Source organism: Micrococcus sp. GbtcB5 (genome assembly GCF_019091605.1).
Classification (GTDB): domain Bacteria; phylum Actinomycetota; class Actinomycetes; order Actinomycetales; family Micrococcaceae; genus Micrococcus; species Micrococcus luteus.
Map to the genome: position 1 here is coordinate 113,180 of NZ_JAGXJK010000001.1, position 57,234 is coordinate 170,413.

52 protein-coding genes and 2 tRNA genes (2 of these 54 only partly in view) are annotated in these 57,234 nt (G+C 73.8%); 41 read left to right on the top strand and 13 right to left on the bottom strand.

Annotation, left to right across the window (positions count from 1 at the left end):
* From KVS67_RS00515 to KVS67_RS00570, 12 genes are all read left to right on the top strand, one after another.
* Positions 1 to 129 carry the final stretch of an L-threonylcarbamoyladenylate synthase gene (locus tag KVS67_RS00515; protein ID WP_036313064.1) on the top strand. 606 nt of this gene lie to the left of the window's left edge, so 129 of the gene's 735 nt are visible here — the last part of the coding sequence; its start codon lies beyond the left edge, outside the window; the stop codon is at positions 127 to 129.
* A 9-nt stretch (positions 130 to 138) separates the two neighbouring features.
* Complete coding sequence (locus KVS67_RS00520) at positions 139 to 1,278, top strand: MraY family glycosyltransferase (protein WP_041103236.1); 1,140 nt, start codon at positions 139 to 141, stop codon at positions 1,276 to 1,278.
* On the top strand, positions 1,275 to 1,709 hold the full coding sequence (locus KVS67_RS00525; protein WP_036382185.1) for a hypothetical protein: 435 nt from the start codon (positions 1,275 to 1,277) through the stop codon (positions 1,707 to 1,709). The genes KVS67_RS00520 and KVS67_RS00525 overlap by 4 nt, the downstream gene beginning before the upstream one ends.
* A 231-nt stretch (positions 1,710 to 1,940) precedes the next feature.
* A complete protein-coding gene (gene atpB, locus KVS67_RS00530) occupies positions 1,941 to 2,741 on the top strand; it encodes a F0F1 ATP synthase subunit A (RefSeq protein WP_036382182.1) in 801 nt (266 codons plus the stop codon).
* Between the two features lie 150 nt (positions 2,742 to 2,891).
* A complete protein-coding gene (locus KVS67_RS00535; protein ID WP_002857264.1) occupies positions 2,892 to 3,107 on the top strand; it encodes an ATP synthase subunit C in 216 nt (71 codons plus the stop codon).
* Between the two features lie 84 nt (positions 3,108 to 3,191).
* A complete protein-coding gene (locus KVS67_RS00540) occupies positions 3,192 to 3,746 on the top strand; it encodes a F0F1 ATP synthase subunit B (protein ID WP_002857262.1) in 555 nt (184 codons plus the stop codon).
* The gene (locus KVS67_RS00545; protein WP_049145267.1) at positions 3,743 to 4,558 is read left to right on the top strand and encodes a F0F1 ATP synthase subunit delta; all 816 of its coding nucleotides are present in this window, start codon (positions 3,743 to 3,745) and stop codon (positions 4,556 to 4,558) included. The genes KVS67_RS00540 and KVS67_RS00545 overlap by 4 nt, the downstream gene beginning before the upstream one ends.
* A gap of 90 nt (positions 4,559 to 4,648) precedes the next feature.
* Positions 4,649 to 6,283, top strand: coding sequence for a F0F1 ATP synthase subunit alpha (gene atpA, locus KVS67_RS00550; protein WP_036334989.1), 1,635 nt, complete (start codon positions 4,649 to 4,651; stop codon positions 6,281 to 6,283).
* An 83-nt stretch (positions 6,284 to 6,366) separates the two neighbouring features.
* Positions 6,367 to 7,260, top strand: a complete 894-nt coding sequence (locus KVS67_RS00555; protein ID WP_041103232.1) for a F0F1 ATP synthase subunit gamma — start codon at positions 6,367 to 6,369, stop codon at positions 7,258 to 7,260.
* Between the two features lie 53 nt (positions 7,261 to 7,313).
* Positions 7,314 to 8,771: a F0F1 ATP synthase subunit beta gene (gene atpD / locus KVS67_RS00560; RefSeq protein ID WP_041103230.1), complete on the top strand. Its 1,458-nt coding sequence runs from the start codon at positions 7,314 to 7,316 to the stop codon at positions 8,769 to 8,771.
* A 6-nt stretch (positions 8,772 to 8,777) separates the two neighbouring features.
* Complete coding sequence (locus tag KVS67_RS00565) at positions 8,778 to 9,053, top strand: F0F1 ATP synthase subunit epsilon (protein WP_036313044.1); 276 nt, start codon at positions 8,778 to 8,780, stop codon at positions 9,051 to 9,053.
* Between the two features lie 34 nt (positions 9,054 to 9,087).
* Complete coding sequence (locus KVS67_RS00570; protein WP_230259842.1) at positions 9,088 to 9,477, top strand: DUF2550 family protein; 390 nt, start codon at positions 9,088 to 9,090, stop codon at positions 9,475 to 9,477.
* 14 nt (positions 9,478 to 9,491) lie between these two features.
* On the opposite strand, the gene nucS is transcribed toward KVS67_RS00570, so the two are convergent.
* Positions 9,492 to 10,187, bottom strand: coding sequence for an endonuclease NucS (gene nucS, locus KVS67_RS00575; protein WP_041103228.1), 696 nt, complete (start codon positions 10,185 to 10,187; stop codon positions 9,492 to 9,494).
* A 52-nt stretch (positions 10,188 to 10,239) separates the two neighbouring features.
* Here nucS and KVS67_RS00580 point away from each other — a divergent pair, with 52 nt between their 5' ends.
* Complete coding sequence (locus KVS67_RS00580; RefSeq protein ID WP_041103226.1) at positions 10,240 to 10,599, top strand: hypothetical protein; 360 nt, start codon at positions 10,240 to 10,242, stop codon at positions 10,597 to 10,599.
* A gap of 33 nt (positions 10,600 to 10,632) precedes the next feature.
* Here KVS67_RS00580 and KVS67_RS00585 read toward each other — a convergent pair whose 3' ends face one another.
* Positions 10,633 to 11,955, bottom strand: a complete 1,323-nt coding sequence (locus KVS67_RS00585; RefSeq protein WP_041103224.1) for an AI-2E family transporter — start codon at positions 11,953 to 11,955, stop codon at positions 10,633 to 10,635.
* 125 nt (positions 11,956 to 12,080) lie between these two features.
* On the opposite strand from KVS67_RS00585, the gene KVS67_RS00590 reads away from it, so the two are divergent.
* The 5 genes from KVS67_RS00590 to KVS67_RS00610 all read left to right on the top strand — a co-directional run bounded on the left by KVS67_RS00590 (position 12,081) and on the right by KVS67_RS00610 (position 17,699).
* Positions 12,081 to 13,037 (top strand): co-chaperone YbbN, encoded by a 957-nt coding sequence (locus KVS67_RS00590; RefSeq protein ID WP_230956233.1) that lies wholly within the window; start codon positions 12,081 to 12,083, stop codon positions 13,035 to 13,037.
* Positions 13,038 to 13,101: 64 nt separating this feature from the next.
* Positions 13,102 to 13,926 (top strand): ABC transporter ATP-binding protein, encoded by an 825-nt coding sequence (locus tag KVS67_RS00595; protein WP_060973992.1) that lies wholly within the window; start codon positions 13,102 to 13,104, stop codon positions 13,924 to 13,926.
* On the top strand, positions 13,917 to 15,518 hold the full coding sequence (locus KVS67_RS00600) for a hypothetical protein (protein WP_060973991.1): 1,602 nt from the start codon (positions 13,917 to 13,919) through the stop codon (positions 15,516 to 15,518). Before KVS67_RS00595 ends, KVS67_RS00600 begins: the two co-directional genes overlap by 10 nt.
* Before the next feature lie 23 nt (positions 15,519 to 15,541).
* The gene (locus KVS67_RS00605; protein ID WP_010079007.1) at positions 15,542 to 15,886 is read left to right on the top strand and encodes a DUF3039 domain-containing protein; all 345 of its coding nucleotides are present in this window, start codon (positions 15,542 to 15,544) and stop codon (positions 15,884 to 15,886) included.
* Positions 15,879 to 17,699 carry a DEAD/DEAH box helicase gene (locus KVS67_RS00610; RefSeq protein ID WP_081097748.1) on the top strand — a complete coding sequence of 607 codons (1,821 nt, stop codon included), beginning with the start codon at positions 15,879 to 15,881 and terminating at the stop codon, positions 17,697 to 17,699. Before KVS67_RS00605 ends, KVS67_RS00610 begins: the two co-directional genes overlap by 8 nt.
* A 55-nt stretch (positions 17,700 to 17,754) precedes the next feature.
* On the opposite strand, the gene KVS67_RS00615 is transcribed toward KVS67_RS00610, so the two are convergent.
* From KVS67_RS00615 to KVS67_RS00625, 3 genes are all read right to left on the bottom strand, one after another.
* Positions 17,755 to 18,108, bottom strand: a complete 354-nt coding sequence (locus tag KVS67_RS00615) for a GNAT family N-acetyltransferase (RefSeq protein ID WP_060973990.1) — start codon at positions 18,106 to 18,108, stop codon at positions 17,755 to 17,757.
* Positions 18,109 to 18,257: 149 nt separating this feature from the next.
* Entirely contained in the window at positions 18,258 to 18,941 is a 684-nt protein-coding gene (locus KVS67_RS00620; protein ID WP_036313018.1) for an isochorismatase family protein, read from the bottom strand.
* Positions 18,942 to 18,944: 3 nt separating this feature from the next.
* Positions 18,945 to 20,297 carry a nicotinate phosphoribosyltransferase gene (locus tag KVS67_RS00625; RefSeq protein ID WP_036313014.1) on the bottom strand — a complete coding sequence of 451 codons (1,353 nt, stop codon included), beginning with the start codon at positions 20,295 to 20,297 and terminating at the stop codon, positions 18,945 to 18,947.
* A 64-nt stretch (positions 20,298 to 20,361) separates the two neighbouring features.
* Between KVS67_RS00625 and clpS the strand changes: the two genes are divergently transcribed.
* Genes clpS through KVS67_RS00660 form a run of 7 tightly spaced genes read left to right on the top strand, consistent with a single transcriptional unit; the run spans position 20,362 to position 25,856 of the window.
* Positions 20,362 to 20,724, top strand: coding sequence for an ATP-dependent Clp protease adapter ClpS (gene clpS, locus KVS67_RS00630; protein WP_002857236.1), 363 nt, complete (start codon positions 20,362 to 20,364; stop codon positions 20,722 to 20,724).
* Positions 20,725 to 20,732: 8 nt separating this feature from the next.
* Positions 20,733 to 21,500 (top strand): DUF2017 family protein, encoded by a 768-nt coding sequence (locus tag KVS67_RS00635; protein ID WP_036313009.1) that lies wholly within the window; start codon positions 20,733 to 20,735, stop codon positions 21,498 to 21,500.
* Positions 21,497 to 22,429: a glutamate racemase gene (murI, locus tag KVS67_RS00640; protein WP_041103213.1), complete on the top strand. Its 933-nt coding sequence runs from the start codon at positions 21,497 to 21,499 to the stop codon at positions 22,427 to 22,429. The genes KVS67_RS00635 and murI overlap by 4 nt, the downstream gene beginning before the upstream one ends.
* The gene (locus KVS67_RS00645) at positions 22,426 to 23,241 is read left to right on the top strand and encodes an MBL fold metallo-hydrolase (protein WP_041103211.1); all 816 of its coding nucleotides are present in this window, start codon (positions 22,426 to 22,428) and stop codon (positions 23,239 to 23,241) included. Before murI ends, KVS67_RS00645 begins: the two co-directional genes overlap by 4 nt.
* A gap of 22 nt (positions 23,242 to 23,263) precedes the next feature.
* Positions 23,264 to 24,028: a ribonuclease PH gene (gene rph, locus KVS67_RS00650; protein WP_036313000.1), complete on the top strand. Its 765-nt coding sequence runs from the start codon at positions 23,264 to 23,266 to the stop codon at positions 24,026 to 24,028.
* Entirely contained in the window at positions 24,025 to 24,714 is a 690-nt protein-coding gene (locus KVS67_RS00655) for a non-canonical purine NTP pyrophosphatase (protein WP_036312997.1), read from the top strand. Before rph ends, KVS67_RS00655 begins: the two co-directional genes overlap by 4 nt.
* The gene (locus tag KVS67_RS00660; RefSeq protein ID WP_036312995.1) at positions 24,711 to 25,856 is read left to right on the top strand and encodes an exonuclease domain-containing protein; all 1,146 of its coding nucleotides are present in this window, start codon (positions 24,711 to 24,713) and stop codon (positions 25,854 to 25,856) included. Before KVS67_RS00655 ends, KVS67_RS00660 begins: the two co-directional genes overlap by 4 nt.
* 5 nt (positions 25,857 to 25,861) lie before the next feature.
* Here KVS67_RS00660 and KVS67_RS00665 read toward each other — a convergent pair whose 3' ends face one another.
* On the bottom strand, positions 25,862 to 27,016 hold the full coding sequence (locus tag KVS67_RS00665; RefSeq protein ID WP_041103209.1) for an ADP-ribosylglycohydrolase family protein: 1,155 nt from the start codon (positions 27,014 to 27,016) through the stop codon (positions 25,862 to 25,864).
* Between the two features lie 66 nt (positions 27,017 to 27,082).
* Here KVS67_RS00665 and KVS67_RS00670 point away from each other — a divergent pair, with 66 nt between their 5' ends.
* Together KVS67_RS00670 and KVS67_RS00675 are read left to right on the top strand one after the other, a co-directional pair.
* Complete coding sequence (locus KVS67_RS00670) at positions 27,083 to 28,306, top strand: exonuclease SbcCD subunit D (protein ID WP_036312989.1); 1,224 nt, start codon at positions 27,083 to 27,085, stop codon at positions 28,304 to 28,306.
* The gene (locus KVS67_RS00675; RefSeq protein ID WP_217564677.1) at positions 28,303 to 31,347 is read left to right on the top strand and encodes an AAA family ATPase; all 3,045 of its coding nucleotides are present in this window, start codon (positions 28,303 to 28,305) and stop codon (positions 31,345 to 31,347) included. The genes KVS67_RS00670 and KVS67_RS00675 overlap by 4 nt, the downstream gene beginning before the upstream one ends.
* A 46-nt stretch (positions 31,348 to 31,393) precedes the next feature.
* Here KVS67_RS00675 and KVS67_RS00680 read toward each other — a convergent pair whose 3' ends face one another.
* The 7 genes from KVS67_RS00680 to KVS67_RS00710 form a co-directional block, all read right to left on the bottom strand.
* The gene (locus KVS67_RS00680; protein ID WP_041103205.1) at positions 31,394 to 34,627 is read right to left on the bottom strand and encodes an efflux RND transporter permease subunit; all 3,234 of its coding nucleotides are present in this window, start codon (positions 34,625 to 34,627) and stop codon (positions 31,394 to 31,396) included.
* 7 nt (positions 34,628 to 34,634) lie between these two features.
* On the bottom strand, positions 34,635 to 36,119 hold the full coding sequence (locus KVS67_RS00685; RefSeq protein WP_036312979.1) for a malate:quinone oxidoreductase: 1,485 nt from the start codon (positions 36,117 to 36,119) through the stop codon (positions 34,635 to 34,637).
* A gap of 105 nt (positions 36,120 to 36,224) precedes the next feature.
* Positions 36,225 to 37,889, bottom strand: a complete 1,665-nt coding sequence (locus KVS67_RS00690; protein ID WP_041103203.1) for an ABC transporter substrate-binding protein — start codon at positions 37,887 to 37,889, stop codon at positions 36,225 to 36,227.
* 48 nt (positions 37,890 to 37,937) lie between these two features.
* A tRNA-Leu gene (locus tag KVS67_RS00695) sits at positions 37,938 to 38,018 on the bottom strand.
* A gap of 65 nt (positions 38,019 to 38,083) precedes the next feature.
* Positions 38,084 to 38,572 carry a thioredoxin-dependent thiol peroxidase gene (bcp, locus tag KVS67_RS00700; protein WP_010078986.1) on the bottom strand — a complete coding sequence of 163 codons (489 nt, stop codon included), beginning with the start codon at positions 38,570 to 38,572 and terminating at the stop codon, positions 38,084 to 38,086.
* Positions 38,573 to 38,655: 83 nt separating this feature from the next.
* Positions 38,656 to 38,731, bottom strand: a tRNA-Lys gene (locus tag KVS67_RS00705).
* 67 nt (positions 38,732 to 38,798) lie between these two features.
* Positions 38,799 to 39,347 (bottom strand): hypothetical protein, encoded by a 549-nt coding sequence (locus KVS67_RS00710; RefSeq protein ID WP_041103201.1) that lies wholly within the window; start codon positions 39,345 to 39,347, stop codon positions 38,799 to 38,801.
* A gap of 104 nt (positions 39,348 to 39,451) precedes the next feature.
* Here KVS67_RS00710 and ilvD point away from each other — a divergent pair, with 104 nt between their 5' ends.
* The 14 genes from ilvD to KVS67_RS00780 form a co-directional block, all read left to right on the top strand.
* A complete protein-coding gene (gene ilvD, locus KVS67_RS00715) occupies positions 39,452 to 41,179 on the top strand; it encodes a dihydroxy-acid dehydratase (RefSeq protein WP_041103199.1) in 1,728 nt (575 codons plus the stop codon).
* 103 nt (positions 41,180 to 41,282) lie between these two features.
* Positions 41,283 to 42,068: a glucosamine-6-phosphate deaminase gene (gene nagB, locus KVS67_RS00720; protein ID WP_036312968.1), complete on the top strand. Its 786-nt coding sequence runs from the start codon at positions 41,283 to 41,285 to the stop codon at positions 42,066 to 42,068.
* Between the two features lie 110 nt (positions 42,069 to 42,178).
* Positions 42,179 to 43,333, top strand: a complete 1,155-nt coding sequence (locus tag KVS67_RS00725; RefSeq protein WP_041103258.1) for an N-acetylglucosamine-6-phosphate deacetylase — start codon at positions 42,179 to 42,181, stop codon at positions 43,331 to 43,333.
* 290 nt (positions 43,334 to 43,623) lie between these two features.
* On the top strand, positions 43,624 to 45,525 hold the full coding sequence (locus KVS67_RS00730) for an acetolactate synthase large subunit (protein WP_041103197.1): 1,902 nt from the start codon (positions 43,624 to 43,626) through the stop codon (positions 45,523 to 45,525).
* 12 nt (positions 45,526 to 45,537) lie between these two features.
* Positions 45,538 to 46,047 (top strand): acetolactate synthase small subunit, encoded by a 510-nt coding sequence (gene ilvN / locus KVS67_RS00735; protein ID WP_002854209.1) that lies wholly within the window; start codon positions 45,538 to 45,540, stop codon positions 46,045 to 46,047.
* Between the two features lie 36 nt (positions 46,048 to 46,083).
* Complete coding sequence (gene ilvC, locus KVS67_RS00740; protein WP_078026034.1) at positions 46,084 to 47,115, top strand: ketol-acid reductoisomerase; 1,032 nt, start codon at positions 46,084 to 46,086, stop codon at positions 47,113 to 47,115.
* Between the two features lie 149 nt (positions 47,116 to 47,264).
* Positions 47,265 to 48,860 carry a phosphoglycerate dehydrogenase gene (gene serA / locus KVS67_RS00745; protein ID WP_078026035.1) on the top strand — a complete coding sequence of 532 codons (1,596 nt, stop codon included), beginning with the start codon at positions 47,265 to 47,267 and terminating at the stop codon, positions 48,858 to 48,860.
* 64 nt (positions 48,861 to 48,924) lie between these two features.
* Positions 48,925 to 49,782: a hypothetical protein gene (locus KVS67_RS00750; protein ID WP_235186482.1), complete on the top strand. Its 858-nt coding sequence runs from the start codon at positions 48,925 to 48,927 to the stop codon at positions 49,780 to 49,782.
* Complete coding sequence (gene metG / locus KVS67_RS00755; protein WP_041103192.1) at positions 49,775 to 51,400, top strand: methionine--tRNA ligase; 1,626 nt, start codon at positions 49,775 to 49,777, stop codon at positions 51,398 to 51,400. Before KVS67_RS00750 ends, metG begins: the two co-directional genes overlap by 8 nt.
* Positions 51,401 to 51,471: 71 nt before the next feature.
* Positions 51,472 to 52,548 carry a 3-isopropylmalate dehydrogenase gene (locus tag KVS67_RS00760; RefSeq protein WP_166437384.1) on the top strand — a complete coding sequence of 359 codons (1,077 nt, stop codon included), beginning with the start codon at positions 51,472 to 51,474 and terminating at the stop codon, positions 52,546 to 52,548.
* Between the two features lie 199 nt (positions 52,549 to 52,747).
* Positions 52,748 to 53,839 carry a branched-chain amino acid aminotransferase gene (locus tag KVS67_RS00765; RefSeq protein WP_166437385.1) on the top strand — a complete coding sequence of 364 codons (1,092 nt, stop codon included), beginning with the start codon at positions 52,748 to 52,750 and terminating at the stop codon, positions 53,837 to 53,839.
* A 236-nt stretch (positions 53,840 to 54,075) separates the two neighbouring features.
* The gene (locus KVS67_RS00770) at positions 54,076 to 56,349 is read left to right on the top strand and encodes a carbon starvation CstA family protein (protein ID WP_170079893.1); all 2,274 of its coding nucleotides are present in this window, start codon (positions 54,076 to 54,078) and stop codon (positions 56,347 to 56,349) included.
* Between the two features lies 1 nt (position 56,350).
* Positions 56,351 to 56,596 (top strand): YbdD/YjiX family protein, encoded by a 246-nt coding sequence (locus KVS67_RS00775; protein WP_095695566.1) that lies wholly within the window; start codon positions 56,351 to 56,353, stop codon positions 56,594 to 56,596.
* 196 nt (positions 56,597 to 56,792) lie between these two features.
* Positions 56,793 to 57,234: the 5' portion of a fumarylacetoacetate hydrolase family protein gene (locus KVS67_RS00780; RefSeq protein ID WP_217564679.1), read on the top strand. It continues 353 nt past the right edge of the window; 442 of the gene's 795 nt are visible here — the first part of the coding sequence; it begins with the start codon at positions 56,793 to 56,795; its stop codon lies off the right edge, out of view.

Below are 57,234 nucleotides of genomic sequence, written 5' to 3' on the forward strand. Positions count from 1 at the left end.
CCCCTGGAGGAGCTGCGCGCGGTGGTGCCGGACCTGCTCGCCGAGGGCGAGGAGCCGCCGGTCGCCGCCGAGCGGATCGCGGCCGCCGACGACGCCGCCGCGGCGCGCCCCGCCGACCGGGAGGCCTGACCGGCCCCCATGCGCGCGTATCTCGTCCTGGTCATGGTCACGGCCGTCGCCTGCGGGGCCCTGACGCCCCTCATGCGCCGGCTGGGGCTGGGCGCGCGCGTGTTCACCCCGCTGCGCCAGCGGGATGTGCACCGGCACCCCGTGCCGAAGCTGGGCGGCGTGGCCATGGCCGCGGCCGTGCTGGTGGGATTCGCCGTCGGGGGAGTCGTGCCGTTCCTCCAGGGGATCTACGCGGACGACGCCGCGATGCGCGGGCTCCTGGTCGCCGTCGCCGTCGTGCTCGTCGTGGGCATCGCCGACGACATGTGGGACCTGCGCTGGTGGGTGAAGATGGCCGGCCAGGTGCTGGCCGGACTCGCGGTGGCCCTGGGCGGGATCCGCATCGAGGCGATGCCGGTGGGCTGGATCCCGGTGGGGAACGAGACCACGCAGGTCATCCTCACGGTGTTCGCCGTGGTGCTGACGATGAACGCGATCAACTTCGTGGACGGTCTGGACGGCCTGGCGGCGGGCGTCGCGCTGATCGGCGGCTCGGCCTTCTTCGTCTACTCGTATCTGCTGACGCGGACCATCAACCAGTTCGACTACGCCAACCTCGCCACCCTGCTCATGGCCCTGCTCGTCGGCGCGTGCGTGGGCTTCCTGCCGTGGAACCTGTCCCCGGCCCGCATCTTCATGGGCGAGGTGGGGGCCATGCTCATCGGCCTGCTGATGGCCGCGGCCGCGGTCGCCGTGACCGCCGACGTCAACGCCCTGGACGGGATGCGCTTCCGCAACGTCCCCGCCTACACGCCGATCCTGCTGCCCGTCGCCGTCCTCGCCCTGCCGCTCGCGGACCTCGCCCTGGCCGTGCTGCGGCGCACGGCCAAGGGCACCAGCCCCTTCTCGGCGGACCGCGGGCACCTGCACCACAAGCTCGTGGACGGCGGCTACACCCAGGCGCAGGCCGTCGCGCTGCTCTGGCTCTGGGCGTTCCTCGTGGCATGGGGCGCGGTGTCCCTGAACTTCGTGGACCACATGATCGTCCTACCCGTGCTCGCCGTGGCCCTGGCCGGAGCCGGCTACCTCACCCTGCATCCGATCGTGGAGCGCCGTCGCGCGGACCGGCACGACGCCGCGGCCCACCCGGACGAGCGGGGGGACGCGTGACCGGGGCGGGCGGCCGCCGACGCCGGCGCCGCTGGGAGAACCGCCGCGGCTGGTGGGGGATCCTCGGGTGGTCCCTGACCGCGGCGGGGGCTGCCCTGGCGATCACGTGCGCCGCGTGGCTGCTCTCCGTCGGCGGGGAGGCGGCCGGGAGCGCCCTGCTGGGCGGCGGCGCGGTGCTCGCGCTCTCGGCGCTCACCGGGGCGACGACGGCACTCGTGTGGGACCGGGCGCGCGAGGCGGCGCTGCCGGTCAGCGTGGGGCTGTTCGTGCTCAAGATCGCGGTGTTCGCGGTGCTGCTGGGGGTCCTGCCCCGCCCCGGCTGGGTCCGGGCGGACGCGGCGGCGATCGCCGCCCTCGTGACGATCCTCGTCTGGCAGGCCGCGGAGGTCCTCGTCTTCGCGCGGACCCGCCGCGGGATCTACACCGACTGACCCGCCCGAGGGGCGAAGACACCGAGCCGGGGGCCATGTCGTGGGCCCCTTCTGCGGTACGGAGCACGGGTCACCGTTTGGTATCGTTGGCGGCGAACACTTCGACGGCGCCCACCTGCCGCCATCCGTGTCTCGCATCGCACCGGTACCCCCGCAATGTCGCGGCGCCCGCCTGTGGTCCGGGGACGAGGCTGCGGTCCCGTCGACTGCATCACTTCGGAGAGGAACCGCGTGCTGACCCTCGTGCTGGCCAACGCATCATTCGTGCCCCCCACCATCTCTGATGGTCACCTCCCGGAGATCTTCCCCTGGGGTGCGGAGTACGGCACCGGCTTCGGCAAGCAGATGCTGCTCGTCCTGCTCTCCGTAGTGCTCATCACCGCCTTCTTCGCGTGGGCCATGCGCCGTCCCCGGCTCGTGCCCGGCAAGGCCCAGTGGCTCGCCGAGTCCGGCTACTCCTTCGTCCGGAACGACATCGCGAAGGACATCCTGGGCGAGAAGAACTTCAAGCAGTGGGTCCCGCTGCTCTTCTCCATCTTCTTCTTCGTGCTGCTGAACAACCTGTTCGGCGCCATCCCGGTGCTGCAGCTGCCGACCTTCTCCCACGCGGGCGCCGCCTACGGCCTGGCCCTCATCGTCTACGCGATCTGGATCGGCGTCGGCATCAAGCGCCACGGCGTGCGCTACCTGAAGCTGGCCGTCGTGCCCTCGGGTGTGCCCGGCTGGATCCTGCCGCTGCTCGTGCCGCTGGAGATCATCTCCAACTTCATCGTGCGCCCGCTGACCCACTCCCTGCGTCTGATGGCCACCATGCTCTCCGGCCACATGATCGTGATGCTCGCCGGCGCCGGCGCCGCCTACCTGATCACGCAGACCGGCAGCCTGGCCCTGCAGGGCACCGGCATCCTGGTCATCCTCGGCTCGGTGGCCCTGTACTTCCTCGAGCTGCTGATCATGTACCTGCAGGCCTTCGTCTTCACGCTGCTGACCGCGATCTACATCCAGGGCGCGATCGACGCGAACGACCACTGATCTTCCGGGGCCGCCTCGGGCACGACCCAGGCGGCTGCGGTACGGCGGGAGAGCCCGCCACCAGTCTTCCCGGCCCTCCGCAGGAGGACCACCCGGGAGGCCGACCCTCCACAACCCGGCCGGACACCTCGGCCTCGTGAAAGGAACACCATGGAACTGCACGGTTCGCTCAACATGATCGGCTACGGCCTCGCCGCCATCGGCTCCGCCATCGGCGTGGGCCTGATCTTCGCCGCCTACATCAACGGCGTCGCCCGTCAGCCGGAGGCCCAGCGCATCCTGCAGCCGATCGCCCTCCTGGGCTTCGCGCTCGCCGAGGCCCTCGCCATCCTGGGCCTCGTCTTCGCCTTCGTCATCGGCGCCTGACGCGCCGCGTCCACGGAGCGCCCGCACGGTGAGACCGTCGGTGCTCCCTCTCCACAGGACTCTTGACCGAAGGATGGTTGAAACATGATCAGCAACGGACTGATCCTCGCGGCGGCTGAGGGGGCCAACCCCCTGATCCCCAACCCGTGGGAGATCCTCGTCGTCGTGGTGGGCTTCGCCCTGCTCATGTTCATCGTCATCAAGTTCATCGTCCCGACCCTCGAGAAGTCCTACCAGGACCGTGTCGAGGCGATCGAGGGCGGTCTGGCCAAGGCTGAGAAGGCCCAGGCCGAGGCGAACGCGATGATGGCGGACTACGAGTCGCAGCTGGCGGACGCCCGCACCGAGGCGAACCGCATCCGCGAGGATGCCCGCACCGAGGCCGCCGAGATCGTGGCCGAGGCGCGCGAGCGCGCGACCGCCGAGGCGACGCGCATCTCCGAGCAGGCGCAGGCGCAGATCGCCGCCGAGCGTCAGCAGGCCGCCGCGCAGCTCAAGGGCGAGGTCGGCTCGCTGGCCACGACCCTGGCCGGCAAGATCGTGGGCGAGTCCCTCGAGGACGACGCCCGCTCGCAGCGCGTGGTCGACCGCTTCCTGGCTGACCTGGACCGTCACCAGAGCGCAGGTGTCGCCGAATGATGACGGGCGCATCGAGGGACTCCCTGGCCGCCTCCCTGGAGGCCGTCGGTCCGGTGCTGGACGAGGGCGGCGTGGCCCTGGCACGCGAGCTGTTCGGCGCGCTGGACGTGGTGGACGAGCACGGCGCCCTGCGCCGCGCCCTGACCGACCCCGCCTGGACCACCGAGCGCCGTCACGGCCTCGTCGACTCGCTGTTCGGCGCCCGGGTGACCCCCGGTGCACTGCAGGTCCTCAAGGACCTGGCCGGCCGCCGCTGGTCGGCGGAGCGCGATCTCGGGGACGCCCTCGAGACGGTGGCCGCGCACGCGGCCGCCGCTGAGGCCGCACGCGGCGGACACGCGGGCCTGGCCGCCCTCTCGGGCGAGCTGCTGGCCTTCAACCGCACGGTGGAGGACTCGCACGAGGTGCAGCGGGCGCTCACCGACCAGCACGCACCCCTCGAGGCACGGGCCGCTCTGGCCGGTCGCCTCCTGGGCGAGTCGGCCAGCCCGGCCGGCCGACTGCTGGTCGAGCGCGCCGTCTCGGCCCCGCGCGGCCTGAAGCCGTCCGCCGCCGTCCGCAAGGCCGCGGACGTCGTCGCCGAGCGGCAGCGCCAGTGGATCGCCGAGGTGACCGTGGCCCGGCCGCTCGAGGCCGAGCAGCAGGAGCGGCTGGCCCTGGGCCTGCGCCGCGCCTTCGGCCGCGATCTCGTCATGGACGTGACGGTGGACCCCCACGTGGTGGGCGGCATCCGCGTCCAGGTCGGCGACGACGTCGTCGACGGGTCCATGGCCGCGCGCCTCCACGACCTCCAGCGGCGGATGGCCGGCTGACGCCGGCTCCCGCCCGCATCCGGAACACCCACGAACGTAAGCATCATCGTCACGTCGATGATCACCAAGCACAGAGAGCAGGGACTGCAGATGGCCGAATTGACCATCAACGCTGACGATGTCCGCAATGCCTTGAACGATTTCGCGGCATCGTACGAACCGTCGGGCACCGATCGCACCGAGGTCGGCCGTGTCATCTCCGCGGCGGACGGCATCGCTCGTGTGGAGGGTCTGCCCTCCGTCATGGCGAACGAGCTGCTGCGCTTCGAGAACGGCATCCAGGGCCTGGCCCAGAACCTCGACACCCGTGAGATCGGTGTCGTCGTCCTCGGCGAGTTCCAGGAGATCCGCGAGGGCATGGAGGTGCAGCGCACCGGCGAGATCCTCTCCGTCCCGGTGGGCGACGCCTTCCTGGGCCGTGTGGTGGACCCGCTGGGCCAGCCCATCGACGACCTGGGCCCGATCGAGGCCGAGGGCCGCCGTGCCCTCGAGCTGCAGGCGCCGACCGTGACCGAGCGCAAGTCGGTCCACGAGCCGCTGCAGACCGGCATGAAGGCCATCGACGCCATGATCCCGATCGGCCGTGGCCAGCGTCAGCTGATCATCGGTGACCGCCAGACCGGCAAGACCGCGATCGCCGTCGACACGATCCTCAACCAGAAGGCCAACTGGGAGTCGGGCGACGTCGAGAAGCAGGTCCGCTGCGTCTACGTGGCCGTGGGCCAGAAGGCCTCCACCATCGCCGGCGTCCGCGCCACGCTGGAGGAGCACGGCGCTCTGGAGTACACCACCATCGTGGCCTCCCCGGCGTCCGACCCGGCCGGCTTCAAGTACCTCGCCCCCTACGCCGGCTCGGCCATCGGCCAGCACTGGATGTACGGCGGCAAGCACGTGCTGATCATCTTCGACGACCTGTCGAAGCAGGCCGAGGCCTACCGCGCCGTCTCCCTGCTGCTGCGCCGCCCGCCGGGCCGCGAGGCCTACCCGGGTGACGTCTTCTACCTGCACTCCCGGCTCCTCGAGCGCTGCGCCAAGCTCTCGGACGAGATGGGCGCGGGCTCGATGACCGGCCTGCCGATCATCGAGACCAAGGCGAACGACGTGTCGGCCTACATCCCGACCAACGTCATCTCCATCACCGACGGCCAGATCTTCCTGCAGTCGGACCTGTTCAACGCCAACCAGCGTCCCGCCGTGGACGTGGGCATCTCGGTGTCCCGCGTGGGCGGCGCCGCCCAGGTCAAGGCCATGAAGAAGGTCTCCGGCACGCTGAAGCTGGACCTGGCGCAGTACCGCGACCAGCAGGCGTTCTCCATGTTCGCCTCCGACCTGGACCCGGCCACCCGCCGCCAGCTCGCCCGCGGTGAGCGCCTCATGGAGCTGCTCAAGCAGCCGCAGTACTCGCCCTACCCGGTCGAGGAGCAGGTCGTGTCCATCTGGGCCGGCTCCAAGGGCCACCTCGACGAGGTGCCGGTGCAGGACGTGCTGCGCTTCGAGCGCGAGTTCATCGACCACCTGCGTCGCCACACCTCCGTCCTGACCGACATCGCCTCCACCGGCAAGCTCGAGGACGGCACCGTGTCCGCGCTCGAGTCGGCCGTCGCCGAGTTCTCCAAGGGCTTCCAGTCCTCCGAGGACGGCGGCGTGCAGGCCGGCCACGAGGAGCACCGCGCGATCGAGCAGGACCAGGTCGCGCAGGAGCAGATCACCAAGCAGAAGCGCTGACCGCCGGTCGGTGAGGGAGCGGTCCGGCGTCGGACCCCACGGGGACGACGCCGGGCCGCCCTCCCGCCAGGGAAAGGACCACCATGGGAGCCCAGATCCGGGTCTACCGTCAGAAGATCGCGTCGACGTCGTCGATGAAGAAGATCTTCAAGGCGATGGAGCTGATCGCCACGTCTCGCATCACCAAGGCACGTGAGCGCGTCAGCGCGTCGCTGCCCTACGCGAACGCGATCACCCGCGCCGTCTCGGCCGTGTCGAGCCAGCACGACATCGATCATGTCCTCACCACGGAGCCCGAGAACCCGACCCGGGCGGCCGTGCTCATCATGTCCTCGGACCGCGGCCTCGCCGGCGCGTACTCCGCGAACGTGCTGCGCAAGGCCGAGCAGCTCCTCACCCGCCTCGGCGAGGAGGGCAAGGACGTGGACGTGTACGTCGTCGGCCGCAAGGCGCAGACGTACTTCGACTTCCGCGGCCGCGGCTACAAGAAGCTGTGGACCGGTCAGACGGACGCCCCCGTCGCCGAGCGCGCCGCCGAGATCGGCGAGGTGCTCGTGGATGCGTTCCTCACGGACACGGCGGACGGCGGCGTGGACGAGATCCACGTCGTGTTCACCGAGTTCGTCTCGCTCGTGAAGCAGAACCCCCACGTGGTGCGCCTGCTGCCCCTCGAGGTCGTCGAGGAGGAGGCCGCCACCGCCGAGGACGTGCTGCCGCTCTACGAGTACGAGCCGGACGCGGAGGAGGTCCTCGACGCGCTGCTGCCCAAGTACATCGAGTCGCGCATCTTCAACGCGATGCTGCAGTCGGCGGCCTCGGAGCTCGCCAACCGTCAGCGCGCCATGAAGTCGGCGGGCGACAACGCCACGAGCCTCATCAAGGACTACACCCTCCTGATGAACAACGCCCGTCAGGCCGAGATCACCCAGGAGCTCACCGAGCTCATCGCGGGCGCGGACGCGCTCAACAACTCCTGAGCCCGTTCGGGACTCACCAGACTCGCCATCCACACACGATAGAAGTGAGAGAGATGACTGCCACCATCACTGACCAGGGCACCGGGACCCCCACCGGCGGTGCCACCGGACGCGTGTCCCGCGTCATCGGCCCCGTGATCGACGCCGAGTTCCCGGCCAACGCGATGCCGGAGATCTACAACGCGCTGACCACCGAGATCGACTTCAACGGCCAGCGCCGCACGGTCACCTTCGAGGTCGCCCAGCACCTCGGCGACAACATGGTCCGCGCCATCTCCCTGCAGTCCACCGACGGCCTGGTGCGCGGCACCGACGTCGTGGACACCGGTGCCCCCATCTCGGTGCCGGTCGGCGACGCCGTGAAGGGCCACATCTTCAACGTGCTCGGCGAGACCCTGGACATGCCGACCTCGCAGCTGCAGGCCGAGGACCGCTGGCCGATCCACCGCCCGGCCCCGAACTTCGCGTCCCTCGAGGGCTCCACCGAGATGCTGGAGACCGGCATCAAGGTCATCGACCTGCTGACCCCCTACATCAAGGGCGGCAAGATCGGCCTGTTCGGCGGCGCCGGCGTGGGCAAGACCGTGCTCATCCAGGAGATGATCACCCGTGTGGCCCGCAACTTCGGCGGCACCTCCGTGTTCGCCGGCGTCGGCGAGCGCACCCGTGAGGGCAACGACCTCTGGGTCGAGATGGACGAGGCGGACGTCCTGAAGGACACCGCCCTCGTGTTCGGCCAGATGGACGAGCCGCCGGGCACGCGTCTGCGTGTGGCCCTGTCCGCGCTGACCATGGCGGAGTACTTCCGCGATGTGCAGAACCAGGACGTGCTGCTGTTCATCGACAACATCTTCCGCTTCTCGCAGGCCGGTTCCGAGGTCTCCACGCTGCTGGGCCGCATGCCCTCCGCCGTGGGCTACCAGCCGAACCTGGCGGACGAGATGGGTGTGCTCCAGGAGCGCATCACCTCGACCCGCGGCCACTCCATCACCTCGATGCAGGCCGTGTACGTCCCCGCGGACGACTACACCGACCCGGCCCCGGCCAACGTGTTCGCGCACCTGGACGCGACCACCAACCTGACCCGTGACCTCGCGTCCCGTGGCCTGTACCCGGCCGTGGACCCGCTGGCCTCGACCTCGCGCATCCTCGACCCGCAGTACGTGGGCCAGGACCACTACGACGTGGCCATCCGCGTGAAGCAGATCCTGCAGAAGAACAAGGAGCTGCAGGACATCATCGCGATCCTCGGTGTGGACGAGCTCTCCGAGGAGGACAAGATCACCGTGGGCCGCGCCCGCAAGATCGAGCAGTTCCTCTCGCAGAACACCTACACCGCCAAGCAGTTCACCGGCGTCGAGGGCTCCACCGTGCCGGTCAAGGACACCGTCGAGGGCTTTAAGGCCATCGCCGACGGCGACCTGGACCACGTCGCGGAGCAGGCCTTCTACAACGTGGGCGGCCTGGACGACGTCGAGCGCGAGTGGGCCAAGATCCAGGCCGAGGGCTGATCGATCATGGCTGAGCTCAACGTCGAGATCGTCTCCGAGGAGCGGTCCATCTGGTCGGGCGCCGCGTCGGCCGTGTCGGCGCGCACCGTCAACGGTGAGATCGGCATCCTCCCGGGCCACACCCCGATGCTCGCCGTCCTCGGCGACGGCGAGGTCGTGGTGCGGACCACGGACGGCGGCACCGTCACCGCGCAGGCCCGCGGCGGCTTCTTCTCCGTGGACCACGACCGTGTCGTGATCGCCGCGACGTCCGCCCGGCTGGGCGACGCCGCGGCGGCCTGACGCGGCGCGGCAGGACCTGACGGTGGAGGGCCCGGTGCTCATCGCCTCGGCGACCGTGGTGGCAGTCATCGTGCTGTCGGCACTCGCCCTGGTGATGCGGCGCCGGGCCCTCGCCCGTGTCACGGCCGCCTTCCCTGCGGTCCTGGAGCGGGAGGGCCCGGGGCGTGAGCGTGTGATCGGCGTGTACGACGAGTCCCGCCTGCGCCTCACCGGGGGCTGGCGCCTCTCGCGGGAGCGCTGGAGCGCGGACCGGAGCCGCCTGCAGATCGACCGCCTCCCGGCGGACGAGGCCGGCCGGGCCGTCCTGGAGCTGAGCGCCGGCACACGTCCGGTGCGCGTCGTCGTCGACCCCGACGACGCCGGCGCCCTGCGCGCCTGGAGCGAGGCGGGGCCGTCCGCGGCGTCGTCCTTCTGGCGCCGCTGAGCCCGCCCGGCGCCTCAGAACAGGCGGGACTCGGCGTCGTCCACGCCGCGCATCGCGTCGTAGTCGAGGGTGACGCAGCGGATGCCGCGGTCCTCGGCGAGGGTGCGGGCCTGGGGCTTGATCTGCTGGGCCGCGAACACGCCGCGCACGGGCGCCAGGAGCGGGTCCCGGTTCATCAGCTCGAGGTAGCGGGTGAGCTGCTCGACCCCGTCGATGTCCCCGCGGCGCTTGAGCTCGACCGCCACGGTGCCGCCGTCGGCGTCGCGGGCCAGGATGTCCACGGGGCCGATCGCCGTCATGTACTCGCGGCGCACGAGGGTGTGGCCGTCGCCGAGCAGGCTGATCTGCTCGGCCAGCAGACGCTGCAGATCCGCCTCCACGCCGTCCTTGACGAGGCCGGGGTCCACGCCGAGCTCGTGGGAGTCGTCCGCCAGGACCTCCTCGATGAGCACGATGAGCCGGTCGTCGGACTTCTTGGCCTGCACGCGCCAGACCTGCGTCACCCCCTGGTCGGCCTGGTCGGGGAAGGGCTCCTCCACGTGCAGGGTCGCGGGCGGCGACATCCAGTTGAGGGGCTTGTAGGAGCCGCCGTCGGAGTGCACCAGCACCGAGCCGTCCGCCTTCACCATGAGCAGGCGGGTGGCGGTGGGCAGGTGGGCGTTCAGGCGGCCCTCATAGGTCACGGAGCAGCGGGCAATGACGAGTCGCACCGGTCCATCCTAGGCGGACCGCGCCCACCGGCTCTTGTGCCAGCATGGAGGCATGCCCCGTTCGAACCGCCCCCGCCGCTCGTCCGCGCCTCGGCGGAGCGAGCGCGGGGCCTCCGGCGCCTCCCGGCGGTCCCGGCCGTCGCCGGGGCGCGCCGACCCGCTCGAGGAGCTCCTCGGCCTGGACGCGGGCTACTCGCGCCAGTCCGGGTCCGACGGCGGATGGCACGTCCGGCAGATCCCCGCGTGGCGCGCGGTGAAGGACTACACGTGCCCCGGCTGCGGTCAGGTGATCCGGCAGGGCCAGGCGCACCTCGTGGCCTGGCGCGCCGACTGGATCATGGGGGATGAGGACGCGGGGGCGGACCGGCGGCACTGGCACCCGGTGTGCTGGCGCACCCGACCGGGCCGCTGACCGCGCGGTCCGGGCCGCGCCGCCGTCGTGGGCCTACCGGGCGTCCTGGCGGGGGATGAAGACCTCGCGGACCAGCAGCAGCAGCGCGGCGGCGAGCGGGATCGCCATGAGGGCGCCGAGGACGCCCAGCAGCGCGCCACCGGCGATCACCGCGATCACGGCCACGGCCGCCGGCACGGACACCGCGCGCGCCATGACACGCGGCGAGATGACGTAGGCCTCGATCTGCAGGTAGACGAAGTAGATGGCCGCGAACACGGCGGCGGTCTGCCACGAGGTCAGCAGGCTCACGAGGGTCAGCAGCGTACCGCCGATCGCGGCGCCCACCAGCGGGATGAACGCCATGAAGGCGGCGATCGCGGCGAGCAGGACGGCGAAGGGGGCGCCGGCGATGGCCAGCGCCGTGAACGCCACCGCGCCGTTGAGGGCGGCCACGAAGGACTGGCCCATCACGTAGTGGCCGACCGAGGAGGTGATCTGCTCGGACAGCGCCTCGATCCGGGGCCGGCGCGAACGCGGTGCGAGCCGGTAGGCCCAGTACTTCATGTGCGGCAGGGAGGAGAGGAAGTACAGCGTCAGCACGACCACCACGAGCACCGAGAAGACGGCGTTCAGCACGGTCTGGCCGAAGCCGAGGAGCCCGCCGAACAGGTCGGTGACGGCGACGCCGTCGGCGGCGAGGCGCTCGGTCTGGGCGCGAACGGCCTCCTGGAGGTGGAACTCCTCGTCGAGTTGCACGAACCACTCGGCGGTCATCACCCCGTCGATGATGGCCGGCAGGTCCTGGACCAGCTGCGTGGACTGCTCGATCACCGTGGGGACCAGGAGGGCGACGAACGCCCCGGCCACGGCGGCCAGGCCGAGCGCGGCCGTGAGCACGCCGACCCAGCGGGGCGCGCCCCAGGACTCGACCCGGCGCACCAGCGGATCCAGGCCCAGGGCGATGAACAGGGCCGCGGCGATCCACACGATGAGGTGTCCGTTCGTGCGCAGCACCGAGACGACGCCGATGGCCAGGGCCACGCCCACCGCGAGCAGGAAGCCGGTCAGCACGGGGGACTCGAGAGCCACGGCCGCGACCGCCGGATCCTCGGCGCCGTCGACGGGGACCGACTCGGGGTCCACCCGGTCCTCCTCGAGGAAGGGTCGGCGCCGCCGCAGGACGGAGCCCAGGCGGGGCAGTCGACGACGCCCGGCGGGCGTCGGCCCGTGCGACGGCGGCGCGGCGGCCACCCCGACCGGCTCCACGGGGATGCCGGCCACGGGCGGCTGCTCGGTGCCCTCGGGCTCGGCCGGGGCGCGGACGTCGGCGACGCCGGCGGCGTCCGGGCCGGATGCGGTCTCCTTCTCCTCCACGCGCTCAGCGTACGTCAGGGCCCCGGCCTGACCGCGCCGCGCCGGGGAGGCTACCGTGGGGCGCAGTGACAACGCCTCTCGCCCCGGCGACGGGGCGGACCCGGACCGGAAGGATCGTGACCGACGTGACCGCCCAGCCCCCCTCCGACGCCCCGTCCCACCTGCGCGGCGCCGTCGACCTGTCCTCGCTCGGCACCCCGGCCCCGGCCGGGCGGACCGCCCCGGGGGCCGACGCCGGCGCCGGCGGCGGCTCGTGGGTGATCGCGGACGCCGACCAGGGTCTGCTGCAGCAGCTGGTCCAGCTCTCCGCCCAGGTGCCGGTGCTGCTGCACCTGCACGTGCCCGGGGACGCGGCGAGCGAGGCGCTCTACCGGCAGTTCGCGGACGCGGTCGACGCCCAGGCGGGACGGCTCGTGCTCGCGCGTCTGGACGTGGCGAAGGAGCCCACCGTGCTGCAGGCGCTGGGCCTGGGGGCCGGCCCCGCGGTCATGGCCGTGGTGGCGGGGCAGCCGGTGCCGCTGGTCAATCAGGAGGTGCCGGAGGAGACGCTGCGCCAGCTCATGGGGGAGATCCTCGAGGTGGCCCGTCAGAACGGCGTCGCCGGCACCGTGCCCCCCGTCGCTCCGGCGCGCCAGGACGCCGGCGCCGCGGCCGCGGAGGCCCCGCCCGTGCCGCCGCTGCACCGGGCCGCCCATGAGGCCCTCGCCGCCGACGACCTGCCCGGGGCCGTCTCGGCGTGGGAGGCGGCGCTGGCCGACAGCCCCGCGGACGCCGTGGCCCAGCAGGGCCTGTCCGCGGCCCGCCTCATGCTGCGCACCCGCGACGCCGACGCCGCGGCGGTGCGCGCGGCCGCCGCGGACGGCCCGGACGACGTCGCCGCCCAGCTCGCCGTCGCCGACCTGGACGTGCTCGGTGGCCACGTGGAGGACGCCTTCGCCCGGCTCGTGCGGTTCATCGCCCTCCACCCCGGCGACGACCGGGAGACGGCGCGCGCCCACCTCGTGGACCTCTACACCGTGGTGGGCACGGACGATCCCCGTGTGCAGGCCTCGCGGCGTCGGCTGGCCGCAGCGCTGTTCTGAGGGACCCACAGTTCATCCCTGAGGAGGACGCCGTGTCCGCTTGACGGTGGGTAACGTCCCAGGCATGACTCCGCATGCGCCCGAGCCTGCCCCCGCCCACCTGGCGGCCGCCGCCCGTCGTCGCGCGGTGGACGCCCCCGATCCGGACCTCGCCTTCGTCACGCGCGGGCTGACCCAGCGGTTCGGGGACAAGCTGGCGCTCGACGCGCTGGACCTGGACGTCCCGGCCGGATCGTTCTTCGGGGTGGTCGGGCCCAACGGGGCGGGCAAGACCACCGCCCTGTCCATGGCCACCGGGCTGCTGCGCCCGGACCACGGCCGCGCCTGGATCCACGGCGTCGACGTGTGGGAGCAGCCCCTCGAGGCCAAGCGACGGGTCGGCGTGCTCGCCGACGGCGTGCGCACCTTCGACCGCCTCACGGGCGCGCAGCTCGTGACCTACGCCGGGCTGCTGCACGGGCTCGACGCGGACACCGTGGCCGAGCGGACCACGGACCTGCTGCGGGTGATGGACCTGGAGGACGCCGGCCGCAAGCTCGTGGCCGACTACTCCGCCGGCATGACCAAGAAGGTGTCCCTGGCGGCCGCCATGGTCCACGCCCCGGACCTGCTCGTCCTGGACGAGCCGTTCGAGGCCGTGGACCCGGTCTCCGCCGCGAACATCCGGGACATCCTGCACTCGTACGTGGAGCGGGGCGGCACCGTGATCGTCTCGAGCCACGTGATGGACCTCGTCCAGCGCATGTGCACCCACGTCGCCGTGATCGCGGCCGGGACGCTGCGGGCCGCCGACACGCTCGAGGAGGTCCGGGACGGGCGCGACCTCGAGGACCGCTTCGTGGACCTCGTCGGCGGCCGCCACGGCTCGGAGGGGCTGGCATGGCTCTGACGCTCGTCCGACTGCGCTGGACGCTGACCCTGAACCAGTGGCGCCGGTCCCCGTTCACCCTGGTGATGAGCGTGCTCGGCGCGCTGTACGTGCTCGGCATGGCCGCCGTGGCGGTGACGCTGCTCGTCACGGGCCTGCCCGCCCTGCCGGACGAGGCCCGCGGCGCCACGACCGTGCTGGCCGCCGCCGTCGTGGTGCTCGCCTGGCTCGTCATCCCGCCGTTCGTCACGGGCGTCGACGCCACTCTCGACCCGCACAGCTTCGTGCTCTTCCCCGTCCCGGCCCGCACCCTCATCGCCGGGCTGGTCCTGAGCGCCTTCACGACGCCGGTCGGGCTCGCCACGCTGGCCGTGCTGGTGGGCCTGGGGGCCAGCTGGTGGGACCGGCCGGCCGCGCTGGCGGTGGGCCTGGTCGGGGGCGCGCTCACCGCGGTGACCGCCGTGGCGATCGGCTCCGGTCTCGCCGGCCTCCTGGCCGCCTACGCGAGCCGGCGTCGGGTGCGGGACGTCGTCTCCGTCCTGCTGTTCATCCCGCTCATGCTCGGCGGCCTCGCCCTCTCGCGGGCCATCGCGTCGTTCGAGGACTTCCTGGCGATCGCGCCCCAGATCGCCCGCGGCGCGGCGTGGACCCCGTTCGGGGCGGGCCCCGCCGCGGCGTGGGCGGTCGCCGAGGGCCGCGGCGCCGCCGTCGCGCTCCACCTCGCGGTGGCGGCCGCCTGGTGCCTGGCCGCCCTGGCCCTGTGGCACCTGGCCGTGCGCCGCACCGTGGAGCCGGTGGCCGTGGGCGGCGGTCGGTCCCGCCGCGTCGCCGCGGGAGCGGACCCGACGCCGCTGCGCTGGCTGGGCCGACCGGCCACGGGCCCGCGCACCGCGATCGCGGCCCGCGCCCAGCGCTACTGGCTGGCTGACCCGCGGTACGCGGCCGGGCTCATCATCATCCCGCTCATGGCCGTCCTGCTGTGGTTCACCGGGGGCATGGCCGGGGAGGGGGGTCCCGGACTGGGCCTGCTGCTGGTCCTCGGGCCGATCACCGCCTGGTCCCTGGCCTACTCGATCTCCGCGGACATCGCCTACGACCACACGGCGTTCCACCTGCACGTCGTCTCGGGCGTGCGGGGCGTGGACGACCGCTGGGGCCGGGTCCTGGGCCTGGCGGGCTGGGGCGTGCCGATGATCCTGCTCGTGACGACGGCGACGGTGGCGGCGGCGGGGGACTGGTCCCTGCTGGCGCCGATGCTGGGCCTGGCCCTCGGCCTGTTCGGGACGACCGCCGGGCTGTCCGCGTTCGTCTCCGCCCGCTTCGTCTACCCGGTCCCGAAGCCGGGGGACAGCCCGTTCGCGACGCCGCAGGGCGCGGCCATGCGCACGATGCTCGTCCAGGGCGCCGCGATGCTGGTCAGCCTGGCGCTCGCGGTGCCGTTCCTGGTGCCCTTCGTCGTCCGGCTCGCCACCGGGGCCGCCGTGTGGGGCTGGGTGACGGTGGCGCTCGGGCTCGCGTGGGGCGCCGTCGCGCTGTGGCTGGGCGTGCGCCTGGGGGCGCGCTGGTACGACCGCGCGCAGGCCGAGACCTACCAGGCCGTGGCCGCCTTCTGAGGGGCGCGGCTAGACTGGCCCGCATGAGTGTGACCGGCGAACCCGACCTGAACGACCCCTTCGCGCCCGCCGGCGGCGGCACGTCCGTCCTCGAGCGTGAGGAGCTGCGCCAGGAGATCGAGCCGGGCGACCACGAGCGCTTCGCCCACTACGTCCGCAAGGAGAAGATCACGGAGTCCGCCGTCACCGGTGCCCCCGTGATCGCCCTGTGCGGCAAGGTGTGGGTGCCGGGCCGGGACCCGAACAAGTTCCCCGTGTGCCCCACGTGCAAGGAGATCTACGAGGGCCTGCGCGAGCCGCAGGACGGCGGCGACGGCGACGGCGGCGGCAAGCGCGGTGGCTGGTTCGGAGGCCGCGGCCGTGGCTGACGGCCGCTCCCTGACGAGCGGCACCCCGGACGGCAGCGTCCAGCACGACCTGTTCCACATCGGCGAGGACCTTCCCCCCGCCATGCCCGAGCGCGCGGCGTGGGGGACGGCCCCCAAGCTGCGCCAGTGGCAGCAGGAGGCGCTGGAGCGCTACCTCCAGACCGCCCCGCAGGACTTCCTGACGGTCGCGACCCCCGGCGCGGGCAAGACGACGTTCGCGTTGCGCGTGGCCAAGATCCTGATGGACTCCGGCGTCGTGCAGCGGCTGACCGTCGTCGCGCCCACGGACCACCTCAAGCGCCAGTGGGCGGACAACGCCGCGCGCGTCGGCATCGCGATCGACCCGAACTTCAAGAACGCCGACGGGCGGCACGGCGCCGAGTACCGCGGGGTGGCGCTGACGTACGCCCAGGTGGCGAACAAGCCCGTCCTGCACCGCAACCGCACCGAGGCCGCCAAGACGCTGGTGATCCTGGACGAGATCCACCACGGCGGCGACGCCCTGAGCTGGGGCGAGGGCATCCGTGAGGCGTTCGAGCCGGCCACGCGGCGTCTGTCCCTGACCGGCACCCCGTTCCGCTCGGACACCGCCTCCATCCCCTTCGTCCGCTACGAACTCGGTGCGGACGGCATCGAGCGGTCGAAGGCGGACTACACGTACGGCTACGGCCCGGCGCTGCGGGACCACGTGGTGCGCCCGGTGATCTTCATGGCCTACTCCGGGCAGATGCGCTGGAAGACCTCCACCGGCGAGGTCATGGAGGCTCAGCTCGGCGAGGCCGCCACGAAGGACATCACCGCCTCCGCCTGGCGCACCGCGCTGGACCCGGCGGGCGAGTGGATCCCGTCCGTGCTGCGCGCGGCCGACCGGCGGCTCAGCGAGGTGCGCCGCAACGTGCCCGACGCCGGCGGTCTCGTGATCGCCACGGACCACCAGGACGCGCGCGCGTACGCCGCGCAGCTCGAGGCGCTGACCGGCCAGCGGCCGGCCGTGATCCTCTCGGACGACAAGGGCGCCTCGGATCGCATCGAGGAGTTCGCCGCGTCGGACGAGCGGTGGATGGTGGCGGTGCGCATGGTGTCCGAGGGCGTGGACGTGCCCCGCCTGTGCGTGGGCGTGTACGCCACGTCCACGTCCACGCCCCTGTTCTTCGCCCAGGCCGTGGGCCGCTTCGTGCGCTCCCGCCGGCGTGGGGAGACCGCCTCGGTGTTCCTGCCGTCCGTGCCCGCGCTCATGCTGCTGGCCAACGAGATGGAGCTCGAGCGGGACCACGCGCTGGACCGCAAGGAGGGCGCCGTCGAGGTCGAGGACCTCGAGGACGCCCCCGAGGAGGACCTCATCGCGGAGGCCAACCGGGCCGAGAGCGGCTCGGACGCGCTGACGCGGGAGAAGTTCGAGGCCCTCGAGTCCCGGGCGAGCTTCGACAAGGTGCTCTTCGACGGCGGCGAGTTCGGCCTCGGCGGCGCCGTCGGCTCGGAGGAGGAGCAGGACTTCCTCGGCATCCCGGGCCTGCTGGACGCCGAGCAGGTCTCCGCCCTGCTGCGGCAGCGGCAGGCCGAGCAGATCCAGCGCCGGCCGCGTGCGCAGGCGGCCGAGCCCGCCGACGTCGTGGACCACCGGCGGATGAAGGAGCTGCGCTCCGAGCTGTCCAAGACGGTGTCCGCCTGGGCGGCCCGTTCCGGCCAGCCGCACGGGGTGATCCACAACCGCCTGCGGGAGATCTCCGGCGGCCCCGCCGTGGCCCAGGCCTCCCGCGAGCAGCTGGAGAAGCGGCTGAGCACCCTGCGCGGGTGGTTCGTCGGCCGGACCTGAGGTCCGTCGGGAGCGCGGCGGGCGCCCGCGGGCCGTGCCGACCTGAGCGCCGGGTTCAGCCGTCCCGGGACTGGAAGCGCACGAAGGCGCGCAGCTCGTCGCCCTCCACGTCACGGGACTCACGGAATCCATGGGCCTCGTAGAAGGCGCGCTGGCGCTCCTCGGTGTCCGTGAGCAGCACGTGCTGACGCACATGGCCGAACCGGGCGAAGATGCGGCGCAGCAGCTCGGAGGCGATGCCGCGGCGCTGGTGCCCCGGATCCACGAGGATGTCCTGCAGGTAGGCGATGGTGTGGCCGTCGGAGACCACGCGGGCCAGACCGACCAGACGGCCGCCGTCGGCGGCGGGGATCACCCCGGAGAGGTAGCGGATGCCGTCCCGGTCTGCGGCGATGGGGGAGTCGGTCATGGCTGCTCTCCTCGTCTGCGTCGGGCACCGGCTCCGGCACGCCCGCCGGGGCCGCGTGCCTCCATCATGCCGCATCGAGTGACATTCGTCACTGTCTCGGCGTGCGGCGCCTCAGAGGCGACGCCGGTGCCGCTCGGGGCCGAACCCGCTCACGAGGTCGCCAGGATGGCCCCGGCGGCCTCCATCTCGTGGAGCGCGGCCTGGGCGGCCGCCTCGTCGACGCCGGCCACCAGGTCGGTCAGCACGGTGACCTCGTAGCCGGCGTCGAGGGCGTCGAGCACGGTGGCGCGCACGCAGTGGTCCGTGGCGATGCCCACCACGGTGATCGCGTCCACGCCCTGCTCACGGAGCCACTCGTCGAGGCCGGGGGCGCCGGACTCGACGGCGGCCGCGGCCACGGCGGTGGCCCCGTACGGGCCGACGGTCCCGGAGGGGCGCTCGCCCGCGGCCCCGGTCGGGACGGCGTCGGGCTCGCCGAGGGCGCCGTCGAAGCCGGAGTAGGCGTCCGTGTGCAGGCCCTTGAGGAACTCGGCGTCGAGGTGCTCGGCGTCCAGGTCGGGATGCAGCTCGGCGCCGGCGGTGCCGGCCACGCAGTGCACCGGCCAGGTGGTGCGGAAATCCGGCTCGGCGCCGGTGGCCGCGGCGAAGTGCGTGCCCGGGTCGACGTGCCAGTCGCGCGTGGCTGCCACGGACGCGTAGGCGTCCGCGTGCTCGGCCAGGTGCTCGCTGACCCCGGCCGCGACGGCGGCGCCGCCGGTCACGCCGAGGGCGCCGCCCTCGCAGAAGTCGTTCTGCACGTCCACGATCACCAGGGCGCGGTTCAGGTTCTCCATGGGTCAGTCCTCCAGGAAGATGGTCGGGATGGCGGGGTCGCCCGGCTGCAGGCGGCCCACCGAGGCGGGCAGCTCGCGCAGGGAGGCGGCGTGCCGCTCGGCGGCGCGGGTGACGGCCTCGGGGCCGGTCCAGCCCTCGGCCAGCTCGCCGGCGTGCACGAAACGGTGCAGCAGGGGACGGTCGTCGGCGTCGGGCGCGGCGCCGCGGTTGACGCCGATCACCTCGGCGGTGGCCCGGCCCCGCGGGTCGCGGCGGCGCGCGGCCTCCTTGCGGCCGCCCCGGCTGGCCTTGCCGGAACTGGCCTTGGCCACGTCCACCCACGTGCCGTCGTCGTCCTGGCGGGCCACGAGCTTGTAGACCATGGAGGCGGTGGGCGCGCCGGACCCGGTGACCAGGCGCGTGCCCACGCCGTACGAGCTGACGGGGGCGGAGCGCAGGGCGGCGATCGCGTACTCGTCCAGGTCCGAGGTGACCATGATCCCGGTCTCGGTGTTGCCCAGCTCGTCGAGCAGCTCGCGCACGCGGTGAGCCTGGATCACGAGGTCGCCGGAGTCGACCCGGACGTTCCGCAGGGCCGGGCCGGCAACCTCGACCGCGGTGCGCACGCCCTGCTCCACGTCATACGTGTCCACGAGGAGGGTGGTGTCCGCCCCGAGCGCGGCGACCTGGGCCTCGAAGGCGGCGCGCTCCGAGTCGTGCAGCAGGGTGAAGGAGTGGGCGGCGGTGCCGACGGTCGGGATGCCGTACCGGCGGCCCGCCTCGAGGTTCGAGGTGGCGGTGAAGCCCGCGATGGCCGCGGCGCGGGCGGCGGCCACGGCAGACTCCTCGTGCGTGCGGCGCGAGCCCATCTCGGCGCACGGGCGGCCGTCCGCGACGGCCGTCATGCGGGAGGCTGCGGAGGCCACGGCGGAGTCGTAGTTGTAGATGGAGAGCAGGTAGGTCTCCAGGATGCACGCCTCGGCGAACGTCGACTCCACCTGCAGGAGGGGGGAGTGCGGGAAGTAGGCCTCGCCCTCGGCGTAGCCCACGATGTCACCCGTGAACTCGTAGTCGGCGAGCCAGGCCAGCGTGGCGTCGTCGAGGGCGGTGGTGTCCGCGAGGAAGTCGAGCTCGGGCGTGTCGAACCGGAAGCGGGACAGGCCCTCCAGCGCGCGGCCCACGCCGGCCACCACGCCGTAGCGGCGGCCGCTGGGCAGGCGTCGGGTGAACAGCTCGAAGCGGGAGCGGCGGTGCGCGGTGCCGGCCTTCAGCGCGGCCTGGAGCATGGTCAGCTCGTAGTGGTCGGTCATCAGCGCCGTGGGGATCTGCCAGTCGTCGGCGGTCCGCGGGGCGCTGGGCACGGGGTTCTGGCTCACGCCCCCACCCTAGTGGACCGTGGCGGGGCCGGTCCTGGCCCGCCCGCCTCGTACACTGGGGCGCATGTCCGTGCTGACCCGCCACGATCCGTCCGCGCCGCGCGCCGTGCGTCCGGCGCCGGGTGAGTCCGTCCCCGCCGGCGCCACCGACACCGCCCTGCTGGAGCGGCCTCACGAGGACACAGCCCGGGACCGGCCGTGGAACGTGGTGGTGTGGAACGACCCGGTGAACCTGATGAGCTACGTGGCCTACGTGTTCCGCACCCACTTCGGCTACTCCGCGGCCAAGGCGCAGCGGCTCATGCTCGAGGTCCACGAGCGGGGCCGGTCCGTGGTGGCGACGGGCACCAAGGAGAAGGCCGAGCTGCACGTGGGCGCGATGCACGGCTACGGGCTGTGGGCCACGCTGGAGCAGGCGGAGGACTGAGGAGGGGCATGGCAGAACGGTTCCGCTGGACGCGGCGGGGGTACACGGCGCAGCTGGAGCTGCCGGAGGTGCGCCTGCTGCGCGGGCTGGTCAGGGACGTCGTCGCCCTGCTCGAGGGCCGACGCGCGGACGTGCGCCCCGCCGAGGCGGACCCCGCCGAGGCCCCGGCCGCCGAGGACGGCGTCGACACGCCCGAAGATCCCCCGGCGGCGCCGCCGTCCGTGTCCGCCGCGCAGGACGCGGGCCCCGTGGCCGGGCTGGACGCGTCCGACGCCGCGTTCTGGGGGCTGGTCTCCGGGCTGCACCTGAGCCAGGACCCGGAGCCGCAGCGTTCGGCCCCCACCGACCCGGCCGTCGCACGCCTCCTGCCGGATGCGATGCCCCAGGCCGGCGCCGCCGAACAGGGCGCCCACCGGGCCCTGACCGAGGACGCCCTGTCGGAGGGGAAGCTCGCGGACGCGCGCCTGGCACTCGAGCTGCTGCGCTCGACGCGCGTGGAGGTCCCGCACGACCAGGCGCCGGCCTTCGGCCGCGCGCTCAACGACGTGCGCCTCGTCCTCGCGGCCCGCCTGGGCGTCGAGACCGAGGAGGACGCCGCCCGCGTGCACGCCGTGGACGACTGGCGCAGCGCGGAGGACGTCGAGTCCACCATGGCCCTGCTCTACAACTTCACCTCGTGGCTGCTGGAGACGCTCATGACGGAGATGCTCAGCGAGCTGCCCGAGGGCTCGGACGAGTCCGCGCCGGGCGCCGGGGACGCGGAGGGCGAGCAGTGAGCGGCCAGCGCGCCGCCGTGGACGCCGCCGCGCCGATCGGCGTGTTCGACTCGGGCGTGGGCGGGCTGACCGTGGCCCGGGCGATCATGGACCAGCTGCCCCACGAGTCCATCCTCTACGTGGGCGACACGGAGCACTCGCCGTACGGCCCGCGGCCCATCGCCGAGGTACGGGCCCTCGCCCTGGCGATCATGGACGAGCTCGTCGCGCGCGGCGTCAAGGCGCTCGTGATCGCGTGCAACTCCGCGTCGGCCGCCGTGCTGCGCGACGCCCGCGAGCGCTACACGGGAGGCCACGGCATCCCCGTGATCGAGGTGATCCAGCCCGCCGTGCGCCGCGCCGTGGCAGCCACCCGCACGGGCCGGATCGGTGTGATCGGCACCGAGGCGACCGTCGGGTCCCGCGCCTACGAGGACTCGTTCTCGGCCGCCCCGCACCTCGAGATCACCTCGGTCGCGTGCCCGCGGTTCGTGGAGTTCGTGGAGGCCGGCATCACCACCGGCCCCGAACTGCTGGAGACCGCCCGGGAGTACACGGCCCCGCTGCGTGCGGCGGGCGTGGACACCCTCGTGCTGGGATGCACCCACTACCCGCTGCTGACCGGCGCGCTCTCCCTCGTGATGGGGGAGGACGTCACGCTCGTCTCCTCCGCGGAGGAGACCGCCAAGGACCTCTACCGGGAGCTGGTCCGCCTCGGCCTCGAGCACCCCCACTCGGCCGCGGGCTCCGGCCAGGCCACCCGCCACCGCTTCGCCGCCACCGGCGACCCCGACCACTTCCAGGCCCTCGCGCGCCGCTTCCTCGGACCCGAGGTCGAGTCCGTGCGACGCCTGGAGACGATCGGCGCGCCCCGCCCCGCGGCCGCGCCGGTCCCGACGCGCTCGGCGGCCTCCGTCCGGCCGGGCCCCGAGCAGGAGGGTGTGACGTGAAGCTGACCATCATCGGGGCCTCCGGGTCCTTCCCCGGCCCGGGCTCGCCCGCCTCGTGCTACCTCCTCACCGCCGAGGGCGTGGCCGAGGACGGCGTCACCCCGCGCACGTGGCGGATCCTGCTCGACCTCGGCAACGGCGCCCTCGGCGTGCTGCAGCGCTACGTCGAGCTCGAGGACCTGGACGGCATCCTGCTCTCCCACCTGCACCCGGACCACTTCATGGACCTGTGCGGGATGCACGTGGCCATCCGCTGGAACCCGGCCGGCTGGGGACGCGGCCGGCTGCCCGTCTACGGACCCGCCGGCACCGCCGACCGCATCGCCGAGGCGTACGGGATGGACCCCGAGCCGGGGATGCACCAGGACTTCGAGTTCCGGTGCTGGGCCGCCGGCCGCCCCGAGCGGCTCGGTCCGTTCCGGTTCACCCCGGTCCCCGTGCGCCATCCCATCGACGAGGCCTACGCGATCCGGGTCGAGGTGGACCGCGTCGACGACGACGGCGACGTCACCACCCGCGTGCTCACCTACTCCGGGGACACCGACGCGTGTGAGGGGCTCGTCGAGGCCGCGCGGGACGCGGACGTGTTCCTGTGCGAGGCCGCCTTCCACGAGGGCCGGGACGACGGCATCGACGGCGTCCACCTGACCGGCCGACGGGCCGGCGAGACGGCGGCGCAGGCCGGGGCCCGGAAGCTGCTGCTCACACACCTGCCGGTGTGGAACGATCCGCAGCGCGCCGTCCAGGAGGCCCGCGCGGTGTACGACGGCCCGCTGGCCGTCGCCGTCTCGGGGCTGAGCTACGGCGTCTGAGGGCGTGCCTAGACTGGAGGCCATGAGCTCTCCCGCCCCCACCGCCCCCCGCCCGGACGGCCGCGCCGTCGACGAGCTGCGCCCCATCACCATCACCCGGGGCTGGTCCCGGCAGGCGGAGGGCTCGGCCCTGATCGAGTTCGGGAACACCCGCGTGCTGTGCACCGCCTCCTTCACCGAGGGCGTGCCGCGCTGGCTCAAGGGCGAGGGGACCGGCTGGGTCACCGCCGAGTACGCGATGCTCCCGCGGGCCACCAACGAGCGCAGCCAGCGCGAGTCCGTCAAGGGCCGGATCGGCGGGCGCACCCACGAGATCTCCCGCCTGATCGGCCGGTCCCTGCGCGCCGTCATCGACCTGTCCGCCCTGGGGGAGAACACCATCGTCCTGGACTGCGACGTCCTCGATGCCGACGGCGGCACCCGCACCGCCGCCATCACGGGCGCCTACGTCGCCCTCGCCGAGGCGGTGGCCTGGGCGCGGCGCGAGGGGATCCTCGCGAAGGGCGCCGCCGTCCTCAAGGACTCCGTCGCCGCGGTGTCCGTGGGCATCGTGGACGGGGTGCCCGTCCTCGACCTGCCGTACGTGGAGGACGTGAAGGCGGAGACGGACATGAACGTGGTCGTCACCGGGGCCGGGGAGTTCGTGGAGGTGCAGGGCACCGCCGAGGGCGCGCCGTTCACCCGCGCCGAGCTGGACACCCTGCTGGACCTGGCCCTGATCGGCACGGGTGAGCTGGCCCGCGTCCAGGCCGAGACCCTGGCCGCCGCCACGGAGGACCGGGCGTGAGCGCGCCCGCCTCCTCGTCGGCAGGCCTGCCGGAGGGCGCCCGCGTCGTGCTCGCCACGCACAACGCGGGCAAGGTGCGCGAGCTGCGGCAGCTGCTCGCCGGCGCCGTGCCCGGCCTCGACGTGGAGGCCGCGGTGGTGGACGCGGGCGCCGTGGGCGCCCCGGACGTCGTCGAGGACGGCGTCACGTTCGCCCAGAACGCGCTGAAGAAGGCCCGCGCCGTGGCCGCGCACACGGGGCTGATCGCCGTCGCGGACGACTCCGGTCTGGCCGTGGACGTGCTGCACGGCGCCCCCGGGATCTTCTCGGCCCGCTGGGCCGGGCGCCACGGGGACGACCGTGCCAACCTCGAGCTGCTGCTGGCCCAGCTGGCCGACGTGCCGGACGAGCATCGGGGTGCCCAGTTCGTGTGCGCCGCCGCGCTCGCGGTCCCCAGCGGCCCGGACGCCGCGGGCGCCCGGGCCATCCACGTCGAGCACGTCGAGCACGGCCGCCTGCCCGGCACCCTGCTGCGCGAGCCCGTGGGGGACGGCGGCTTCGGCTACGACCCGATCCTGCGCCCCGAGGGCCGGGACGTGTCCACCGCGCAGCTGAGCCCCGAGGACAAGAACGCGATCAGCCACCGGGGGCACGCCTTCCGCGCCCTGCTGCCCTACCTGGTGGACGCGCTCGACGCGCGCCCGTGAGCGGCGGGCGCGCCCCCGTGCCGGGGCTGGACTTCACCGCGATCGACTTCGAGACCGCCAACGGCTTCCGCGGCTCCCCGTGTGCCGTGGGCGCCGTCCGGGTGCGGGACGGGGTCATGGTGGACCGTGCGGAGTGGCTGATCCGTCCGCCCGTCGGCTTCGACCGGTTCGATCCCCGCAACGTGCGCATCCACGGCATCACCGAGGACCGCGTCCTGGACGCCCCCCGGTTCGCGCAGGTGTACGACGAGCTCGCGGACTTCGTGGGGACGGACGTGCTCGCGGCGCACAACGCGGGCTTCGACGTCGGCGTCATCGAGTCCGGCCTCGAGGTCTCCGGCCGGGACGTGCCGGGCCTGGAGTTCGTGTGCACCCTGGTGCTGGCGCGCCGCGTCTACGACCTGCCCTCGTACGCCCTGCCCTCCGCGGCGCGCGAGGCCGGGTTCACCCCGGGACGCCACCACGACGCACTGGCCGACGCCGAGGCCTGCGCGGCCATCCTCGTGGACATCGGCCGGCGCGTGCTGGGGGCGCCGCCGGCCGACGCGGAGATTCTGCCCGGGCTGACCGACGCGCCGGCCGGCCGCGGCGTCGACCGCCTGATGCGGGCCCAGGGGCTGGGCGTCAGCGTCCTCGCCCCCCGGGCGGCGGGATCGGGCGCCGAGTCGAAGGCCACCCGCCAGGCCCGGCGCACCGAGGGCGTCTTCGACGCGCGGGTCCCGCTGCGGGACGAACGCGCCATGCCCGACTTCATGCGCTGGCCGGACGAGGGCGTCAATCCGCCCCCGAACCCGACCGCCGACCCGGGTCACCCCCTGTTCGGCCAGACCGTGGTGTTCACGGGCGGCATCGGCATGTCGCGTCAGAGTGCCAAGACGCGCGCGGCCGCGCACGGCGCGCAGACCGCGAACCGGGTGGGCGCGGCCACCACGATGCTCGTCGTGGGGGACGGCTTCGAGGCCGCGGACCTGCACCGCCCGCGCGCCGAGGACGGGGCACCGCAGGCCGTGACCACGGCGCTGGCGCACCGCAAGACGCGGGACGCCCTGCGCCGGCGGGACCGTGGGCAGGCCATCGCCCTGGTCTCCGAGGGGGAGTTCCTGCAGATGCTCGACGGGAACTGGCCGGACGCCGCGCGCTGAACCACTCAGGTGGTCGCGGCGCTCCAGCGCCGGGCGGCCTCCAGGACGACCTCGCGCTCGGCGATCCACCCCGGGACGGAGGCCTCGGCCGCGGCGCGGTCCGCGGGGTCGTGCGCGCCGAACACGGCGGTGCCGTGCGCCGCGCCGAGCACCTGCCCGGCCAGCGAGGCCGTGGAGTCGGAGTCGCCGTCGTGGTTCACGCCGATCCGCAGCGCCAGGGCGAGCGCCGCCGCCGGATCGGCCGGGTGCGCCGCCTGCGCGGTGAGCGCGGCATACAGCGCGATGGCCAGGGCCTCCTCCGCGACCCAGCCCTCGCCGAGCGCGGTGGGGAGGGCACCGGGGGCGCCGGGGTCGGCGTCGACGGTGCCGGCCAGGTCGACCGCCGCGGTCACGGCGGCGCGGGTCTCCTCGGCCTCCTCGCCCAGGCCGTCGAGCCACGCGCGGGCGTGCGCGACCGCGGCGGCCAGGTCCAGGCCGCGCAGCAGGGCCGCGATGACGAGGGCGTACGCGGCCGCCGCGACCCACGCGGTGGGGTGGCCGTGCGTGAGGACGGCCCCCTGGCGGGCGAGGGACACGACGTGCGGGTCCTCGAGCCCCGGCACCATCCCGTACGGGGCCGAGCGCATGACCGTCCCGCAGCCCTTCGAGCCCGGGTTGTGCGGGTCGCCCGGCAGGCCCATCCCCGGTTCGGCGAGCCCGCTCAGGCACGCGGTGCCCGGCGCGCGGCGCACCTTCAGCTCCGCGTGCGCGTCGATCCAGCGGGGCGGGGCCGGGGGAGCGCCCTCGGGCAGCGCGCCGTCCTGCGTGGCGAACCAGCGCAGGCACGCGAGCCACACGCACGCGGCGGGATCGGCCAGGACGCCGTCGTTCTGCCACTCGATCCACTCGAGCAGGCCGTCGAGCACGTACAGCGTCAGCTGGGTGTCGTCCGTGATCGGCAGGGCGTGGGTGCCCTCCTGGGCGAGCAGGTCCGCGGCGTCGGTGACGCCGGCGGGGCCGTGCACCGCCTCGATCCCCGACGCGGGGGTGAACTCGACGACGCCGCCCAGCGCGTCCCCGGCGGCACCGGCCGCGAGGAGGGCCAGGACCCGGTCGGCGTGCTCGGGGCCGGGCAGGGGCGTGGACGAGGAGGCGGTGGGCTCGGGCGCGGTGGCGGACATGCCGCCATCGTACGAGCTGCACCGCGTCGTGCTTATCCCGTCCACACCCTCCCTAGAGTGGGCCGCATGATCCTGCTGCACACCTCGGACTGGCATCTGGGCCGGTCGTTCCACGGCACCGGACTGCTCGAGGCCCAGGAGGAGGTCCTGGACGCCCTCGTCGCGACCGTGACGGAGCGCGGCGTGGACGCCGTCCTGCTGGCCGGGGACGTGTACGACCGCGCGCTGCCGCCGGCGGACGCCGTCCGGCTGCTGGACCGGACGCTCACCCGGCTGCACGCGGCCGGCGCCCAGGTGGTGCTCACGAGCGGCAACCACGACTCGGCGGTGCGCCTCGGCTTCGGCGGCGGACTCCTGGCGGCCGCGGGCGTGCACGTGCGCGCGGACGCGGCGGAGCTGGACCGCCCCGTGCTGCTCACCGAGCCCGGGGTCGACGGCGGTGCGGGCCAGACCGTGGCCGTCTACGGCATCCCCTACCTCGAACCGCGCCACCAGGGACCGGCCTGGGGCGTGGAGCCCCACCACACGGCCGTGCTGACGGAGGCGGTCCGCCGCGTCCACGCCGATCTGGCCGCCCGCCGCGCCGAGACGCCGGAGCCGGTGGCCGCCGTCGTGCTGGCCCACCTGTTCGCGGCCGGGGGCCACGGCTCCGAGTCCGAACGGGACATCGGCGAGGGCGAGCACGTTGAGCCGGACGCCCCGCCCGAGATGCTGGTGGGCACGCTGGGGCAGGTGCCGGTCTCCGTGTTCGACGGGCTCGACTACGCGGCCCTGGGCCACCTGCACGGCCGCCAGCGGCTGGCAGAGCACGTGCGGTACTCCGGCTCACCGCTGCCGTACTCCTTCGCCGAGGCGGGCCACCGCAAGGGCGGCTGGCTCGTCCACGTCACGGGCGGGGCCGTCACCGACGTCGAGGCCGTGGACTGGGACGCCGGACGGCGCCTGGCGGTGCTGTCCGGGCCGATCGAGGACCTGCTGGAGTCCCCGGAGTTCGCGTGGGCGGAGCAGTGCTGGGTGCAGGTCACCGTCACCGACGACGAACGCCCCGAGCGGGCCCTGGAGCGCCTGAAGACCCGGTTCCCCTCCGTGCTCGTCTTCCGCCACGAACCGGCCGGCGGGAGGCGGGCCCGGGAGCGGACCTACGCCCAGGTCCTGCGGCAGGCACCCTCGGACCACGCGCTCGCGGTCGGTTTCGTGGACCACGTCCGGCAGCGGCCGGCCAGCGAGGCGGAGCAGGACCTGCTGCGGGACGCCCTCGAGGCCGCCCGTGCGGCGGAGGTGCGCGCATGAGGATCCATCGGATGCGCCTGGAGGGGCTCGGGCCCTATGCCCAGGCGCAGGACGTCGACTTCGACCGGCTCAACGCGGCCGGCCTGTTCCTGCTGGACGGGCCCACCGGCGCGGGCAAGTCCACGGTGCTGGCCGCGCTGTGCTTCGCCCTCTACGGGACCGTGCCAGGCGGACGGTCGGCCGAGTCGCTCGTGACCACGCTGCGCGAGCCGGGCGCGGTGATCCCCGAGGTGCAGGTCGAGTTCACCGTGCAGGGCCGGCGCTTCGAGGTGGTCCGCTCACCCAAGCACGAGCGGCCCCGCCGGCGACGCAGCGCAGCGGGGGGCGCCACCGTCACCACGCAGGCCACGGTCTCCCTGCGGGAACGCGTGGACGGGGAATGGACGGCGCCGCTCACCCGGGCGGACGAGGTCGGCCAGCAGATCGCGGCCGTCCTGCACCTGGACGCCGAGCAGTTCATACAGGTGGTCCTGCTGCCCCAGGGACAGTTCGCCCAGTTCCTCACCGCGAAGTCGGATGAGCGCCGCGTCCTGCTGCGGCGGCTCTTCGGCACGCAGCGCTTCGACGGCGTCGAGGAGCACCTGCGCGTCGAGACGGCCCGGCTGGACACCGCGGTGGCCGTGGACGCGGACGTGGCCCGGACCGCGCGGGCACAGCTGGCCGAGGCGCTCCACGAGGCGCTCGGCCCGGACTGGCATGCGCCGGAGCCGTCACCGGACACGGACGACCGGCTGCTCGCCCTCGCCGCCGAGCGCGCAGGTCGCGCCCACGAGGACGCGCGGGCCGACCTCGCCACGGCCCGCGCCGCGGAGCAGCGGGCCCGGGTGACGGCGCGTGAGCTGGAGACCCGCGGGCGGGACCTGGCCGCGGCCGAGGCGTGGGCGAGCCGTCGACGCGACCACGACGCCGAGGCCGAGACCGCCGCGGCGCGGCGCCGCGCCGTCGACGCCCATGAGCGCGCCGGGCGGGTGCTCGCGGCCGCCCAGCGGGCCTCCGCGGCGGCGGACGCCGCCGGCACCGCGTCGGAGGCGGTGACGGAGGCCCTGGCGCACGTCGAGGACGAGCCGACCGCGGCGGCGTGGCTCGCCGCCGCCCGGGCGGACGGGGCCGCCGATGCGCCCGCCTCCCGCCAGGCGCTGGGGGAGGCCGAGCGCGCCGCGGAGGCGGTGGCGCGCGCCGTCCGGGACCGTGACCGGATGCGCGAGCTGGAGCAGGAGGCGGCCGCCGCGGCGGAGCGTCGGGCCGAGATCGGCCGCGACCGCGCCGCCCTGGTCGAGTCCCGCCCCGAGCGTGAGGCGGCCGTCGCGGCACACCGCGCGGTCGTCGAACGCGGCACCGAGCGTCTCGGCGCCCGGGAGGCCGTGGACCGCGCCGTGTCCGAGGCCGCCGCTCGCCGCACGGCCGCCGAGGCCGCGGCCGCCCGCGCCGTCGAGGTCGAGACCGCGGCCCGGGCCCACCGGGAGGCACAGGAGCGGCGACGTGAGGCCGCCGAACGGCACGTCGGTCTGCTGCGTGCCCGGTACGAGCAGGCCGCCTCCGAACTGGCGGAGCGGCTCGTGCCCGGCGAGCCGTGCGCCGTGTGCGGCTCGCCCGAGCACCCGGCCCCGGCCGCGACCGCGGACACCGCGGTGACCGAGGCGGACGTGCGGGACGCCGAGCAGGCCCGGACCGCGGCCGACCGGGCCGCGACCGACGCCGAGACCGCCCTGCGCGCCGCCGAGCAGACCCTCCGCTCGGCGGGCGAGGCCGCCGCCGGGCTCGCACCCGAGGCCGCGCGGGAGGCGCTCGAGCGCGCCGAGACCGAACGGGCCGCGCTGGACCAGGCGGCGAAGGACCTCGCCGCGGACCGCCGCCGGCTGACCGCCGCCGAGAAGACGCTCGCCGGGGCCGACGAGACCGCCGCCGCGCTCGCGGCCGAGGACGGCCGGCTCGCCGAGGCCGCCGCCCACCGCGCCGCCCGGCTGACCGAGCTGCGGGACGCCGTCGAGGCCGCCCGCGGCGACGCCGAGACCCTCGACGCCCGCCGCGACCAGGTCACCGCCGCACGCCGGGTCCTGGCCGCCCTCGCTGCGGCGCAGGACGAGGACGCGCGCGCCCGGGCGGTCGCCGACGAGACCGGACAGGCGCTCACCGCCACGCTGGCCGAACAGCGCTTCGACGACGTCGACGCGGCGCGCGCGGCCCGCCTCGAGGAGACGGAGGCCGCCGACCGCACGGCCGCCGTGCAGGAGTGGGACGCCGAACGGGCCCGCCTCGCCGAGCTCGAGGCGAGCGAGCCCGTCCGCCGGGGCCGCGCCCTCGCCGAGGCGGGCGTCGAGCCGCCGACCGAGGAGCAGACCCGCGCCGCCGCCGAGGCGCTCGCCGCGGCCGAGGCCGCGAGCTCGTCCCGGGCGACGGCGGTCGGGCGGCTCGATTCGCTCGTCGCCACGGTGCGCCGGCAGTCGGCCGCCCTGACCGAGGTCCTGGAGCGGTCCGCCGGGCTCATCGCCGAGCACACGCGGGTGCGGGGGCTGCTCGACCTCGTCCGCGGCGGCGGGGAGAACCTGCTCAAGATGCCCCTGACGAGCTATGTCCTCGCCGGGCGGCTCGAGGAGGTCGCCGCCGCGGCCACCGAGCGTCTGCTCGCCATGACGGACCAGCGGTATTCGATCGAGTACTCCGACGCCGTGGGCGGGCGCGGGAACAAGGGCCTCGAACTCGTCATCCGGGACCACTACGTGGACGAGACGCGCCACCCGGCCACGCTCTCGGGCGGCGAGACCTTCATGGCCTCCCTCGCCCTCGCCCTGGGGCTCGCGGACACCGTGCAGGCCGAAGCCGGCGGCATCGAACTGGACACGCTCTTCGTGGACGAGGGCTTCGGCTCGCTCGACGCGGACACCCTCGACGACGTCCTGGACGTCGTGGACACCCTGCGGACCGGTGGCCGGACCGTGGGCCTCGTCTCCCACGTCGAACGGATGAGGCAGGAGATCGGCGTGCGCCTCGAGGTGCGCAAGGACCGGCGCGGCTCGAGCCTCGCGGTGCACGACGGCGCCTGAGCGACGGGGGTGCGCCCCGCCGCCCCGGCCCGCGCCACGCGTGAGGTCAGGCCCGGCGCCACCGCCGGCGGAGGCGCTGCCGGAGTCGGCCGAGGCGTCCGGTGTCGAGCTCGGACGGGGCCGCCCATCGCTCCTCAGCCCGGCGCGCCTGCTCGGCCGCGCGCTCGGCCGCGACGCGCTGCGCCTCCCACTCGGCCGCGACACGGCGCTCCTCCTGCAGGCGGCGCTCCCCGCGGACCTCGGTGAGCCGGTACAGCACGGGCACGAGCACGAGCGTGAGCAGGGTGGAGGACACCAGGCCGCCCACCACGGCCACCGCGAGGGGCTGGGAGATGAACCCCGCGTGCCCCGTGACGCCCAGGGCCATCGGGGTCATGGCCAGGACGGTGGCCAGGGCCGTCATCACCACCGGGCGCACGCGGTTGAGCGCGCCCACCTCGATCGCCTCGTCCAAGGTCATGCCGCGGTCGCGGCGGTACTGGTTGATCAGGTCGATCAGCACGATCGCGTTCGTCACCACGATGCCCACCAGCATGAGCAGCCCGATCATCGTGGACAGTCCCAGCGGCGTGCCGGTGGCCAGCAGCGCCAGGAACACGCCCGTGGCGGCGAAGGGGATCGACACGAGCAGCACGAGCGGCTGGCGCAGCGAGTTGAACGTCGCCACCATCACGACGTACACGGTCGCCACGGCGGCCAGCAGCGCCAGCCCGAGGTCCCGGAACGTCTGCGCCTGCTGCTCCGCCGCGCCGCCCACGGCCGCGGTGACGCCCTCGGGCAGGTCCAGCTCCGCCACGGCCTGCGTGACCCGGCGCGAGACGGCCCCGAGGTCCTCGTCGTCCGGGGTCACCGTGACGACGGCGGTCCGCTCGCCGTTCGAGGACGTCACCCGGGCAGGTACGGACATCCGCGAGACCTCGGCGAGGTCCCCCAGCGGCACGGGCCCCTCGGCCGTCTCCACGGGCACCTGGCGCAGGGCGTCGAGGGACTCGACCGGCTCCGGGTCACCCAGCTGCACCGCGAAGCTCTCGAACCCGAAGCGGACCTCGCCCACGGGCACGGCCTGCAGGGCGGCGGCGGCCTGGCCGGCCACCGCCTCCTCGGTCAGGCCGAGCCGGGCGGCGGCGACGGTGTCCACGTCCACCTGGAACGTCGGGCGCAGGTCCGAGGCCGGCGTCGTCACCTCGCGGGCACCCTCGACGGGCCGCAGCGCCTGGGCGACCTGATCGGCGGCCGCGGTGAGGGCCTGCGGGTCGGGGGCGGAGACGGACACCTCGATGTCCTGGCCGCCGCTCGGCCCCTGCTGCGTGGAGACGGACACGTCGCCCACGCCGTCGAGACCGGTGAGCTCGGCGCGCACCCCGTCCTGAAGGGCCACCTGGTCCGCATCCGGGTCGGTCACCACCGTGAACCGCGCCCGGTCCGCCGAGGAGCCGCCGAAGGCCCCCATCGGACCGGCGGCGGTGCCGGCCGTCCACTGGACGGTTTCGACGCCGTCGGTGTCCAGCAGCACGCGCTCGATGCGCTCGGCGGCGGCGGCCGTCGTCTCCAGCGACGCCCCCGGCTCCTGCTCCGCCGTGACGACGAACGAGTTCTGTCCCGAGTCGCCCAGGAGGTTCGTGGGGATCAGCGGGACCAGCGCGGCCGTGCCGGCCAGCAGCGCCAGGGCGGCGGCGAGGGTGACCACGGTGTGCCGCTGTGTCCAGCGCAGCACCGGGCGGTAGGCCCGGGTGAGCCATCCGCCGGCCGCCACGGGCCGGTCGCCGGGGACGGCGGGCGCGGCCGTGGTCTCGGCCCCGCGCCGCGGGGAGCGCAGGAACCACCAGCACAGCACCGGCACGATCGTCAGGGCGACGACGAGGGAGGCCAGCAGGGCGACCGTGGCGGTCACGGCGAAGGGCCGGAACAGCTCGCCGGCCAGGCCGCCCACGAAGGCGATGGGCAGGAACACGGCCACGGAGACGAGGGTGGAGGCGGTGATCGCGGTGGCGACCTCGCGCGTGCCGTCCAGGATCGCGGTGCGCCGGTCGGCGCCCAGGCCGAGGTGCCGGCGGATGTTCTCCACCACCACGATCGCGTCGTCCACGACTCGGCCGATCGAGATCGTCAGCGCCCCGAGCGTTAGCGTGTTGAGGGAGTAGCCGAAGGCCGCCACCCCGATGAGGGCGGCCAGCAGGGACAGCGGAATGGACACGGCGGTGACGAGGGTGGAGCGCACCGAGAGCAGGAACACGGCGATCACCAGCACGGCGAACGCCAGGCCCAGCAGGCCCTCCTGGAACAGCGTGTCGATGGACTGCTGGATGAACGGGGCCTGGTCGAACACCACGGTCAGGTCCGCGCCGCCGCCGACCAGGGACGCCAGCTCCGGCAGGGCGTCGCGCACGGCCTGAGAGACCGCCACGAGGTCGGCGTCCGGGGTCGCGGTCACGGAGACGGACAGCGTCGGCACCCCGTCGGTGCGGGTCAGCGAGGTGGGGGCCGCGGCCACGAGGGTGACGTCGGCGACCTCGTCCAGGGTGCGCGGTTCGCCGTCGCCGGAGGGAGCGACGACGATCCCGCGCAGGCCCTCGAGGTCCTCGACGGCGGCGCCCGCCTGGACGGGATAGGTGGTCGCGCCCTCGGTGACCTGGCCGACGGGGAAGAGGCCGGCGTTCTCCTCGAGCGCGTCGGTGATGTCGGAGGTGGTCAGCCCGGCGGCGGCGAGCGCGGCCGGGTCCGGGACCACGGAGACGTTCTCGTCCGTGCCGCCGAGGACGTCGGCGCCGCGGACGCCGTCGATCTTCTGCAGCCGCGGGGCCAGGACGTCCTCGGCGCGGCGGCGCAGGGTGTTGAGGTCCTCGTCCCCGGACAGGGCGAGGAAGACCACCGGGAAGTCGGAGACGGAGCCCGCGAAGGACGAGGTCTCCGCCTCCTCCGGCAGCTGCGGCCCCAGGTTGGCCACCACGCGGTCCACCTGGGACCGGGCCCGGTTCAGGTCTGTGCCGTAGGCGAACTCCAGCTGGACCGCGTTGAAGCCGGACTGCGACGTGGACCGCGAGGATTCGAGCCCCTCCACGGCCTGCAGGGCCGTCTCGAGGGGCTCGCCCACCTGAGCGTCCACGACCTCGGGGGACGCCCCCGGGTAGAGCGTCGAGACGGAGATGACGGGCAGCTCGAGCGGGGGGATCAGCTCCCGCTTGAGCTGCCCGGCGGAGAGGACGCCGAACACCGCGATGAACACGGTGACGAGCGCCACGAGCGCCCGCCGACCGAGTGAGAACCGTGCGAGCGCTCCCATCGGGGCGTCAGGCCAGCTTCAGTGCGGCGTCCGTGACGGTGCGGACCTCGTCCAGCAGCGCCGGGTCGTCGTTGAGCGTGTGGCCCAGGGACGGGATGAGCTCCTTGAGCGTGCCGTCCCAGCCGGCCATCTTCGCGGGGAAGCAGCGCTCGAGCAGCTTCACCATGATGGGGGCCGCGGTGGAGGCGCCCGGCGAGGCGCCGAGCAGGCCGCCGAGCGAGCCGTCCGCGTGCGTGACGACCTCGGTGCCGAACTGCAGGACGCCGCCGAAGCGGCCCTTGCGCTTCATCACCTGCACGCGCTGGCCCGCGGTGATCAGCTCCCACTCGCCGCCGTCGGCCTCCGGGTAGAACTCGTGCAGCGCGTCGATCTTCTTGTCCCGGGACTTCAGCACCTCGGTCACGAGGTACTTGGTCAGGTCCATGTTGTCCTTGGCCACGTCCAGCATCGTGCTGAGGTTGTGCGGGCGCACGGACAGCGGCAGGTCCAGGTAGGAGCCGGTCTTGAGGAAGTTCGTGGAGAACCCGGCGTAGGGGCCGAACAGCAGGGAGCGCTTGCCGTTGACGAAGCGGGTGTCCAGGTGGGGCACGGACATCGGCGGGGCGCCGACGGCGGCCTGGCCGTACACCTTGGCCATGTGCTGGTTGACCACGGACTCGTCCGTGCAGCGCAGGAACTGGCCGGAGACCGGGAAGCCGCCGAAGCCCTTGGCCTCGGGGATGCCGGACTTCTGCAGCAGGGGCAGGGCGCCGCCGCCGGCACCGACGAAGACGAAGCGGGCGCGGTCCACGAGCTCGGAGCCGGCGGCCTTGTTCTTGACCTTGACCTCCCAGCGGCCGTCCGTGCCGCGGGTGAGGCCGGTGACCTTGTGACCGAAGCGCACCTCGGCGCCGGCGCCGGCCATGGCCGTGATGAGCTGGCGGGTGAGGGAGCCGAAGTCGACGTCGGTGCCGCCGGTGTTGCGGGACGCCGCCAGGCGCTGGCCCGGCTCACGGCCCTCGATCAGCAGCGGGGCCCAGGCACGGATCTGCTCCGGGTCCTCGCTGTGCTCCATGCCGGCGAACAGCGGCTGGGCGGACATGGCCTCATAGCGGGTGCGGAGGTAGTCCGCGTGGTCGTCACCCCACACGAAGGACATGTGCGGCAGCGGGTTGATGAAGGACTTGGGGTCCTTGAGCGTGCCGTCCGCCACCAGGGAGGACCAGAACTGGCGGGTGGTCCAGAACTGCTCGTTGATGCCCAGCGCCTTGGTGACGTCCACCCGTCCGTTCTTGTCCATGGGCGAGTAGTTCAGCTCGCACAGGGCGGCGTGGCCGGTGCCCGCGTTGTTCCACGGGTCGGAGGACTCCAGGCCGGCCTGATCGAGGCTCTCGTACAGGGCGATGGACCAGGTGGGCTCGAGCTTCTGCAGCAGCACGCCCAGGGTGGCGCTCATGATGCCGCCGCCGATCAGGACGACGTCGTGGGTGGCGGTGGACGAGGTGGTGGGCACGGTCAACTCCTGAAGCAGAACGACGGCGGGTGGGCGCAGTGAGACCAGGCCGAGCAGTGGCGGTCGGGCCGGGCGCCGTGATCTCCCACTGTACTACCGGTGCGTTCAGCCTTCGGTCAGCCTGACGCGCGAGAAGGGCTCGTCCAGCTGCGGCGACGTCGGGTAGGAGGCCACGCGCGGGCCGGTGGCCAGGGCCGAGATCGGATAGACCAGCGGCAGCGCCGGCAGGTCGAGGGCCATGGCCCGGACGACGCGGCGGAACAGGGCGCGGCGTGTGTCGTCGTCGGTCTCGGCCGCCGCCGCGTCCACGTCCTCGACGACGCGCGGGTTGCGGTAGCCGGTCTCGGCGCGGCCCGAGCGCGCGAAGGGCTCGAGGAACGCGTGCGGGTCGCGGTAGTCGCCGGTGCGGCCCATCAGGTGCAGGGCTCGGGTGGGTCGGGAGACGACGGCGTGCAGGTAGTCCTGGTCCTCCGGCACGGGCACGGGCACGATGTGCATCCCCACCGCGCCGAGGTCGCGGGCGACCATCGCGTAGACCCGCTCCGGCTCGGGCAGGGAGGGGCGGGCCGTGCCGGCCGGGTAGAGGAACTCCAACGGCTCCCCGTCGTATCCCGCCAGGCGGAGGAACTCGCGGGCCCGGCCCGGGTTGACGTCGTAGCGCCGCGCCTCCTCGTCGCCGACGCCGAGGGACGGGGGGACGAGGTCGTGGGCCAGGCGGGTGCCCTCGAGGAAGACGTCGCTGCCGGCGATGCGCGGGCGGTCCACCGCGTACGCGATCGCCTGGCGCAGGTACTGCGAGCGCACGCGCGGGTGGTCCAGGTTCATGCCCACGTAGAGCACGCCCAGGGGATCCCGGGGCAGCACCTGGGTGCCGGCCTCGACGAGGGGGCGCAGCTGGCCGGGGGCGACGACGTCGATCACATCCGCCGTGCCGCGCCGCAGCTCCCGCAGGCGCACGGAGGCCCGACCCCACGCCTGCACGGCCACCGGGTACGCCGCCGGATCGGAGCCGCGGTGGCGGGCGCTGGGGACCAGGATCGTCGCGCCCGAGGCGCCCGGGTGGGCGCGCGTGAGCTCGGCGGTCTCCGCGGCGTCGGCCCAGCGGTAGGGGCCGGTGCCGGCGGGGGTGGTGACCTCGGAGCCGTCCACGTCGACCGTGCGGTCCCACGAGGCCGGCGAGGAGATCGCGAAGGCCGGCGAGGCCAGCGCGGCCGCGAGGTGACGGCGGGGGGAGTGCAGGCGCAGCCGCACCTCGAGCTCTCCGCGGGCCTCGACGCCGGCGAAGGCGGAGTCCGCGTCCCCGGCGTATCCGCCGAAGGCCGAGACGAACGAGGAGGGCGGGGCGACGGTCCCGTCCACGGGCGCGGGGGCGGCGGCCCACCGCTCGATGTTCGCGACCACGGCGGCGGCGTCGCACGGCTCGCCGTCGTCGAACACCACCCCGGAGACCAGGTGGAACGTGTGGAGGCGGCCGCCGTCGGACTCCTCGTGCCGCTCGGCGAGGCGGGGCGTGGGGGCGCCGGTGTCCGGGTCCACACCGAGCAGCGTCTCGAAGACCTGGCGGATCAGACGGAAGGACTCGACGTCCAGCGCGCGGGCCGGATCCCGCGTCAGCGCCCGCGCCGGGGCACCGACCACGAGCAGCCGGCTCGGGCCCGAGGAGGTCGGGGCGGCGGAGGACGGCGCCGCGGGCGACGTCGCGCAGCCGGCCACGCCCAGGCCGAGCAGGCCCAGGCCCCCGCCGAGGAAGGCGCGGCGAGTGGGCTGCATGGCGGCCTCCTGTGGCGGGTGACGTCGGGGTCGGGCGGGTCCGGGGAGTGCGGGCGGGGGGACTCGAACCCCCACGTCCAGGACACTGGAACCTAAATCCAGCGCGTCTACCAGTTCCGCCACGCCCGCGCACACCCCGCGCACGGGGCGAGGCCCGATCCTACCGTGCGGTGCCCGGGTGCGGCGGGCGCGGATCAGGCCTCGTCGAGGCCGAGGGTGCGGCGCAGTCGGGCCACGTGGCCGGTCGCCTTCACGTTGTACTGCGCGTGGGTGACCTTCCCGTCCGGGCCGACGACGATCGTGGAGCGGATCAGACCCTCGAAGGTCCGCCCGTAGTTCTTCTTCTCGCCCCAGGCGCCGTAGGCCTCGGCCACCGCGTGGTCCTCATCCGAGAGCAGGGGGAACGTCAGGCCCTCCTGCTCGGCGAATCGGATGATCTTGCCGATCGGGTCGGGGGAGATCCCCAGGACGACGTAGCCGGCCGCGGTGAGGGAGGCGAGGCTGTCCCGGAAGTCGCAGGCCTGCGTGGTGCAGCCGGGCGTGGACGCGGCCGGGTAGAAGTAGACGATCGTGTGCTTGCCCGCGCTGTCGCGCAGCGAGACGGGCCGGCCCTCCTGGTCCTGGAGGGTGAACGCAGGTGCCGTGTCGCCGGGCTGGAGGCGGTGCTGGGTCGTGTCGGTCATGGGCCCAAGCCTACGGTGGGGCCTGCCGGGGAGCGGGGACGACGAAGGCCCCGTCTCCGTGGAGACGGGGCCTTCGCTTCGTGTGGTGCACCCCCCGGGACTCGAACCCGGAACCTGCTGATTAAGAGTCAGATGCTCTACCGGTTGAGCTAGAGGTGCAGGTGCCGCACCGCCTCTCGGATCTCTCCGGTGCGCCGTGCAACGAGGTGAAACCCTACCAGGGGTCTCAGACGCCGTGCAAATCGGGGGGCGTGACGTCCGTCGTGTCCGGCTCCGGGGCCGCGTAGAGGCGGTCCAGCTCATCCATGAACGCGGTCATGAAGGCGTGGAAGTCGGTGGCGTCCTCGGACTGGTCGAGCTCCGCGGTGCCGTCCTCCGTGAGGTCACCCACCGGGACGCGCGTGTGCTCCGGGACGTCGAACCACGTGCGGAAGCCCGTGACGGTCTCCACCTGATAGCCGCTGCCCGTGTCCGCCACGGTGGCCACGTTGGCCAGGCCCACCTCGACGACGTCGGCGCGGTCCGGGGAGACCTCGGTCACCGGGCCGTGCGGGTCGTCCTCGGCCACGCCCGGCGCGCTTCGGTCGTGGTCGTCCGGGGTGGAGGTGGGGTCGAACGGGCACAGCAGCATCTCGAGTGGCTGGTGGCGGTAGCCGATGACGAGGGGGGAGGAGGAGCCCGAGGGCTGGCCGTAGACGACGTTGTAGTCGCCATGGTTGAACACGCGCGCATCGAAGACGCGGCGCAGCCGTCTGTGCAGGGTGGGCGTGTCCATGGCCCCAACGTACGCGGACCCGTCCGCACGTGTCATGCCGCCGCACCCGTCACACGGGGACGTCGCTCCGGCCCGGTGGTGCCGTGCTCACTAGACTCCGCGGCATGGACTCCGCCGCGTCGACTCCCAGCACCCCGTCCGCCGCCCCCGACATGAAGCCGCGCTCGCGCGACGTCACCGACGGCATGGAGCGCACCGCCGCCCGCGGCATGCTCCGCGCGGTCGGCATGGGGGACGAGGACTTCGGCAAGCCGCAGATCGGCATCGCCTCGTCCTGGAACGAGATCACCCCCTGCAACCTCTCCCTGGACCGCCTCGCCCAGGCCTCGAAGGACGGCGTCCACGCCGCCGGCGGATATCCGCTGGAGTTCGGCACGGTCTCCGTCTCGGACGGCATCTCCATGGGCCACGAGGGCATGCACTTCTCCCTCGTCTCCCGCGAGGTGATCGCGGACTCGGTGGAGACCGTGATGATGGCCGAGCGCCTGGACGGCTCCGTCCTGCTCGCCGGCTGCGACAAGTCGCTGCCGGGCATGCTCATGGCCGCCGCCCGCCTGGACCTGGCGTCCGTGTTCGTCTACGCAGGCTCGATCATGCCGGGCGTGGCCCGCCTGACCGACGGCACCGAGAGGCAGGTGACCATCATCGACGCCTTCGAGGCGGTCGGCGCCTGCGCCCGCGGTCTCATGTCCGAGGAGGACCTGCTCCGCATCGAGAAGTCCATCGCCCCGGGTGAGGGCGCCTGCGGCGGCATGTACACCGCCAACACCATGGCCTCCATCGGTGAGGCCCTCGGCATGTCCCTGCCCGGTTCCGCCGCCGCCCCCTCCGCGGACCGCCGCCGCGACGCCTTCGCGCGCCGCTCCGGCGAGGCCGTGGTGAACATGCTCCGCCAGGGCATCACGGCCCGGGACATCATGACCAAGCCCGCGTTCGAGAACGCGATCGCCGTGACCATGGCGTTCGGCGGCTCCACCAACGCCGTGCTGCACCTGCTCGCCATCGCCCGGGAGGCGGGCGTGGACCTGCAGCTGTCCGACTTCAACCGCATCGCCGACCGCACCCCGCACATCGCCGACCTCAAGCCGTTCGGTCAGTACGTCATGACGGACGTGGACCGCATCGGCGGCGTCCCGGTGGTCATGAAGGCCCTGCTGGACGAGGGCCTGCTGCATGGGGACACCCTCACCGTCACCGGCAAGACCCTCGCCGAGAACCTGGCCGCGCTCGATCCGGACCCGGTGGACGGCAAGGTCATCCGGACCATGGACGACGCGATGCACCCCAACGGCGGCATCGCGATCCTCCACGGCTCGCTGGCCCCGGAGGGCGCTGTCGTGAAGTCCGCCGGCTTCGATGCGGACGTCTTCGAGGGCACCGCGCGCGTCTTCGACCGGGAGCGCGCCGCCATGGACGCCCTCGAGGACGGGACCATCGCCGCCGGCGACGTGGTGGTCATCCGCTATGAGGGGCCGAAGGGCGGCCCGGGCATGCGCGAGATGCTCGCGATCACCGGCGCGATCAAGGGGGCGGGTCTGGGCAAGGACGTCCTGCTGATCACCGACGGGCGCTTCTCCGGCGGCACCACCGGCCTGTGCATCGGCCACATCGCCCCCGAGGCCGCCGAGGGAGGGCCGATCGGGCTGGTGCAGGACGGCGACCGCATCCGCGTGGACATCGCCGGACGCACCATGGACCTGCTCGTGGACGAGGCCGAGCTCGCCGCCCGCCGCGAGTCCTGGGAGCCGGTGGAGCCGAAGTTCACCACGGGCGTGCTGGGTAAGTACGCCAAGCTGGTGCACTCCGCCGCCGAGGGCGCCTACCTGGGCTGAGGCCCGGTCGGCCCGCACGCCGAGACGAGCAGAGGATGAGCATGCACGCGATCGACGCCCGGGCCGGGGGACCCGCGCCGCGTCCCGGGCGGGAGGCGCGCTGATGGAGGTCGTCATCCTGCCCGACGCCGCCGCCCTGGGCCGGCACGGCGCGGACGCGGTGGCCGCCCACGTGGCGGCCCGTCCCGAGGCCGTCCTGGGGCTGGCCACCGGCTCCTCGCCCCTGCCCGTCTACGACGAGCTCGCCCGCCGGGTCCGGGACGGGGAGCTGTCCCTGCGCTCCTGCCGCGCGTTCCTGTTGGACGAGTACGTCGGCCTGCCCGCGGGACACCCCGAGTCCTACCGCACCGTGATCGAGCGGGAGTTCGTCGCGCGCACGGACATCGCCCCGGAGGCCGTGCACGGTCCGGACGGCGGGGCGGCGGACGTCCCGGGCGCCTGCGCCGCCTACGAGGAGGCGCTGCGCGAGGCCGGCGGCGTGGACGTGCAGCTGCTCGGCGTGGGCACGGACGGGCACATCGCGTTCAACGAGCCCGGCTCCTCCCTCGCCTCCCGCACGCGCATCAAGGTGCTCGCCGAGCAGACCCGGCGGGACAACGCCCGCTTCTTCGACGGCGACCTCGACCAGGTCCCGACCCACTGCCTCACCCAGGGCGTGGGCACGATCCTCGACGCCCGACACCTGGTCCTGCTGGCCCGGGGCGAGGGCAAGGCCGAGGCGGTGCGGCAGCTCGTGGAGGGCCCCGTGAGCGCCCGCTGGCCGGTCACCGCCCTGCAGCTGCACCCGCACGTGACCGTCCTCGTGGACGACGCCGCCGCCGGGCGGCTCGAGCTCGCGGGGGACTACCGCCACATGTGGGAGGCCAAGCCGCGCTGGCAGGGCCTCTGAGCGTCACCCGTCCGCCGATCCACCCACCCCAGGAGGCCGCCGTGCCCGACCCGCACCCCGCCCCGCCGCGCGTCGAGCCGGCGACCCCGCCGGCCGACGTGCCGCCGTCGGTGCTGCGAGCGGACCGCGTCCACGACGGCGAGCGCCTCGGCGGCCCCGGCTGGATCGCCCTGGCGGAGGGCCGGGTCACGGCGGTCGGGGCCGGGGACCCGCCGCGCACCCACGGCCCCGTCCACGAGCTCGGCGACGCCCTGCTCGCGCCCGGCTGCGTGGACGTGCACTGCCACGGCGGCGGCGGGCACGCCGTCGAGTCCGGTCCGGACGCGGCCCGCGCGGCGGCCGCGGCGCACGCCCGCGCCGGCACGACCACGGTGGTGGCCTCCCTCGTCACGGACGAGGTCGACGCGCTCGTCGCGCAGCTGACGGCCCTGGCGCCCCTGCGCGCGGAGGGCGTCCTGGCCGGCGTGCACCTCGAGGGCCCTTGGCTCTCGCCCCTGCACCGCGGCGCGCACCGGGCCGCGTCCCTGCGGGCTCCGGAGCCCGAGGACGTCGCGCGCCTCGTCGAGGCCGGCGCGGGCAGCCTCGCGATGGTGACGCTGGCCCCCGAGCTGCCGGGCGCCCTCGACGCGGTGGGCCGGCTGGCGGAGGCGGGCGTCCTCGTCGCGATCGGCCACACCGACGCGTCCTACGAGGTCACGCGCGCGGCGATCGAGGCGGGTGCGCGGATGGCCACCCACCTGCACAACGCGTGCCGGCCCGCCCACCACCGCGAGCCCGGGCCCGCCGTCGCCCTGCTGGAGGACCCCCGCGTGGGGATCGAGACCATCGTGGACGGCGTCCACCTGCATCCGGCCACGGTGCGGCGGGTCGCCCGGGAGGCCGGGGAGCGGTGGATCCTCGTCTCGGACGCGATGGCCGCCGCCGGCTGCGGCGACGGCGAGTTCCCCCTCGGGCCGCTGCGGGTCCGGGTCCACGACGGCGTCGCGCGGGTGGTCGGCGCGGATGGCGCAGCCGGGGCCATCGGCGGGTCCACGGCCACGGTCGCCGGCTCGGTGCGCTCCGCCGTCGCCGCCGGGGTCGACCTCGACGCCGCGCTGCGGGCGGCGACGGCCGCGCCCGCGGACGCCCTGGGGCTTCCCGACGTCGGCCGGCTCCGAGTCGGGAGCCGAGCGGACGCCGTCGTCCTCGGCCCGGAGCTCGAGGTGCGCGGGGTGCTCCGTCACGGAACGTGGGTGAAGGCGGCCGCCACCGCGGCGGCTGACTAGGGTGGGCGCAGGCCCGGGATTCGACCCCGACCGCCCGGTCGTCTCACGATGTGACGCTTTATCTCACATTGTGAGACAGGCGGGTGGTCGATGGCGGACGGGGCGCACGGCTGTCGATACTGAGACCACCCCGAAGGACCCGGCGGCCCGTGTCCCCACCTCAGACTCCGCCACGCCGGCCCGATCCGTCATCGACGCGGCCACGGTCCCCGACGCCCGACGGATCCAAACGACGACCGTCCGACGCCCCCGCGACGGACACGCAGCGACGAACGCAGTGAGGTGACCCCATGAGCACGACACCCCGCGACGCCCGCGCGGCGGTCCCGCAGGTCCCGACGCCGGCCTCCCGCCCGACGGAGACCGCCCGGGTCCAGGAGCGCCGTCCGGCCCCCCGGCCCGAGATCGTCGAGCCGCGGGTGCCCGGCGAGGGCTCCCGCGTCGAGCCGACCCGGATGACCGGCTCCGAGGGCATCATCCGCTCCCTGGAGGAGCTGGGGGTCACGGACGTGTTCGGGCTGCCCGGCGGTGCCATCCTGCCGACCTACGACCCGCTCATGGACTCCGATCGGATCCGCCACATCCTGGTGCGCCACGAACAGGGCGCCGGTCACGCGGCGCAGGGCTACCACCTGGCCACCGGCAAGGTCGGCGTGGCCATCGCCACCTCCGGTCCCGGCGCCACCAACCTGGTGACCGCCATCGCGGACGCCCACATGGACTCCCAGGCGGTCGTGTTCATCACCGGCCAGGTCTCCTCCGCCGCGATCGGCACGGATGCCTTCCAGGAGGCGGACATCGTGGGCATCACGATGCCCATCACCAAGCACTCCCGGCTCGTGACCCGGCCCGAGGACATCCCCCAGGCCCTCGCCGAGGCGTTCCACATCGCCGCCACGGGCCGGCCCGGGCCCGTGCTCGTGGACGTCACCAAGGACGCCCAGCAGGGCGAGTTCGAGTTCGCGTGGCCGCCCCGGATCGACCTGCCCGGCTACCGCCCCGTCCTGCGCGGCCACCCCCGGCAGATCCGCGAGGCCGCCCGGCTGATCCGCGAGGCCCGGCGCCCCGTGCTGTATGCGGGCGGCGGCGTGGCCCGCGGCGAGGCCCACGAGGAGCTGCGCGCCCTCGCCGAGCTCACGGGCGCCCCGGTGGTCACCACCCTCACCGCCCGCGGCGTCTTCCCCGACTCGCACCCCCAGCACCTGGGCATGCCGGGCATGCACGGCGGCGTCCCCGCCGTGGCCGCGCTCCAGCAGGCCGACCTGCTGATCACGCTCGGCGCCCGCTTCGACGACCGCGTGACCGGTCACCTGCCCTCGTTCGCCCCCGGCGCCCGCGTGATCCACGCGGACATCGACCCGGCCGAGATCTCCAAGAACCGCACCGCGGACGTGCCGATCGTCGGCCACGTCAAGGAGATCATCCCGGACCTGGTGGCCGAGCTCGCGACGGACCCCGAGGCGCTGCCCGACCTCGCCGACTGGTGGGCGGTGCTGCGGCGCCTGCAGGACACCTACCCGATGGGCTGGACCGAGACCGAGGACGGCCTCCTCGCGCCCCAGGAGGTGATCTCGCGTCTGTCGGCCCTGTCCGGTCCCGAGGCCACCTACGTGGCCGGCGTCGGCCAGCACCAGATGTGGGCCAGCCAGTTCGTCGCCTACGAGCGTCCGCGCCAGTGGCTCAACTCGGCCGGCCTCGGAACGATGGGCTTCGCCGTCCCCGCCGCGATGGGGGCGCAGGTGGGCGAACCCGACCGCGTGGTCTGGGCCATCGACGGCGACGGCTGCTTCCAGATGACCAACCAGGAGCTCGCCACGTGCGTGATCAACCGCATCCCCATCAAGATCGCGGTGATCAACAACTCCTCGCTGGGCATGGTGCGCCAGTGGCAGACCCTCTTCTACGACGGGCGCTACTCGAACACGGACCTCAACACGGGCCATGACACCGCCCGGGTGCCGGACTTCGTCAAGCTCGCCGACGCCTACGGCGCCGCGGGCCTGCGCTGCGACCGCCGGGAGGACCTGGACGACACCATCCGGCAGGCCCTCGCCATCGACGACCGCCCCGTGATCGTGGACTTCGTGGTCTCCCGTGACGCCATGGTCTGGCCGATGGTCCCCGCGGGGGTCAGCAACGACGCGATCCAGGTGGCCCGGGGCATGACGCCCGACTGGGACCAGGAAGACTGAGGAGGGCAACCGATGGAACGCCACACCCTGTCCGTGCTCGTCGAGGACGTGCCCGGCACCCTGACCCGCGTGGCCGGCCTCTTCGCCCGGCGCGCGTTCAACATCCACTCGCTGGCCGTGGGCGTCACGGAGGTCGAGGGCCTGTCCCGGATCACCGTGGTCGTCGACGCCGACACGGACCTGCTCGAGCAGGTCACCAAGCAGCTGAACAAGCTGATCAACGTGATCAAGGTCGTCGAGCTCACGCCCGACTCCTCCGTTCAGCGCGACCACCTGCTCGTGAAGGTGCGCGCCGATGCCGCCACCCGCGGTCAGGTCGTCCAGGCGGCCGACCTGTTCCGCGCCCACGTCGTCGACGTGGCCCCGGAGTCCCTGACCCTCGAGGCCACCGGCACCCGTGACAAGCTCGAGGCCTTCCTCGAGATGATGGAGCCCTACGGCGTGCGTGAGCTCGTCCGCTCGGGCACCCTCGCCCTCGCCCGGGGGCCGCGGTCCATGACCGACCGCGCCCTGGCCCGCTGACCCGTCCCGATCCACCCATCCCGTGAGGAGAACAGCATGACCGTGAAGAAGTTCTACGACGACGACGCCGACCTGTCGATCATCCAGGGCCGCACCGTGGCCGTCATCGGCTACGGCTCCCAGGGCCACGCCCACGCCCTGTCGCTGCGCGACTCCGGCGTGGACGTGCGCATCGGCCTCGCCGAGGGCTCCAAGTCCCGCGCCAAAGCCGAGGCCGAGGGCCTGCGCGTCGTCGACGTCGCCACCGCCGCCGCCGAGGCCGACCTGATCATGATCCTCACCCCGGACCAGGTCCAGGCCGACGTGTACGACCAGCACATCGCCGGCAACCTGCAGAAGGGCGACGCCCTCTTCTTCGCGCACGGCTTCAACGTGCGCTTCGGCTACATCCAGGCCCCCGAGGGCGTCGACGTCGCCCTGGTCGCCCCCAAGGGCCCGGGCCACGTGGTGCGCCGCGAGTTCGAGGCCGGCCGCGGCGTGCCCGCGCTGATCGCCGTCGAGAAGGACGCCTCCGGCCAGGCCCACGCCCTCGCCCTGTCCTACGCCAAGGCCGTGGGCGGCACCCGCGCCGGTGTCATCGAGACGACCTTCACCGAGGAGACCGAGACCGACCTGTTCGGCGAGCAGGCCGTGCTCTGCGGCGGCGCCTCCCAGCTCGTGCAGTACGGCTTCGAGACCCTCACCGAGGCCGGCTACCAGCCCGAGATCGCCTACTTCGAGGTGCTGCACGAGCTGAAGCTCATCGTCGACCTCATGGTCGAGGGCGGCATCGCCAAGCAGCGCTGGTCCATCTCCGACACCGCGGAGTACGGCGACTACGTCTCCGGCCCCCGCGTCATCACCCCCGACGTGAAGGAGAACATGAAGGCGGTCCTCGCCGACATCCAGTCCGGCGCCTTCGCGCAGCGCTTCATGGACGACCAGAAGGCCGGTGCGCCCGAGTTCAAGGAGCTGCGCGCCCGGGGCGAGGCCCACCCGATCGAGAAGACCGGCCGCGAGCTGCGCCAGATGTTCTCCTGGCTCAAGGACGCGGACGACGACTACACCGAGGGCACTGCGGCCCGCTGAGCCGCCTGAGCCCCCGACGCCGGCCCCGGGCATCGCGCTTCGGGGCCGGCGTCGCATTCCGGCCACGGTCCGGTCACGCGTCTAGGCTCGGACCGGAGCGCGGGCCGGCCCGCCTTCCATCCCACCGCACCACACCTCCAGGAGCACCCGTGAGCGCAGCCCAGCCCGTCGTCCTGATCGCCGAGGAACTCTCGCCCGCCACCGTCGAGGCCCTCGGCCCCGACTTCGAGATCCGCCGCACGGACGGCGCCGACCGCGCCCGCCTCCTCGAGGACCTGCGCGACGTCGACGCGGTGCTGATCCGCTCGGCCACCCAGATGGACGCCGAGGCGATCGCCGCCGCGCCGCAGCTGAAGGTCATCGCGCGCGCCGGCGTCGGACTGGACAACGTGGACGTGCCCGCCGCCACCGAGGCCGGCGTCATGGTCGTCAACGCGCCGACGTCGAACATCATCTCCGCCGCCGAGCTCACCTGCGGCCACATCCTGGCCGCCGCCCGCAACATCGCGGCCGCCCACGGCTCGCTTAAGGCGGGGGAGTGGAAGCGTTCGAAGTACACGGGCGTCGAGCTGTACGGCAAGCGGCTGGGCGTGATCGGCCTGGGCCGCATCGGCGCGCTCGTGGCCGAGCGCATGAAGGCGTTCGGCATGGAGATCCTCGCCTACGACCCCTACGTGACCACCGCCCGCGCGCAGCAGCTCGGCGCGAGCCTCGTCGAGCTGGACGAGCTGCTCGAGCGCGCCGACGTGGTCACGATCCACATGCCCAAGACCCCCGAGACGGTCGGCATGATCGGCGATGAGCAGTTCGCCCGCATGAAGGACACCGCGATCATCGTGAACGTGGCCCGCGGCGGCCTCGTGGACGAGGACGCCCTCGCCCGCGCGCTCGAGGCCGGGACCATCGGGGGTGCCGGCATCGACGTCTTCAGCTCCGAGCCGGCCACGGACCTGGCGTTCTTCGCCCACGACTCCGCCGTCGTCACCCCCCACCTGGGCGCCTCGACCGCCGAGGCCCAGGAGAAGGCGGGCGTCGCCGTCGCCGGCTCCGTGCGCCTGGCCCTCTCCGGCGAGCTCGTGCCGGACGCCGTGAACGTGGCCGGCGGCGCGATCCACGAGGACGTGCGCCCCGGCCTGCCGCTGGCCGAGAAGCTGGGCCGCGTGCTCACCGCGCTGGTGGGCGAGCAGTCCATCACGGCCGTCGAGGTGGAGATCGCCGGTGAGATCTCCGAGCACGACGTCTCCGCGATGCGCCTGGCCGCCCTGAAGGGCGTGTTCACGGACATCGTCTCGGACCAGGTCTCCTACGTGAACGCCCCCGTGCTGGCCGAGCAGCGCGGCGTCGAGTGCCGCCTCACCACCACCGCGGTGTCCGAGTCCTACCGCAACACCGTCACGGTGCGCGCCGCGACCGCGCAGGGCGCCCAGACCGCCGTCACCGGCACACTCACCGGCCCGCGCCAGGTGCAGAAGCTCGTCGGCGTGGACCGGCACGAGCTCGAGGTGCCGCTGGCCGACCACCTGCTCGTGTTCGCCTACCAGGACCGCCCGGGCGTGATCGGCGTCCTGGGCCAGGCCCTCGGGGTGCAGGGCGTGAACATCGCCGGCATGGACGTCTCGCGCGACGACGAGGGCGCCGCCCTGGCCGTGCTGACCCTGGACGGGGCCCTCTCCGGGGACACCGCGGCCACGCTGGCCGCGGCCATCGGCGCCGCCCGTGCGGCCGAGGTGGACCTCTCCGTCTGACCCGTCCACGCCCGGCGGGCACCGCGGGGCCGTGCGCGCGTCGCCCTGTGTTCAGATGGTGTCCATGTCGCGTCCACCCGAGCCCCGCCCCGCACCCGCCCCGACCGCGCGCGCCGCAGCAGCCCGCCCCGCCACGCCTCCGGGCGTGCAGGGCCGCTGGGCCCGGCGCGCGGCGGGCGGGCTGATCGGCGTCAGTGTCCTGCTCGCCGCCTGGTCGTTCGCCCTCCCCTTCGTGTTCGGGCTGGGCCCGCGGCAGGTGCCGTGGTGGCGCGAGGTCTTCGACGTGAACCACGAGGCCAACCTCACGGCGTGGTGGAGCTCGGGCCTGCTCCTGCTGGGGGCCGCGGGCTTCACCACGGTGGGTCTCGTGCGCCGCGCGCTGGGGGCGGATCGGCGGCGGAGCCTGCTCGCGTGGTTGACCCCCGCGGCCCTGCTGGCGGCCATGAGCTTGGACGAGTCGACGCAGATCCACGAGCAGGCCGGCCAGCTGTGGGAGGTTCTGCCGTTCGCGGGGGAGAACCCGCTGCCCGCGTTCCAGTGGCTGATCCTCGGCGCGCCGGCCGCGATCGTCGTCCTCGGGCTGCTCGCGCTGTGCACCGTCGCCCTGCCCCGCCGGACCCGAGCGCTGACGGTGGCGGGCGGCGCGGTGTTCTTCTTCGGCGCGATCGTCCTCGAGGCGGTGCCGCTCGTCTTCGGGATCGGGCGCAGCACCCTGGCCTACCACGTGGCGACCCACGCGGAGGAGCTGACCGAGATGATCGGGGCGTCCGTGCTCGTGGTGGCCCCGTGGGCCCACCTCCACCTGCGGCCTGCGCCGGGCCATCTGCAGGTGACCGCCGACGGCGTCCCGGACGCCGGCGCGGACGACGTCGTCCTCGGCGCGGGCCCCGGCCCCGCGGCTAGACTCGACGACTGTGACTGACGCCCGCGCCCCGTACTACCTGACCACGGCCATCTCCTACCCGAACGGCGAGCCGCACATCGGCCACGCCTACGAGTACATCGCCTCGGACGCGATGGCCCGCTTCCAGCGGCTCGACGGGCGGGATGTGCGCTTCCTGACCGGCACGGACGAGCACGGCCAGAAGATGGAGCAGACGGCGCAGCAGCAGGGCGTGAGCGCCCTCGAGCTGGCCACGCGCAACGCCGCCGTCTTCAAGGAGATGGACGACGACGTCCTGGACATCTCCTACGACCGCTTCATCCGCACCACGGACACGGACCACGCCGAGGCCGTCCGCGAGATCTGGCGGCGGATGGAGGCCAACGGGGACATCTACCTCGGCTCCTACGCCGGCTGGTACTCCGTGCGGGACGAACGCTACTTCGGCGAGGACGAGACCGAGGTGGGTCAGGACGGGGTGCGCCGCGCCGTCGAGACCGGCACCGAGGTGACGTGGACGGAGGAGGAGTCCTATTTCTTCCGCCTGTCCAAGTACCAGCAGCCGCTGCTGGACCACTACCGCGAGCACCCGGACTTCGCCGCCCCCCGGTACCGCTTCAACGAGGTCATCCGCTTCGTGGAGGCCGGGCTCGAGGACCTGTCCATCTCCCGGACCTCCTTCCAGTGGGGCATCGACCTGCCGGCGCCCGCGGACCCCGACGCCGCCGACGCCGACCGGCGCGCCGACCACGTCACCTACGTCTGGGTCGACGCGTTGACGAACTACCTCACCGGCGCGGGCTGGCCGGCGGAGGACCCGGAGGCGTTCGCGCGCTACTGGCCGGCGGACCTGCACGTGATCGGCAAGGACATCTCCCGGTTCCACTGCATCTTCTGGCCCGCGTTCCTCATGTCGGCCGGCCTCGAGCTGCCGCGCCGCGTCATGATCCATGGCTTCCTGAACAACAACGGGGCCAAGATGTCCAAGTCCCTGGGCAACGTGGTGCACCCGCGGGAATGGGTGGCCCGGTACGGCCTGGACGCCATTCGCTTCTTCCTGCTGCGCGAGTTCCCGTTCGGCGCGGACGGCTCCTACAGCCACGAGGCCGTGGTGAGCCGCAAGAACGCGGACCTGGCCAACAACCTCGGCAACCTCGCCCAGCGCTCGCTGTCCATGGTGGCCAAGAACTGCGGCGCCGCCGTGCCCGAGCCGGGCGAGTTCACCGAGGCGGACCGCGCCGTCCTGGCCCAGGTCGACGCCCTGCTGGAGCGCTCCCGGTCCGCGTACGCGGTGCAGGACTTCCACGACGCGCTCGAGGAGACCTGGCGCGTGCTCGGTGAGATCAACGCCTACTTCGCGGACCAGGCCCCGTGGGTGCTGCGCAAGACGGACGAGCCGCGCATGCGCACGGTGCTGTACGTGACGTTGCAGGCCGTGCGCCGGGTGGCCCTGCTCGCGCAGCCGGTGATGCCCGGCTCGGCCTCGCGGCTGCTGGACCTGCTCGGCGTCCCCGCCGAGGGCGACGCCGGCCGCACCGGCGCGTCCGGCACCGGCCCGCGGTCCTTCGCCGCGTTCCACGAGGACCTGGTCCCCGGCACCCCGCTGCCCGCCCCGCAGCCGGTCTTCCCGCGGCACGAGGACCCCGCCGAGGACTGAGCCCGTCCGGAGGGTGAGACCGGGTGTCACACGATGTGGTCCTCCCGCGTGCCGCGCGTAGCCTGAGGGCCATGACCGAGACCACACGCAGCTCCGCAGACCCCTTGGACATCGCCGTCATCGGCGGCGACGGCATCGGCCCCGAGGTCACCGACCAGGCCGCCGCCGTCCTGCAGGCGGCGCTGCGTGCCGAGGGGCGTCCGGAGGCCCGGCTCACCCCGTATCCGCTGGGTGCGGAGCACTGGCTCGAGACCGGCGAGGCGCTCACGGACGAGGTCCTCGAGTCCCTGCGCCGCCACGACGCGATCCTGTTCGGGGCCGTCGGCGCCGCGCCCGGGGACGAGCGCATCCCGTCCGGGCTGATCGAGCGCGGCATGCTGCTCAAGCTGCGCTTCGCGCTGGACCACGGCGTGAACCTGCGCCCGGCCACCCTGCTGCCCGGCGCCGTCAGCCCCCTGGCCGCGCCCGGCGAGATCGACTTCACCGTGGTGCGCGAGGGCACGGAGGGGCCGTACGTGGGCAACGGCGGTGCGATCCGCGTGGACACCCCGCACGAGATCGCCACGGAGGTCTCCGTGAACACGGCGTTCGGCGTGCGCCGCGTCGTCGAGGACGCCTTCCGTCGCGCCGACGCGGGCGAGCGCAAGCGCCTCACGCTCGTGCACAAGCACAACGTGCTGGTCCACGCCGGCCACCTGTGGCGCCGCACCGTGGAGTCCGTGGCGGCCGACTTCCCTGCGGTCACCTGGGACTACATGCATGTCGACGCCGCCATGATCTTCCTGGCGACGGACCCGGCCCGTTTCGACGTGATCGTGACAGACAACCTGTTCGGGGACATCATCACGGACCTCGCCGCCGCCGTGACCGGCGGCATCGGGCTCGCCGCCTCCGGCAACATCAACGTCGAGGGCACGGCGCCGTCGATGTTCGAGCCGGTCCACGGCTCCGCCCCGGACATCGCAGGCCAGGGGATCGCCGACCCCGTGGCCGCCATCCTCTCCGCCGCCCTGCTCCTGGAGCACGTGGGGGAGACCGGCGCGGCCCAGCGCGTGCGCACCGCCGTCTGGGCCCACCTGAAGGACCGGGTCGACGGCGCCCGCGGGTCCACCGCCGAGGTGGGCGCCGACGTCGCCGCGCGCGTCTGAGCCGACGCCCCCGGCGCGTCTGAGCCTCGGCTCCGGCGGGACTGAGGCGACGCCTCCGGCGGGGCCGAGCGGCCGCCCCCGGCGGGTCTAGGATGGGGCCACGGCCTGCGCGTGTCCTGCGCCACAGGCTGTGGCCCCGCGCGCCGTCCCCGGCGCCGGCGCCCCCGCCCCGCCACCCGTCACGAGGAGTGATCCCACCGTGTCCGAGACCGTGTTCACGCGTCAGCCGCACCTATCCCCGCTGTCGGAGGAGGAGCGCGCCGAAATCCTGCAGGATCCCGGCTTCGGCAAGGTCTTCACGGACCACATGGTCTCCATCGACTGGACCTGGAGCGAGGACGGCGGCGCCTGGCACGACGCCCGCGTGGAGCCCTACGGCCCGCTCTCCCTGGACCCCTCCGCCTCCGTGCTGCACTACGGCCAGGAGATCTTCGAGGGCCTCAAGGCCTACCGCCACGAGGACGGGTCCGTGTGGACGTTCCGCCCCGAGGCCAACGCCGCGCGCCTGAACCGCTCCGCCCGTCGCCTCGCGCTGCCCGAGCTGCCCGAGGAGATGTTCCTCGGCTCCCTCAAGGCCCAGCTCGAGGCCGACCGGGACTGGGTCCCCACCGGCGAGGGGCAGTCCCTGTACCTGCGCCCGTTCATGTTCGCCACCGAGGCGTTCCTGGGCGTGCGCCCGGCCAAGGAGGTGCGGTACATGGTGATCGCCTCCCCGGCCGGCAACTACTTCGGCGGCGAGCTCAAGCCGGTGACCATCTGGGTCTCCCGCGAGTACGCCCGCGCGGGCCGCGGCGGCATGGGCGCCGCGAAGACCGGCGGCAACTACGCCGCCTCGCTGCTGCCGCAGCTCGAGGCCGCCTCCAAGGGCGCCGACCAGGTCGTGTTCCTGGACCAGTACCACGACGACTCCATCGAGGAGCTCGGCGGCATGAACGTCTTCTTCGTGTTCGACGACGGCCGCCTCGTCACCCCGGAGCTCACCGGCACGATCCTCGAGGGCGTCACCCGCTCCTCGATCCTGCAGCTGGGCCGGGACATGGGCCTGACCGTGGAGGAGCGCCGCATCACCCTGGCCGAGTGGGCCGAGGGCGTGCGCTCCGGCGCCATCCGCGAGGTGTTCGCGTGCGGCACCGCCGCCGTCGTCACCCCGATCGGGCGCCTGCTCGACGGCGACGACGTCATCGAGTCCGCCGGCGGAACCGACGTGACCCTGAAGATCCGCGCCGAGCTCGAGGGCATCCAGACCGGGCGCGTCGAGGACCGCCACGGCTGGCTGCACCGCCTGGTCTGACCCGGCAGGGGTGCCCGCGCCCCGCCCCTCACGCGCCCCGCCCCTCGCCCCCTGCCTCGCAGTCGGGCGGAACCGTCCTGCAGATGGCCGGCATGAGCGCTCAGATGGCCCTCATGCCGGCCATCTGCGCGACGGCTCGTCGGGGCACGCTCCGCCACAGGACGTGACCCGCGGAGCGCGGGGGAGAGACGTGAGACACTCTCCCGGTCATTCCTTCCTTCGTGATCGGAGAACCCGTGAGCTCGCATCGCTCCGCCGCGCCCGCCGAGGGCACGGCACCCCGGGACCCCGCCCGGGACGGCGGCCCGGACGGGCTGCCGCCCGTCGAGGCCGCGCAGCGCCCCCGCTGGACGCCCCTGAAGATCGCCGTCTGGGTGGTCGTCGCCCTCGTCGGCGGCGTCGCCTGGACCATGCTCGCCCTGCATCGCGGCGAGTCCATCAACGCGATCTGGTTCGTGTTCGCCGCCGTCGCCACCTTCGCGATCGGCTACCGCTTCTACTCGAAGTACGTGGAGCGCATGATCGTCCGCCCGGACGACACCCGCGCCACCCCCGCCGAGTACCGGGCGGACGGCCGCGACTACGTGGCCACCGACCGCCGCGTCCTCTACGGCCACCACTTCGCCGCCATCGCCGGCGCCGGCCCGCTCGTGGGCCCCGTGCTCGCCGCGCAGATGGGCTACCTGCCCGGCACCATCTGGATCATCGTCGGCGTGATCCTCGCCGGCGCCGTCCAGGACTACCTGGTCCTGTTCTTCTCCATGCGCCGCGGCGGCCGCTCGCTCGGCCAGATGGCCCGCGACGAGCTCGGCCGCATCGGCGGCACCGCCGCGATCGTGGCCACCCTGCTGATCATGGTGATCATCACCGCGATCCTCGCGCTCGTGGTGGTCAACGCCCTCGGCGAGTCCCCGTGGGGCGTGTTCTCCGTGGCCCTGACCATCCCGATCGCGATCTTCATGGGCCTGTACCTGCGCTACCTGCGCCCGGGCCGGATCACCGAGGTCTCGATCATCGGCTTCGTGCTGCTCATGGCCGCCATCATCGGCGGCGGCTGGGTCGCCGAGACCGACTGGGGCGTGGCCCTGTTCACCCTGGACCGCGTGACCATCGCGTGGGGCATCATCATCTACGGCTTCGTGGCCGCCGTGCTGCCCGTGTGGCTGCTGCTCGCGCCCCGCGACTACCTCTCCACCTTCATGAAGATCGGCGTGATCGCCGGCCTCGCCGTGGCCATCGTGATCGTGCAGCCGCAGATCACCGCCCCGGCGATCTCCGAGTTCGCCTCGGGCCAGACCGGTCCGGTGTGGCCGGGCTCCCTGTTCCCGTTCCTGTTCGTGACCATCGCGTGCGGCGCCCTGTCCGGCTTCCACGCGCTGATCGCCTCGGGCACCACCCCGAAGATGGTGGAGAAGGAGCGCCAGACCCGCTTCATCGGCTACGGCGGCATGCTCATGGAGGCCTTCGTGGCGGTCATGGCGCTCGTGGCGGCCGTGTCCATCGACCGCGGCATCTACTTCGCCATGAACGCCCCCGCCGCGCTCACCGGCGGCACCCCCGAGACGGCGGCCGCTTGGGTGATGAGCCTGGGCCTGGCCGGCGTGGACGTCACGCCCGAGCAGCTCACCGCGCTGGCGAACCTCGTGGGCGAGGACACGGTCGTCTCCCGCACGGGTGGCGCCCCGACGCTCGCCGTCGGGCTCTCGATCATCATGGGCCAGCTGATCGGCGGCGAGGCCCTCATGGGCTTCTGGTACCACTTCGCCATCATGTTCGAGGCGCTGTTCATCCTCACCGCCGTCGACGCCGGCACCCGCGTGGCCCGGTTCATGCTCCAGGACTCCCTGGGCAACGTGGTCCCGCGCTTCAAGGACACCTCGTGGCGCGTGGGCGCGTGGGTCTGCACGGCCATCATGGTGGCCGCGTGGGGCGCCGTGCTGATCATGGGCGTCACCGATCCGCTGGGCGGCATCAACACGCTGTTCCCGCTGTTCGGCATCGCCAACCAGCTGCTCGCGGCGATCGCGCTCGCCGTCGTCCTGACGATCGTCGCGCGCCGCCGGGACTTCCGGGGCCTGTGGATCGTGGCGCTGCCGCTGGCGTTCATCACCGTGGTCACCACCGTGGCGTCGTTCCAGAAGATCTTCTCCTCCATCCCGGCGGTGGGCTACTGGGCGCAGCATCGCGCGTTCCAGGACGCGCTGGCGGCGGGGAAGACGAGCTTCGGCGCCGCGAAGTCCGTGCCGGCCATGGAGGCCGTGGTCCGCAACACCTTCATCCAGGGCACGCTCTCCGTCGTCTTCCTGGTGTTGGCGCTGATCGTCATCACGACGTCGGTGCTCGCCACGGTGCGCGCCTTCCGCGGCACCGAGGTCATCGATCACCAGGACCCGTACGTGCCCTCGCAGCGCTTCGCCCCGGCCGGGCTGTTCGCCACGGCCGAGGAGAAGGAGCTGCAGCGGCAGTGGGACGCCCTGCCGGCGGACCGGCAGCCGGTGCGGGGTCACTGACGTGGCCGATCCGCGCGCGACGCCGGCCGGGCCCTCCACCGCGGAGGGCCCGGCCGGCCCGTCTCGGCCCGGGGTGTGGGCCCGGGCGCGCTGGTGGGTCCGCCAGCTCTCCGGTGAGGGGAAGTACGACGCCTACGTGGCCCATCACCGGGCCCACCACCCGGGGCGGGCACCGATGACCGAGCGGGAATTCTGGCGGGCCGAATACGCCCGCCAGCAGGCGAACCCCGGCAGCCGCTGCTGCTGAGCGGTCTCGACCCGCTCCGCCCGGCACCCCGCGCCGCACCCCGCTGAGCCAGACGAATCCGCCCGCGAGCCAGACGAATCGGTCGCCCCGGGCCGTCGGGCGCGGCCGAATCGTCTGGCTCGCGGCGTCAGCGGGGTCGGCATCGGGTGGGGTGTCCGGCGACGGCGCCCGCCGCTCACCCACTAGGCTGGCGGCCATGCGCATCGCCCGTTTCGTGGACCAGGCCGAACCGACCTACGGCATCGTGGAGGGCCCGGCCGACGCCGACCCCGCCGAGCTGACCGTCACCGCCCTGCAGGGCGACCCGTTCTTCCACGGGATCCAGCCCACCGGCACCACGCACCGCCTCGAGGACGTGCGCCTCGTGGCCCCGATCATCCCGCGTTCGAAGATCGTGGGCGTCGGCCGCAACTGGGCCGACCACGCGAAGGAGCTCGGCAACGAGGTCCCCGCCTCGCCGCAGTTCTTCCTCAAGCCGAACACCTCCGTGGTGGGTCCGAACGAGCCGGTCACCCTGCCCAGCTGGTCGGAGGAGGTCTCCTACGAGGCCGAGCTCGCCGTCGTGATCGGCACCATCTGCAAGGACGTGCCGGTGAGCCGCGCGGACGACGTCGTGTTCGGCTACACCGTGGGCAACG

Coding starts and splice junctions, on each gene's coding strand:
- KVS67_RS00520 (WP_041103236.1), top strand. CDS start 139: ATGCGCGCGTATCTCGTCCTGGTCATGGTCACGGCCGTCGCCTGCGGG.
- KVS67_RS00710 (WP_041103201.1), bottom strand. CDS start 39,347: ATGGACACGCCCACCCTGCACAGACGGCTGCGCCGCGTCTTCGATGCG.
- KVS67_RS00565 (WP_036313044.1), top strand. CDS start 8,778: ATGGCTGAGCTCAACGTCGAGATCGTCTCCGAGGAGCGGTCCATCTGG.
- KVS67_RS00690 (WP_041103203.1), bottom strand. CDS start 37,889: ATGCAGCCCACTCGCCGCGCCTTCCTCGGCGGGGGCCTGGGCCTGCTC.
- KVS67_RS00580 (WP_041103226.1), top strand. CDS start 10,240: ATGCCCCGTTCGAACCGCCCCCGCCGCTCGTCCGCGCCTCGGCGGAGC.
- KVS67_RS00730 (WP_041103197.1), top strand. CDS start 43,624: ATGAGCACGACACCCCGCGACGCCCGCGCGGCGGTCCCGCAGGTCCCG.
- KVS67_RS00540 (WP_002857262.1), top strand. CDS start 3,192: ATGATCAGCAACGGACTGATCCTCGCGGCGGCTGAGGGGGCCAACCCC.
- KVS67_RS00615 (WP_060973990.1), bottom strand. CDS start 18,108: ATGACCGACTCCCCCATCGCCGCAGACCGGGACGGCATCCGCTACCTC.
- KVS67_RS00535 (WP_002857264.1), top strand. CDS start 2,892: ATGGAACTGCACGGTTCGCTCAACATGATCGGCTACGGCCTCGCCGCC.
- KVS67_RS00620 (WP_036313018.1), bottom strand. CDS start 18,941: ATGGAGAACCTGAACCGCGCCCTGGTGATCGTGGACGTGCAGAACGAC.
- ilvC (WP_078026034.1), top strand. CDS start 46,084: ATGACCGTGAAGAAGTTCTACGACGACGACGCCGACCTGTCGATCATC.
- KVS67_RS00555 (WP_041103232.1), top strand. CDS start 6,367: ATGGGAGCCCAGATCCGGGTCTACCGTCAGAAGATCGCGTCGACGTCG.
- ilvD (WP_041103199.1), top strand. CDS start 39,452: ATGGACTCCGCCGCGTCGACTCCCAGCACCCCGTCCGCCGCCCCCGAC.
- KVS67_RS00750 (WP_235186482.1), top strand. CDS start 48,925: ATGTCGCGTCCACCCGAGCCCCGCCCCGCACCCGCCCCGACCGCGCGC.
- KVS67_RS00670 (WP_036312989.1), top strand. CDS start 27,083: ATGATCCTGCTGCACACCTCGGACTGGCATCTGGGCCGGTCGTTCCAC.
- nagB (WP_036312968.1), top strand. CDS start 41,283: ATGGAGGTCGTCATCCTGCCCGACGCCGCCGCCCTGGGCCGGCACGGC.
- KVS67_RS00545 (WP_049145267.1), top strand. CDS start 3,743: ATGATGACGGGCGCATCGAGGGACTCCCTGGCCGCCTCCCTGGAGGCC.
- atpA (WP_036334989.1), top strand. CDS start 4,649: ATGGCCGAATTGACCATCAACGCTGACGATGTCCGCAATGCCTTGAAC.
- ilvN (WP_002854209.1), top strand. CDS start 45,538: ATGGAACGCCACACCCTGTCCGTGCTCGTCGAGGACGTGCCCGGCACC.
- KVS67_RS00760 (WP_166437384.1), top strand. CDS start 51,472: ATGACCGAGACCACACGCAGCTCCGCAGACCCCTTGGACATCGCCGTC.
- KVS67_RS00635 (WP_036313009.1), top strand. CDS start 20,733: ATGGCAGAACGGTTCCGCTGGACGCGGCGGGGGTACACGGCGCAGCTG.
- bcp (WP_010078986.1), bottom strand. CDS start 38,572: ATGACCGACACGACCCAGCACCGCCTCCAGCCCGGCGACACGGCACCT.
- KVS67_RS00600 (WP_060973991.1), top strand. CDS start 13,917: ATGGCTCTGACGCTCGTCCGACTGCGCTGGACGCTGACCCTGAACCAG.
- KVS67_RS00605 (WP_010079007.1), top strand. CDS start 15,542: ATGAGTGTGACCGGCGAACCCGACCTGAACGACCCCTTCGCGCCCGCC.
- clpS (WP_002857236.1), top strand. CDS start 20,362: ATGTCCGTGCTGACCCGCCACGATCCGTCCGCGCCGCGCGCCGTGCGT.
- KVS67_RS00595 (WP_060973992.1), top strand. CDS start 13,102: ATGACTCCGCATGCGCCCGAGCCTGCCCCCGCCCACCTGGCGGCCGCC.
- KVS67_RS00675 (WP_217564677.1), top strand. CDS start 28,303: ATGAGGATCCATCGGATGCGCCTGGAGGGGCTCGGGCCCTATGCCCAG.
- atpD (WP_041103230.1), top strand. CDS start 7,314: ATGACTGCCACCATCACTGACCAGGGCACCGGGACCCCCACCGGCGGT.
- KVS67_RS00680 (WP_041103205.1), bottom strand. CDS start 34,627: ATGGGAGCGCTCGCACGGTTCTCACTCGGTCGGCGGGCGCTCGTGGCG.
- rph (WP_036313000.1), top strand. CDS start 23,264: ATGAGCTCTCCCGCCCCCACCGCCCCCCGCCCGGACGGCCGCGCCGTC.
- KVS67_RS00665 (WP_041103209.1), bottom strand. CDS start 27,016: ATGTCCGCCACCGCGCCCGAGCCCACCGCCTCCTCGTCCACGCCCCTG.